The following is a 55,903-nucleotide window of genomic DNA, read 5'->3' on the forward strand; positions in this document are numbered from 1 at the left end:
AGAACGACATCCGCGCGCCGCTGCGCCAGATCTTCAACGGCGCGGCGTATAAACCGATCCTTGATGAGGCTACTGCGATCCATAAACGCGTGCTTCGTTCGCGGGTCTTCGTGGCACTGCACATGCACGCCGGCGACGGCAACGTCCACACCAACCTGCCGGTGAACTCGGACGACTACGCGATGCTGCAGGATGCGCACAAGGCCGTCGAGCGCATCATGAAGCTGGCGCGCTCCCTGGACGGCGTGATCTCGGGCGAGCACGGCATCGGCATCACCAAGCTCGAGTTCCTGACCGACGAAGAGATCCACGACTTCCGCGAGTATAAAAAGCGGGTCGATCCGGAAGGCCGCTTCAACAAGGGCAAGCTGCTGAATACCGACACCGCCTACGCCGACCTGCGCAATGCCTATACGCCGTCCTTCGGCCTGATGGGTCACGAGTCGCTGATCATGCAGCAGAGCGACATCGGCGAGATCGCCAACAGCATCAAGGACTGCCTGCGCTGCGGGAAGTGCAAGCCGGTCTGCACGACCCACGTGCCGCAATCGAACCTGCTGTACTCACCGCGCGACAAGATCCTCGCGACCTCGGCCCTGATCGAAGCCTTCCTGTACGAGGAGCAGACCCGCCGCGGCGTGTCGATCCGCCACTGGGAAGAGTTCGAGGACGTCTCCGACCACTGCACCGTGTGCCACAAGTGCGTGACGCCGTGCCCGGTCAACATCGACTTCGGCGACGTCTCGATGAACATGCGTAACCTGCTGCGCAAGATGGACAAGCGCAGCTTCAAGCCGGCCAACCGCGCCGCCATGTTCTTCCTGAACGCGACCGACCCGACCACCATCAACCTGACCCGCAAGGCCATGGTCGACCTGGGCTACAAGGCCCAGCGCCTCGGCGCCAGCGTGCTGAAGGCGGTGGCGAAGGAGCAGACCAAGGCGCCGCCGCCGACCACCGGCAAGGCGCCGGTGCGCGAGCAGGTGATCCACTTCGTGAACAAGAAGATGCCGGGCAACCTGCCGAAGAAGACGGCGCGGGCACTCCTGGACATCGAGGACGACAAGGTCATCCCCATCATCCGCAATCCGAAGGTGACCAACGCCGACACCGAGGCCGTGTTCTACTTCCCGGGCTGCGGCTCCGAGCGCCTGTTCTCGCAGGTGGGCCTGGCGACCCAGGCGATGCTGTGGGAAGTCGGCGTGCAGACCGTGCTGCCGCCGGGTTACCTGTGCTGCGGCTATCCGCAGCGCGGCGCCGGCCAGTACGACAAGGCCGACAAGATGATGACGGATAACCGCGTGCTGTTCCACCGCATGGCGAATACCCTGAACTACCTCGACATCAAGACCGTGCTGGTCTCCTGCGGCACCTGCTACGACCAGCTCGCGACCTACGAGTTCGAGAAGATCTTCCCGGGCTGCCGCATCATGGACATCCATGAGTACCTGCTGGAGAAGGGCGTCAGGCTGGAAGGCGTGACCGGTACCCGCTACATGTACCACGACCCCTGCCACACGCCGATGAAGCTGCAGGATTCGATGAAGACCGTGAATGCGCTGGTGCAGACCGCTGACAACGTGAAGATCGAGAAGAACGATCGCTGCTGCGGCGAGTCCGGTACTTTTGCCGTTTCTCGCCCGGACATCGCGACCCAGGTCCGCTTCAGGAAGGAAGAAGAGATGGAGAAGGGCGCCGACAAGCTGCGCGCCGACGGCTTCAGCGGCGACGTCAAGATCCTGACCAGCTGCCCGTCCTGCCTGCAGGGCCTGTCGCGCTACAACGACGACTCGGGCACGACCGCCGACTACATCGTGGTCGAGATGGCGCGGCATCTGCTGGGCGAGAACTGGATGCCGAACTACGTGGCGAATGCGAACAACGGCGGTATCGAAAGGGTGCTGGTATGACGAAGCAAGCCGGCTGCGAGCTGTGCGAACTGGCGGCTTCGTCCAAGGTGGTCGCCAACGACAAGTTCTCGGTGATCCTGGCGAACGAGCCCAACTACCCAGGCTTCGCCCGCGTGATCTGGAACGAGCATGTGCGCGAAGTGAGCGACCTGCCTGACGCGGACCGCCTGCTGCTGAACGAGGCGGTGTGGAAGCTGGAGCAGGCCGTGCGCGAGGTGATGCAGCCGCTGAAGGTCAACGTTGCCAGCCTGGGCAATGTGGTGCCGCATTTGCACTGGCATGTGATTCCGCGTTATGCGGACGATGCGCATTTTCCGGCGCCGGTTTGGGCCCAGGCGGTGCGCGAGACTCCTGCGGACGTGCTGGCGCAGAGGCGGGCCCTGGTTCCCCAGTTGGCGGAAGCGATCAAGCGAAAATTCGCAAACCGATAAAATAGCGCCAATCCTTACCCTACGCACCCTCGTTCCCGCCTTCGCCGGAATGACGGCTCATCGGCCAACATTCATCGCTAGCTTTCGATCATGCCCACCCCCACCAACCTGACCATCCGCCAGCAATCCAAAATCCTGGAAATCGCCTTCGACGACGGCGCCGCCTTCTCCATCCCCTTCGAGCTGATGCGCGTCTACTCGCCCTCGGCCGAAGTGAAGGGCCACGGGCCCGGCCAGGAAGTGCTGCAGGTCGGCAAGCGCGATGTCGGTATCGAAGGCGTCGAGCCGGTCGGTAACTATGCCATCAAGCCGCTGTTCACCGACGGCCACCAGTCCGGCATCTATACCTGGGACTACCTGTACAAGCTGGGCAAGGAAGAGGCGGCGCTGTGGCAGGACTACCTGCAGCGCCTGCACTCTGCCGGCTTCGAGGGCGACAGCGGCCGTGCGCCGGGCACCGTGCTGCCGGGCGCGCAATCCAAGCCGCATGCCTGCGGCCACCATCACTAAGCTAAGCGCTGACCAGCCGTTCGCCGAGGGCGCGCAGCAGCGTTGCGCCGTCGCCCCTCCAGGCACTGCCGTGCATGCACGCCAGGGTGCCGGGCGATTCGGATGCCAGGTGCTCGATCAATTCCCTGGTATGGGTCGAGTGCGAGAAATAATCCATCGGTTTCCGGAACGCTTCGCTGTTCTCCAGGATGTCGTCGCTGGTCAGGGCGGCCTCGCCAAGGCCGCCCTGGGTGAACAGGTCGCCGCAAAACAGCGTTTTGGTTCGGGTATCCATCAGGAAGCCTGTTTCCCAGCCGTGAGGCAGATGTGGCGCATCGAGCCATTTGACCGAGCGTTTTCCCAGGCTGAGCTCGGCGCCGTCGGCCATGGCCAGGGCTGGCCGGTCCGCAAAATCGTTCACCGACACCATTGCCGCAACCCGGCTGCACAAGGGGGCGGCCTCGGGCGCAACGCCCAGCCATTCATTCAGGGAACCGCACTCGTCCGCTTCGAAATGCGACAGGGCGATGAAGCGCAGATGGCTCACCGGCATGACGCTTTCCACGGCTTCCCAGACCAGCGGGAACATCTTTCTTGGCCCGGTGTGAAAAAGAAGCGGTTGATCGTCGACGACCAGGTATTGGTTGAAGGAGAAGCCGCCCGGTACGAGATTGACCGGGGTGTTGATGCGATAAACGCCGTCGGCGATTTCGTGGACATTGGTGCCGGCGGCTGCATTGGTGATGGCCATATCGAGCTCCAGAGAAGTCACTCCAGACAGTCAATGTAGGTGAGACCGGGCCCAAGGTAAACGAAAAAAGCGCCGGCGAAACCGCACGGCGCTTTTTATGGAGCCGGTCGGGCCGGCTGGTCGGCAATCATGCCTGGGGCTGGATGTTCGCAGCTTGCTTGCCCTTCGGGCCGGTGGTGATTTCGAAGCTGACGCGCTGGTTCTCCGCCAGCGATTTGAAGCCGGCCACATTGATCGCCGAAAAATGCGCGAACAGGTCGTCGCCGCCATCATCCGGTTTGATGAAGCCGAAGCCTTTGGAATCGTTGAACCATTTCACAGTGCCAGTCGCCATGTTATTTCTCTCTCAAAAGGATTTTGTCTAAAACTTTGCCCGTCTCCGCTGGTCTCCGCCATGTGGAGTTAACAAAGCTGAATCACTATAAGCAAAATTTTAAGAAAGTGCTGCACGATTGAAACGATGTCGTGAATTTTACGACAGTGATGTTCAAAATCATTCCAGACGGGAAAAATGCTTGTGCCGGGAGATGTTTTCGACGCCGAAGCGGACACTCGCACGCGCAGGAATGTGGCCTTCGCACATCCATAGGCGTCGGTCCGCATGCCGCTTGTATAATGCGACAAGATCAAAAGGCAAACGATATGACCAACACCACCCATTTCGGCTACAAGACCGTCTCCGAAGAAGAGAAGGTCCATGAAGTCGCCAAGGTATTCCACTCGGTCGCGTCCAAGTATGACGTGATGAACGACCTGATGTCCGGCGGCCTGCACCGCATCTGGAAGACCTTCACCATCGCCCAGGCGGGCATCCGTCCCGGCTTCAAGGTGCTCGACATCGCCGGCGGCACCGGCGACCTGTCCAAGGCCTTCGCCAAGCAGGCGGGCCCGAGCGGCGAGGTCTGGCTCACCGACATCAACGAGTCGATGCTGCGCGTCGGCCGCGATCGTCTATTGAATAAAGGTCTAGTCACCCCCACCTTGCTGTGTGACGCAGAGAAACTGCCGTTCCCGGACAACTACTTCGACCGGGTCAGCGTGGCCTTCGGCCTGCGCAACATGACGCACAAGGACCAGGCGCTGGCGGAAATGCGCCGCGTGCTGAAGCCCGGCGGCAAGCTGCTGGTGCTGGAGTTTTCGAAGGTGGCCGCGCCGCTGCAGAAGCCGTACGACGTCTATTCGTTCTCGGTGCTGCCGTGGCTGGGCCAGCGCATCGCCAACGATGCCGAGAGCTACCGCTACCTGGCCGAGTCGATCCGCATGCATCCGGACCAGGAAACGCTGAAGTCGATGATGGAAAGCGTGGGCCTGGAACGCGTGCAGTATTACAACCTGACGGCTGGTGTGGCCGCACTGCACACCGGCATCAAACTTTGAGGTGTCCACGATGAAGAAATTCTTGGCCAGCACGATGATCGCGGTGACCGCACTGTCCTTCGTCGCCGATGCGTTCGCACGTCCGGTGGGTGGCGGCCGTTCCTTCGGCCGGCAGTCGTCGTCGGTCAGCCGGATGCGTGCGCCCGCGCCCGCGCCGGCGCCGTCTCCCGCGCAGCAGCCGGGCTACCAGCGTCCGGCGCCGGCCCCGATGGCGCCGCAACCGATTCCGCAAAAGCGTCCGAGCATGTGGAAGGGCGTACTGGGCGGCGCCCTGCTGGGCCTGGGCCTGGGCGCGCTGTTCTCGCACTTCGGCATCGGCGGGGCCATGGCCAGCGCGCTGTCCTCGATCCTGATGATCCTGCTGCTGGTGTTCGCCGTGATGTTCATCGTGCGCATGTTCCGCCGCAAGGACACCCCGGCCAATCCGCCGTTCTCGGGCTTTAACCAGAACCCGGTGCCGGCTTCGGCCTCGGCCACCCCGGAAATCGGTTCCGGCCTGAACCAGGGCTGGCAGCCGAACGCGAACCAGGCTTATTCGGGCGGCTATAACCAGCCGACTTCGAACGTGTCGCTGAACAAGCAGGCCGCGCACGAGCAGTGGGGCGTGCCGGCCGGCTTCGACACCGAGGCCTTCCTGCGCCATGCGAAAGCGTCGTTCATCCGCATGCAGGCCGCCTGGGACCGTGGCGACGTCGCCGACCTGCGCGAATTCACCGCGCCCGAGGTGTTCGCCGAGCTGCAGCTGCAGATCCAGGAGCGCGGCGGCAAGCAGGACTATACCGAGGTCGTCTCGATCGACGCCCAGCTGCTGGGCATCGAGACCACGGAGCGCGATTACCTGGCCAGCGTGCAGTTCGACGGCATGATCCGCAACGCCCCGGGCGCCCAGGCCGAGCCTTACGTCGAGGTGTGGAACCTGGCCAAGCCGCTGAACGGCAATGGCGGTTGGGTCCTGGCGGGCATTCAACAGATCACGTAAGATCATTTTTGCAAGATTTTTGCCATAACGATCTGTGCTGCCGGGTTTGTGCCTCGGCGAACTGGTAAGATCGAAACCGCCCAACACAGGGCGGTTTTTTTTTAACGCAAGCTTCAATGTCATCGACTCCTACTTTCTTAAGCGTAGCGACCATCAACCACCTGCTGGCCCAGGAAGCCTGGGCGCGCGACACCCTGATGCGCCGTGCCGGCAAGGTTGCCTGCATCGACATGGGCCACCTGCGCCTGTGCATGCGCGTGGCCAGGGACGGCATGCTGGAGGTGGCCGGCGGCGACGATGTGCCCGACGTGACCATCCACGTCAAGCCGGGCGACCTGCCGCTGATCCTGCAGAACCGCGACCGCGCGTTTTCCTATGTGCGCATCGAGGGTGACGCGGAATTCGCCAACACCATCTCCCAGCTCTCGAAAGGGCTGCGCTGGGATGCCGAGCACGATCTCGACCGCCTGTTCGGGCCGATCGCGGCGAACCGGCTGGCGGGCGGCGCGCGCGCGGCCGTCTCGCATGCCACGGGCAGCGCACGCCGGCTGGCCGAGAACGTCGCCGAATTCCTGCTGGAAGAGCGCCGCGTCCTGATCCGCCCGAGCAGCGTCGACGCCTTCGCCGATGAGGTGAACCGCCTGCGCGACGACGTCGAGCGCTCGGCCAAGCGGATCGCCAGGCTGGAGCAGAAACTCGAACAGACACTGGAACAACAGCGGGCGCAGCGCCCGCCAACGGATAGCTGATGATTCTGAAATTCCTGCGCCTCCTCAAGATCCTGACGGTTTTCACAAGATACGGTCTCGACGAAATTGCGATGTCCGGCCTGGACGTGCCGCGTACCGCCCGCTTCATCAACTCGGTGTTCTTCTGGCGCCGCATCACCTCGCCCCGCGCGATCCGCCTGCGCCTGGCGCTGGAAGAGCTGGGCCCGATCTTCGTGAAGTTCGGCCAGGTGCTGTCGACCCGCCCCGACCTGATGCCGCCGGATATCGTGGCCGAGCTGTCGCTGCTGCAGGACCGCGTGCCGCCTTTCGATTCCGACCTCGCCATCGCCCAGATCACGCGCTCGCTCGGCGCGCCCCCGAGCGAGCTGTTCGCCACCTTCGAGCGCACCCCGGTGGCCTCGGCCTCGATCGCCCAGGTCCACTTCGCCACCCTCAAGGACGGCAAGGAAGTGGCGGTGAAGGTGCTGCGGCCCGGAATGAAGTCGACCATCGACGAAGACCTGGCCCTGATGCAGATGGCGGCCGGCCTGATCGAGAAGGTGTGGCCGGACAGCCGGCGCCTGAAGCCGCGCGAAGTGGTCGCCGAATTCGACAAGTACCTGCACGACGAGCTCGACCTGATGCGCGAAGCCGCCCAGGCCAGCCAGCTGCGCCGCAATTTCGCCAACTCGACCCTGCTGATGGTTCCGGAGATGTACTGGGATTACTGCTCCAGCAGCGTGATCGTGATGGAGCGCATGAACGGCATCCCGATCTCGCAGACCGACCGCCTGATCGCCGCCGGCGTCGACCTGAAAAAGCTGTCGCGCGACGGCGTCGAGATCTTCTTCACCCAGGTCTTCCGCGACGGTTTCTTCCACGCCGACATGCACCCCGGGAACATCCTGGTGTCGGTGGAAGAGGCGACCTTCGGACGCTACATCGCGCTCGACTTCGGCATCGTCGGCACCCTGAACGACTTCGACAAGGATTACCTGTCGCAGAACTTCCTGGCCTTCTTCCGCCGCGACTACAAGCGCGTGGCCGAGGCCCACATCGAATCCGGCTGGGCGCCGCGCGACACCCGCGTCGACGAACTGGAAGCCGCGGTGCGCGCCACTTGCGAGCCGATCTTCGACCGCCCGCTGAAGGACATCTCCTTCGGCCAGGTGCTGCTGCGCCTGTTCCAGACCTCGCGCCGCTTCAACGTCGAGGTGCAGCCGCAGCTGGTGCTGCTGCAGAAGACCATGCTGAACATCGAAGGCCTGGGGCGCCAGCTCGATCCGGAGCTCGACCTGTGGAAGACGGCGAAACCTTACCTGGAGCGCTGGATGGCCGAGCAGGTCGGCTGGCGCGGCATGCTCGAGCGCCTGCGCGTCGAGGCGCCGCAGTACGCCAAGCTGCTGCCGCAGTTCCCGCGCCTGATGCACCAGGTGCTGCACAAGCGCGCGCACAGCGACCTCGACATGGGCGACCTGATGTACAAGCTGGTGGAGAACCAGCGCCGCACCAACCGCCTGCTGGCCGCGCTGGCCTGCGTCACCAGCATCGCGGTGATCGGCCTGGCCGCCGTGCATTTCGTTCATCCCTGAGGCCATGCCCGACTTTTCCAGCCGCGACCCGCTCGCGCCCGCATTCTGGGACGAGCGCTTCGACAAGCAGTTCACGCCCTGGGACCGCGGCGGCGCGCCGGCCGAACTGCGCGCCTTCGTGGCGCAGGCGAACAAGCCCATGTCCGCGCTGGCGCCGGGCTGCGGTTCCGGCTACGAACTGGCGCTGATGCTGGAAGCGGGCTGGGACGCCACCGCGATCGACTTCTCGGCCGCCGCCGTCGCCCGCGCCAAAAGCCTGGCGGGGCAGTGGGCCGGCCACATCGTGCAGGCCGATTTCTTCGACTATGTTCCGCCGCGTCCGCTCGACCTGGTCTATGAACAGGCCTTCCTGTGCGCGCTGCCGCGGGCGCGCTGGCCGGACGTCGCCAGGCGCTGGGCGGCGCTGCTGCCGCCCGGCGGCCTGCTGGCCGGTTACTTCTTCTTCGGCGATGCGCCCAAGGGCCCGCCCTTCGGCATCGCCCGCGCGCAGCTGGACGCGCTGTTGACGCCGCATTTCGACTGCGTGGTGGACCAGGACGTGCTTGAATCGATTCCTGTCTTTGCCGGCAAGGAGCGCTGGCTGGTGTGGCGCAGGCGCTGAGCGTCTAGTGCTTGCACACGGCGCGGAAGCCGGCCGCGCAATACGCAATCATGCGCGGCGCGATCGCATCCATGTCGGACGAGGAGGCATGGCCTTCGGACAGCTGGTCCAGGCGGCCGGTGGCGCCCAGGGTCAGGGTCAGGGCGCCGGTGAGGAACTGGTAGCTGTAGAACAGGTCGTCGATGCCGGCCTGCGGCAGCACCCGCTGCAGCAGGCCGATGAAGCGCCGCACCACCGGGTCGAAGTGGCTGGTCATGGTGTCCGCGCCCCAGCCGCGCGAGCTGTTGACCAGGGCGAGCAGGGCGAAATAATTCTTCCAGCCCGGATCGGCGTGGCGCGCCCGGTCGAGCAGGGGCATCAGGAAGGCCGAAGCGACGCCTTCGACCGTCATGCGATCGCCGTGCGCTTCCTCGTAGCGGGCCATCGCCTCCATGCGGTCCTGGTTGATCGGGCCGGCGCGGCGCGCGAACACGGCATCGAACAATTCCTGCTTGGTGCCGAAGTAATAATGGACCAGGGCCGAGTCGACCCCGCATTCGACGGCGACGGCGCGCACCGTGACGCCATGGAAGCCATGTACCGAGAACAGTTTTTCGGCGGCGTCGAGGATCACGGGAGCGGTTTCCTTGCCGCCCTCGATCTTGGGACGGCGGCCGGGGCGGGGAGGTGAGGAACGCGTCATTAGCTCAGGAAAAGAAAAGGGCCCGCAGAGGGCCCCGATTTGAAGTCGTTCTTTTATGGCTTGGCGGCGACGGCAGAGCCAGTCGCGCAAACTTCTGTTTCTTAGCAACTAAGGAGTGCTATTTAAACAGGTAAGTTGATGTTCGGCAAACGCAACTCATCGATCGTGCGGAATAAAAACAACACTGTTGCCAGATAGCAGCAAGTTGCAAGCGTATTCATTCGCCCCGGCGGTGGCGCCAACGGGCAAAACCTTCCGCAAAAGCTTTATAATTCAGGGTTTTGATGATTTTTGCGGAGTATTCAGATGCCGATTTACGCCTACCGCTGCGATGAATGCGGTTTTGCCAAGGATGTACTGCAAAAGATTTCGGATCCGGTGCTGAGCGTCTGCCCGTCGTGTGGCAAGTCATCGTTCAAGAAGCAAGTCACCGCCGCCGGTTTCCAGCTTAAAGGAACCGGCTGGTATGTGACCGACTTCCGCGGTGGCAGCGCGCCGGCGACCGGCGCGGCACCCGCGACCGGCAGTGCCGACAGCGGCGCCAGCGCCAGCGCCGGTTCCGGTTCCACCACCAGCAGCGAGAGCGGCAGCACCGCCAGCGCCGCGCCCGCGTCGACGAGTTCCGATGCGTAAATATTTCATCACCGGCGCGCTGGTCCTGGTTCCCCTGGCGATTACAGCCTGGGTGCTCAATTTCGTGATCAGCACGCTCGACCAGTCGCTCGTGCTGGTGCCGAGCGAGTGGCAGCCGCGCACCTATATCCCGGGCCTGGGCGCGATCATCACGCTGGCGATCGTGTTCCTGACCGGCGTGCTGACCAATAACCTGGTCGGCAAATGGTTCGTGCGACTGTGGGAGCGCCTGCTGAACCGCATCCCGGTCGTCAACTCGATCTACGGCAGCGTCAAGCAGGTGTCCGACACCCTGTTCTCGTCCTCGGGCAACGCCTTCCGCAAGGCCGTGCTGATCCCGTACCCGCACGAGAACTCCTATACGATCGCCTTCCTGACCGGGGTGCCGGGCGGCGACGTGAAGAACCACCTGGTGGGCGACTACGTGAGCGTGTACGTGCCGACCACCCCGAACCCGACCTCGGGCTTCTTCCTGATGATGGAACGCAGCCGGGTGGTCGAACTGGACATGACGGTCGACGCGGCCCTGAAGTACATCGTGTCGATGGGCGTCGTGGCGCCGGCCACTGCCGGCGATGCCGACACCGCCGCCGCCGTCAAGGATTCTCAAGAAATCAAACGCCTGGCAGCAGGCACCGAATAACCAACCTGGATCGAAAAACTATGTCCTCCATGCGTACCAACTACTGCGGCCTCGTGACCGAAGAGCTGCTGGGCCAAACCGTCAGCCTGTGCGGCTGGGTGCACCGCCGCCGCGACCACGGCGGGGTCATCTTCATCGACCTGCGCGACCGTGAAGGCCTGGTGCAGGTTGTCTGCCACCCCGACAATGCCGACGTCTTCAAGGGCGCCGAGCACGTGCGCAACGAGTACTGCCTGCGCATCACCGGCACCGTCGTGAACCGCCTGGAGGGCACCGCCAACGCCAACCTGAAGTCGGGCAAGATCGAGATCAACACCACCCAACTGGAAGTGCTGAACGCCTCGGTGCCGGTGCCGTTCCAGCTGGACGACGACAACCTGTCGGAAACCACCCGCCTGACCCACCGCGTGCTCGACCTGCGCCGCGACCAGATGCAGCACAACCTGCGCCTGCGCTACAAGGTGTCGATGGAAGTCCGCAAGTACCTGGACAACCTGGGCTTCATCGACATCGAAACCCCGATGCTGGGCAAGTCGACCCCGGAAGGCGCCCGCGACTACCTGGTGCCGTCGCGCGTCAACCCGGGCACTTTCTTCGCGCTGCCGCAGTCGCCGCAGCTGTTCAAGCAGCTGCTGATGGTCGCCAACTTCGACCGCTACTACCAGATCACCAAGTGCTTCCGCGACGAAGACCTGCGCGCCGACCGCCAGCCGGAATTCACCCAGATCGACTGCGAGACCTCCTTCCTGACCGAGCAGGAAATCCGTGACCTGTTCGAAGACATGATGCGCGTGGTCTTCAAGAACGCCGCCGGCATCGACCTGCCGAACCCGTTCCCGGTGATGGACTTCGCTACCGCCATGGGCTCCTACGGTTCGGACAAGCCGGACATGCGCGTCAAGCTGCAGTTCACCGAACTGACCGAACTGATGAAGACCGTCGAGTTCAAGGTCTTCAACAGCGCCGCCAACATGACGGGCGGCCGCGTGGTCGGCCTGCGCGTGCCGCAGGGCGGTTCGATGCCGCGTTCGGAAATCGACGCCTACACCCAATTCGTCGCCATCTACGGCGCCAAGGGCCTGGCCTACATCAAGGTCAACGAGAAGGCCAAGGGCCGCGATGGCCTGCAGTCGCCGATCGTGAAAAACCTGTCGGACGAAGTGCTGGCGCAAGTGCTCGAACTGACCGGCGCCGAAGACGGCGACCTGATCTTCTTCGGCGCCGACAAGGCCAAGGTCGTCAACGACGCCATGGGCGCGCTGCGCGTGAAGATCGGCCACTCGGAATTCGGCAAGAAGGCTGGCCTGTTCGACGACGTCTGGTCGCCGCTGTGGGTGATCGACTTCCCGATGTTCGAGTACGACGACGAAGCGAACCGCTGGACCGCGACCCACCACCCGTTCACCGCGCCGAAGGACGGCCACGAGGACATGCTGGAATCGAACCCGGGCGCCTGCATCGCCAAGGCCTACGACATGGTCCTGAACGGCTGGGAACTGGGCGGCGGCTCGATCCGTATCCACCGCGAAGAAGTCCAGAGCAAAGTGTTCCGTGCCCTGAAGATCGACGCCGAAGAAGCCCAGCTGAAGTTCGGCTTCCTGCTGGACGCCCTGCAGTACGGCGCGCCGCCTCACGGTGGCCTGGCCTTCGGCCTGGACCGCCTGATCACCCTGATGACCGGCTCGACCTCGATCCGCGACGTGATCGCCTTCCCGAAGACCCAGCGCGCCCAGGACCTGCTGACCAACGCGCCGTCGGAAGTCGACGAGAAGCAGCTGAAAGAGCTGCATATCCGTCTGCGTAACGAGCAGCCGAAGGTCGCTTAAAGCATCGTAGGGTGGGCACGGCGAGCCCACCCTACAATAGCGTCATGCCCCACAAAATCCCCGAATCCGTCCTCGTCGTCATCCACACCGCCGACCTCGAGGTCCTGCTGATCGAACGCGCCGACCGGCCCGGCTTCTGGCAATCCGTCACCGGTTCCCTCGACCGCGTCGACGAACCCCTCCTGGAAACCGCCGCCCGCGAACTGTTCGAGGAAACCGGCATCGTCGCCGATGGCGAACGGATCAAGCTGCAGGACTGGCACCTCTCCAACGTCTACGAGATCTACCAGACCTGGCGCCACCGTTATGCACCCGGCATAACGCACAATACCGAGCACGTCTTCTCCGTCTGCGTGCCGCGCGACATCCCGATCGTCCTGGCGCCGCGCGAGCATCTGCACTACGCCTGGCTGCCGCTGCTGGAGGCCGCCGACCGCTGCTTCTCGAGTTCGAACGCGGAAGCGATCCTGCAGTTGCCGCGGCATTTTCCCTCCTGATCCTAGCGCTTGCTGAGTCCATCTTTATGCGTATTGCAGAAAGATGGCGACCGCAATCGTGCTGTTCAACGCTGGTGGCGGTGCTGCCGTACCGGCTGGACAGCTCGACCACGGCGCTGGTGCGCGGCTTCACGGCAGTGCTGGTGACCCACGACGTGCAGGAGGCCGTGGTGCTGGCCGACCGCATCCTTCTTGTGGAACAGGGACGGCTGGCGATGGACTTGGCGGTCGGGCTGGCGCGCCCTCGCGCACGCGGCAGCGCGGCTTTTGGTGTACTCGAGAAACAAGTGCTCGACAGGGTGTTGGATGTGCGTCACAGCGACGTGCATACATAAAAAAATTGATGAGTAAAACTCCTACGCGTCTGTCAGTTGTAACCTACAGTTTCATAGGGTTTTCAGAATTTAATTCGGAACAGATGAGATAACACAATAGATTAGTTCGTTTGACAGGGTGAAACGATTTGACTAAGGTCAATAAATCGCCATTGGCGAGTTTTTGTTTTTGCAAGTCCAACAAGGATACTGGGAGGAACTATGAGCGAACGCAAGCACGAGCAGAAAGTAAAAGATGTCAGCGTCGACGAAGATTATCTGTGCATCGAATTGCTGAACGGTCTGCTCTTGACAGGCCCGCTGCGCACCAACCCGATTCGCCGTGAAAGCAGCGAATCAAACAATAATGCACCGGCTGAGCACTTCCTGCCGGCAATGAGCATCTGATCCCTTGGCCATTCCCGGCGTGCCCCGGGAATGGCGTCCCGCCCAGGCATCCACTGCCGAATCTGATGCGCCGCACGATTGGCGCTCTGTCCAGAAGAACACGGAATGATGGGGTTAAAATGTTCCCATGAAAATTCGTGTTGCGACCTACAACATCCACAAAGGCGTTTCGTCCTTCCGCAGTACGCCGCGCGTACTGGCGCTGAAAAAAGCCATCGGTACCTTTGGTGCGGATGTCGTGTTCCTGCAGGAAGTGCAGGGCCGGCACGACCGCTACCAGGCGCGCTATGGCGAAAAGGTACGCAGCCCTCACCACCACTGGCCGGACACTGCCCAGCACGAGTTCTTCGCCGGCGAATCCCTGCATGCCGCCTATGGCATGAACGCGGTCTACGATCACGGCCACCACGGCAATGCGCTGCTGTCCTGCTTCCCGATCGCCAACCAGCATAACCACGACGTTTCCGATCACGCCTACGAGCAGCGCGGCATCCTGCATTGCGTGCTGGACACGCCGGACTGCAAGGTGCACTGCTATGTCGTCCACCTGGGCCTGTTCGAAGGCAGCCGCCGGCGCCAGACCGATGCCCTGATCAATGCCATCAACGAGTCGGCGCCGAACGGCGAACCGGTCATCATCGCCGGCGACTTCAACGACTGGCGCAATACCCTCAGCGATTGCCTGCGCATGAAGCTGGGCGTGGTCGAGGTGTTCGACGAACTGGAGCGGCGTTCCTCGCGGATCGGCGAGCTGGTGCGCAAGGTCCGCGACCGCGAGCGCAGCCTGGTGCCGGCGCGGACCTTTCCGGCGGCCTTGCCCTGGTTCCGTCTCGACCGCATCTATGTACGCGGCTTCAAGGTCGAGCAGGCGGAAGTCCTGCACGGGCCGCAATGGGCGCGCCTGTCGGACCACGCGCCCATCGTTGCCAACCTGAGCCTGGCCTAGTCCGCCCATGCGAACGGTTTCCTACGTCGGCAACAACGACGTCAGACTGTTGGAAAGCGGCGGCAACTATTTCAGGGAGTTGCTGGCCGCGATCGATTCCGCGAAGCACGAGGTCCTCTACGAGACCTATATCTACGCCGAGGACGACACCGCGCGCGCCGTCACCGACGCCCTGATCCGCGCCGCCAAGCGCGACGTCAAGGTGCGGGTGCTGGTCGACTGGTTCGGGACCGGGCGCCGGGTCGCCTGCCGCCTCGGCGAGGAATTCGCCAAACACTGCGTGCACTACCGCATGTTCAACCCCTGGTTCCGGCGCGGCGTGGCGCGCAGCCACCGCAAGATCGTCGTGATCGACGGCCAGACGGCTTTCGTGGGCGGCATCAATACCAACGACGATTCGCTGTGCGACTACGCACCCTACGAGCCGCTGCCGGCGCCGCGCTGGGATTTCGCGGTGCGCGTGCGCGGCCCGCTGGTGGAGCGCATCCACCGCGAATCCCAGGCCCAGTGGACCCGCGCCGGCCACCTGAACATCAAGCACCGCTACCACCTGTTCAAGGAAACCCGCAAGCAGGCGCCGGGGCTGGGCGAGCATCCGATGCGCGCCGGCTTCGTGGTGCGCGACAACCTGCGCAATCGCCGCACCATCCAGCGCGCCTACCTGCAGGCGATCGGCCGCGCCCGCAAGCGCGTGCTGATGGCCACGCCGTACTTCGCGCCGGGGCTCAAGTTCCGCCAGGCGCTGGCCCAGGCCGCGCGGCGCGGGGTCGACGTCTGCCTCCTGATCGGCGTCGGCGAATTCCGCATGCAGGACGCGGTGGCGGGGTCCTTCTATCCGCAGCTGCTGGCGGCCGGGGTGCGCATCGTCGAGTACCGCCGGACCCAGCTGCACGCCAAGGTGGCGGTGGTCGACCACGACTGGGCCACCGTGGGATCGAGCAATTGCGACGCCCTGTCGCTGTTCGTGAACCAGGAAGCCAATGTGGTGGTGCGCGACGCCGCCTTCGCCTCCAGCATGGCGAAGCAGATCGAGCGCGGCATCGCCGAAGGTGTGCCGGTCGGGCTCGATGATTTGAGGCAACTTGGTTGGGTGCGCCGCACCGGCCATGAAATGGCCTATCTTTTGTATAAACTGACGATGCGGATCTTTACGATCGGCTATGCCTGAACAGACACCCGGATTTATGAGCGAAAACGAGAACGTACGGATCGACAAATGGCTGTGGGCGGCGCGCTTCTTCAAGACGCGCTCGCTGGCGGCGGAAGCGGTCGACCGTGGACGGATCAAGATCAACGCCGAAAACGTCAAGCCGGCGCGCGCCGTGAAAGTGGGCGACAAGCTCCTCATCGACAACGGTTCGACCCGCTGGGAAGTCATCGTGCAGGGCCTGTCCGGCACCCGCGGCCCGGCCCCGGTTGCGCAGGCGCTCTACCGCGAAACGGAGGTCAGCATCCAGAAGCGCGCGAACGACCAGGAAGCGCGTCGCCTGTTCCCCGAGCCCAGCAGCACGATCAAGGGAAGGCCGACCAAGCGCGACCGCCGGGCGATCGAACGGGCCGGGGACTCGTAGGGTGCACACTTCGTGTCCACGCCGGCCGCGCCCACCCTACTAGAACCGCGCCTCTAAACTTCCCGTTTGACATTTCAAGGCTGGTAGATAATAGTACGAGCGTTCGGATTTTTTCTCGATCCACTGGGAGCATCGTATCAATACTTCAGCCAAATCCATGGTCATGCGCAAGGGCGAGATGACGCGTGCAGCGATTCTCGACGTTGCGCTCGAACTCGCCAGCCGCGACGGCCTCGAGGGCCTCACGATCGGCCTGCTGGCCGATCGCATGAACATGAGCAAATCGGGCGTGTTCGCCCACTTCGGTTCGCGGGAAGACCTGCAGATCGAAGTGCTGAAACTTTATCACCGCCGCTTCGAACAGGAAATCTTCTTCCCCAGCGTGAAGGAGCCGCGAGGCTTGCCGCGCCTTGAGGCGATGTTCAAGCACTGGCTCAAGCGCGTCTCGGTCGAGATCGCGTCGGGCTGCATCTATATCAGCGGCGCCGTCGAGTACGACGACCGTCCGGGACCGATCCGCGACGAGCTGGTCGGCATGGTGCAGATCTGGCAGAACGCCCTGGTACGCTGCGCCCGGCAGGCCGTCGACTGCGGCGACCTGAAGGCCGACACCGACCCCCAGCAGCTGGTGTACGAGATGTACGGCCTGGTGCTGGCGGTGCACCACGATGCCCGCTTCCTGCGCATTCCCGGCGCCCCCGACCGCGCTCATCGCGGCTTCGCGCGCCTGATCGAGAACTACCGCAATCCCGCAAAGTAATCACCACACACCAATCATTACCTTCGTCAGGAGAACAACATGGGTCAGTACGTCGCGCCAATCCGGGATATGCAGTTCGTTCTGCATGAATTCCTGAACGTCGCCGAAGAGTTCAAGAGCCTGCCGGCGTACCAGGAGATCGACGCCGACATCATCAACCAGGTGCTCGAAGAAGGCGCGAAGTTCACGCAGGAAGTGCTGTTCCCCCTGAATCACTCCGGCGACCGCGAAGGCTGCCACTACGACGCCGCGACCAGGACCGTCACCACGCCGAAGGGCTTCAAGGAAGCCTACAAGCAGTACGTGGAAGGCGGCTGGGCCGCGCTGGCCTGCGATCCGGAATACGGCGGCCAGGGCCTGCCGGTGGCGCTGAACAACTCCTTCTACGAGATGCTGAACTCGTCGAACCAGGCCTGGTCGATGTACCCGGGCCTGTCGCACGGCGCCTACGAGTGCCTGAAGGAGCACGGCACCGAAGACCAGAAGAAGTTCTACCTGCCGAAGCTGGCCTCGGGCGAGTGGACCGGCACCATGTGCCTGACCGAAGCCCACTGCGGCACCGACCTGGGCCTGCTGCGCTCGAAGGCCGAGCCGCAAGCCGACGGCACCTATAAAATCACCGGCTCGAAGATCTTCATCTCGGCCGGCGAGCACGACATGTCGGAAAACATCGTCCACCTGGTGCTGGCGCGCCTGCCGGACGCACCGGAAGGCAGCAAGGGCATCTCGCTGTTCCTGGTGCCGAAATTCCTGCCGAACGCCGACGGCCAGCCGGGCGAGCGCAACCCGATCTTCTGCGGCGCCATCGAAGAGAAGATGGGCATCCACGGCAACGCCACCTGCCAGATGAATCTGGACGGCGCGGTCGGCACCCTGATCGGCCAGCCGCACAAGGGCCTGAACGCGATGTTCGTGTTCATGAACGCCGCCCGCCTGGGCGTCGGCATGCAGTCGCTGGGCCTGACCGAAGTCGCCTACCAGAACGCGCTGGTGTATGCGAAAGACCGCATCCAGATGCGTTCGCTGTCGGGCCCGAAGGCACCGGACAAGCCGGCCGACCCGATCATCGTGCACCCGGACGTGCGCCGCATGCTGCTGACCGCGAAGGCCTATGCCGAAGGCGCGCGCGCGCTGACCTCCTACGTGGCGCTGCAGATCGACCGCGAACTGAACCATCCGGACGAAGAAGTGCGCAAGGAAGCCGCCGGCGAAGTCGCGCTGCTGACCCCGATCGTCAAGGCATTCATCACCGACAACGGCTGGATCGCCACCTCGGAAGCGATGCAGGTGTACGGCGGCCACGGCTACATCAGCGAGTGGGGCATGGAGCAGTACGTGCGCGACGCCCGCATCAACATGATCTACGAAGGCACCAACACCATCCAGTCGCTGGACCTGCTGGGCCGTAAGATCCTGATGGACAACGGCGCCAAGCTGCGCGCCTTCGGCGAGAAGATCAAGGCCTTCGTGGAAGACAACGGCCTGGACGAGTCGCTGAGCGAATTCGTCACCCCGCTGGGCGAACTGGGCGAGAAGGTCACCAAGCTGACCATGGAAATCGGCATGAAGGCCTTCCAGAACCAGGACGAAGTCGGCGCCGCCGCCGTGCCTTACCTGCGCGTGGTCGGCCACCTGGTGTTCAGCTACTTCTTCGCGCAGATGGCGAAGATCGCACTGGAGAAGAAGGATTCAAGCGACAAGTTCTACGAAGCCAAGCTGGCAACGGCGCGCTTCTACTTCGGCCGCCTGTACCCGGAAACCGCGATGCTGATCCGTCAGGCGCGTTCGGGTTCGGCGAACCTGCTGGCGCTGGATGCAGATCTGTTCTAAGTAACACCATCACGTACCAACGCGTACACCCGCTACATAGACCCGTCGTCCCCGCGCAGGTGGGGACCCAAGTTTGCCTGCAGATCGACGAACTTGGGTTCCCGCCTTCGCGGGAACGACGCTAACTAAGGATTACGAGAGATGACTAATTTCATCGTCAAGAAAGTCGCCGTGCTGGGCGCCGGCGTGATGGGCGCGCAGATTGCCGCGCACTGCGTCAACGCCAAGGTCCCGGTCGTGCTGTTCGACCTGCCGGCAAAAGAGGGAAATAAAAACGGCATCGTCCTGAAGGCCATCGAGAACCTGAAAAAACTGTCGCCGGCTCCGCTGGGCAACAAGGAAGACGCGGCCCTGATCGAAGTCGCCAACTATGAGGACAACCTCGACGTGCTGGCCGGCTGCGACCTGATCATCGAAGCCATCGCCGAGCGCATGGACTGGAAGCACGACCTGTATAAAAAAGTCGCGCCGCACATCGGCGCTAACGCCATCTTCGCCTCGAACACCTCGGGCCTGTCGATCGAGAAGCTGGCCGAAGGCTTCGACGACAACCTGAAGGCGCGCTTCTGCGGCGTCCACTTCTTCAACCCGCCGCGCTACATGCACCTGGTCGAGCTGATCCCGACCGCGGCCACCCGCTTGGCAATCCTCGACCAGCTCGAAACCTTCCTGACCTCGACCCTGGGCAAGGGCGTGGTGCGCGCCAAGGACACCCCGAACTTCATCGCCAACCGCGTCGGCATCTTCGGCATGCTGGCCACCATCCATGAAGCCGAGAAGTTCGGCCTGTCGGTGGACGTGGTCGACGACCTGACCGGCGCAAAATTGGGGCGCGCCAAGTCGGGCACCTTCCGCACCGCGGACGTGGTCGGCCTGGACACCATGGGCCACGTGATCAAGACCATGCAGGACAACCTGAAGGACGATCCTTTCTTCAGCGTCTACCAGACCCCGGCCGTGCTGTCCAAGCTGATCGAGAAGGGCGCGCTGGGCCAGAAGGCCGGCGCCGGCTTCTATAAAAAGGTCGGCAAGGACATCATGCGCCTGGACTTCGCCACCGGCGAATACGTGCCGAGCGGCGCCAAGGCGGCCGACATCGTCGCGCGCATCCTGAAAGAGAAGGACCCGGTCAAGAAATTCAAGGCGATGCGCGAATCGACTAACCCGCAGGCGCAGTTCCTGTGGGCGATCTTCCGCGACGCCTTCCACTACATCGCCTTCCACCTGGAGTCGATTGCCGACAACGCGCGCGACGTCGACTTCGCGATGCGCTGGGGCTTCGGCTGGAGTGTCGGCCCGTTCGAGACCTGGCAGGCCGCCGGCTGGAACACCATCGCCCAGTGGGTGAAGGAAGACATTGAGGCCGGCAAGGCCCTGTCGAACGCACCGCTCCCGGCCTGGGTGTTCAGCGCCCCGGTGTCGGAGAAAGGCGTGCACACCGCCGAGGGTTCCTACTCGGTCTCGAAGAACGCCTATGTGCCGGTATCGGACCTGCCGGTCTACCAGCGCCAGCAATTCCGCGCGCCGGTCGTCGGCAGCACCACGGTCGATCCGAAGACTGCCGGCACCACCGTGTTCGAGGACGACTCGGTACGCCTGTGGCACTCGGACGATGAAGTGCTGGTGATCTCGCTGAAGACCAAGATGCACGTGATCGGCGACGGCGTCATCAAGGGCATCAAGCGCGGCCTGGAAGAGGCCGAGAAGGGCTACAAGGGCCTGGTGATCTGGAATACCGACGCAGCCGAAGGCGGCGCCTTCTCGGCCGGCGCCGACCTGCAATCGGCCCTGCCGGCCTTCATGACCGGCGGCGCGAAGGCGATGGAGCCGATCGTGCGCGAGCTGCAGGACACCTTCATGGCCATAAAGTATTCGAACATCCCGGTGGTGGCGGCAGTAAGCGGCCTGGCCCTGGGCGGCGGCTGCGAGATGGCGCTGCACGCGTCGAAGCGCGTGGCCTCGATCGAGTCCTATATCGGCCTGGTCGAAGTCGGCGTCGGCCTGGTGCCGGCCGGCGGCGGCCTGAAGGAAGCGGCTGTACGCGCCGCCAACGAAGCCAAGGGCAACGACATCCTGCAATTCCTGAAGACCGGCTTCACCAACGCGGCCACCGCGCAGGTATCGAAATCCGCCCTCGAAGCGAAGGCCATGGGCTACCTGAAGGAAGACGACGTCATCGTCTTCAACCCCTACGAACTGCTGCACGTGGCGAAAGTCACCGCGCGCTCGATGTTCGACGCCGGCTACCGTGCACCGCTGCGTCGCCCGGTCCCGGTCACCGGCCGCTACGGCTGGGCGACCATCCGCGGCCAGCTGGTCAACATGCGCGACGGTGGCTTCATCTCGGCCTATGACTACCACCTGGGCGACACCATCGCCGAGATCGTCACCGGCGGCGACATCGACCAGGGCAGCTACGTCTCCGAGCAGTGGCTGCTGGACATGGAGCGCAAAGCCTTCATCTCGCTGCTGAACAATCCGAAGACCCAGGAACGCATCATGGGCATGATGCAGACCGGTAAACCAGTACGGAACTAAGCGGTGCGTAACCTAGTCAGCGGACATAAGGACTTAATGACATGAGCAAACAACTTCAAGACGCATACATCGTCGCAGCGACCCGCACCCCGATCGGCAAGGCGCCGCGCGGCTTCTTCAACAAGACCCGTCCGGACGACCTGCTGATCGCCGCGATCAAGGGCGCCATGGCCGCCGTGCCGAACCTGGACCCGGCCCTGATCGTCGACGCCATCGTCGGCTGCTCCTTCCCGGAAGCGGAACAGGGCTTCAACGTGGCGCGCCAGGCCGTCGTCATGGCCGGCCTGCCGAACACCGTCGGCGGCGTCACCGTCAACCGCTACTGCGCCTCGGGCATCACCGCCCTGGCGATGGCTGCGGACCGCATCCGCGTCGGTGAAGCCGACGTCATGATCGCCGGCGGCGTCGAATCGATGTCGATGGTGCCGATGATGGGCCACCACCCGTCGATCAATATGCGCGTGTTCGACGACGAGAACGTCGGCCTGGCCTACGGCATGGGCCTGACCGCCGAGAAGGTCGCCGCGCAGTGGAAGGTGAGCCGCGAAGACCAGGACGCCTTCGGCCTGGAATCGCACCGCAAGGCCATCGCCGCCCAGCAGGCAGGCTTCTTCAAGGACGAGATCACCCCGGTCGAGATCGTGACCCGCACGCCGAACCTGGCGACCGGCGAGATCACCGTCAAGCGCCGCACCGTCGACCTGGACGAAGGCCCGCGCGCCGACGCCAGCATGGAAGGCATGGCCAAGCTGAAGCCGGTGTTCGCCGCCAAGGGCTCGGTCACCGCTGCGACCTCGTCGCAGATGTCGGACGGCGCCGGTGCGCTGATCGTCGTCAGCGAGAAGATCCTGAAAGAGCACAACCTGACGCCGCTGGCCAAGTTCTCGTCCTTTGCCGTGCGCGGCGTGCCGCCGGAGATCATGGGCATCGGCCCGAAGGTCGCCATCCCGGCCGCCCTGGCGGCGGCAGGCATCACCCAGGACCAGCTGGACTGGATCGAGCTGAACGAAGCCTTCGCCGCCCAGGCGCTGGCCGTGATCCGCGACCTGAACCTGGACACCAGCAAGGTCAACCCGATGGGCGGCGCGATCGCCCTCGGCCACCCGCTGGGCGCGACCGGCGCCATCCGCGCCGCCACCGTGGTCCACGCCCTGCGCCGCAACAAGCTGAAGTACGGCATGGTCACCATGTGCGTCGGCGCCGGCATGGGCGCTGCGGGTATCATCGAGCGCGTGTAATCCACACGCAGCAAGTCGAGGAGGGTGGGCACGGAAAACCGTCCCCACCCTTTTTTCGTAGGGTGGGCACGCCGTGCCCGCGCAATACGCGAACAAACAATACCGGAGACCTCCTGAATGGACATCCAGACCACCACCGCCAACGGCATCCTGACCATCGAATTCAACCGCCCGGAGCGCAAGAACGCCATCACCGGCGCCATGTACACCGCCATGGCCGAAGCCCTGCGCGCCGCCGAGACCGACGCGCAGATCCGCGTCGTCCTCATCACCGGCAAGCCCGAGATCTTCACCGCCGGTAACGACCTCGACGACTTCCTCAACAACGTCGGCGAAGGCGCGATGACCGAAACCCGCCCGGTCTTCCAGTTCATGCAGGCGCTGGAAGGCTGCAGCAAGCCGGTAATCGCGGCAGTCAGCGGCGCCGCCGTCGGCATCGGCACCACCATGCTGATGCACTGCGACCTGGTCTATGCCGCCGACACCGCCAAGTTCTCGATGCCCTTCAGCCAGTTGGGCCTGTGCCCGGAATTCGCATCGTCGCTGCTGGTCCAGCAAGCGGCCGGCTACACCCGCGCCGCCGAGAAGCTGATGCTGGGCGAAGCCTTCCTGGCCCAGGAAGCCCTCGAAATGGGCATCGTCGCGAAAGTGCTGCCGTCTGGCGAGCTGCTGGCCTTCGCCCAGGGCCAGGCCGCCAAGCTGGTCAAGCTGCCGGCCGCCTCGATCCGCACCACCAAGGCGCTGATGAAGCGTTCGCGCGCGGCGCTGGTCAAGGACACCATCGCGGCCGAGAACGAGCGCTTCAGCGCGATGCTGGTGGGCGCCGAGGCGAAGGAGGCGTTCACGGCCTTCTTCGAGAAGCGCAAGCCGGATTTCAGCAAGTTCGACTGAGCGTATCCTCGCGGTGAACCGGATCCGGTTCACCCCAGGCGGCGCCCGCTTCGCCACAATTGCTTTGTCGCCGAGGACATCCCTTCGCTAAGCTTGCCGGCATTCGCCATCCGAATGCGAGGCACCCTTGAAACGAAGAGATTTCCTGTCGTCGCTGGCAGTGGCCGCCGCCGGGACGCTGCCGACCCTGAGCGCTGCATCGGCGGGCGGCGCGCCGGCCAAGGCCGTCTATCGGCGCGTACGGCCCCTGGACGCCGCATGGCCGAACGCCGCCAGCTGGGCCAGGCTCAACGAGGCCGTAGGCGGCAACCTGATCAAGGCTCACGCGCTGTTTCAAGGCTGCGTGGCCGATCCGGACGGCGCCGCCTGCCTCGATGCGCACAAGAACATCGGCAACCCCTACTGGATCGGCGACCAGCCCGGCGGCACCGAGAACTCGGGCTGGTTAGATGCCTGGACGCCGGCGCCGAGCGCGTATGCGATCGCAGCGCGCCATGCCGGGGACGTCGCCGCCGGCGTCGTCTTCGCGCGCAAGAACCGGCTGCGCCTGGCGGTCAAGGGCGGCGGCCACAGCTACCTGGGGACCTCGAACGCGCCCGATTCCCTACTGATCTGGACGCGTGCGATGAACCAGGTCACGCTGCACGATGCCTTCGTCGCCGAGGGCTGTGCGGGCCATACCGCCCCCGTCCCGGCGGTCAGCGCGGGCGCCGGCGCCATGTGGATGGATCTGTATCACGCCGTGACGACGGAAAGCGGCCGCTACGTCCAGGGCGGCAGCTGCACCACGGTGGGCGTGGCCGGGCTGGTGCAGAGCGGCGGCTTCAATGCGTTCTCGAAAGGCTTCGGCACGGCGGCCTCCAGCCTGCTCGAAGCCGAAATCGTCACCGCCGACGGCCGCGTGCGTGTCGTCAACGCGTGCAAGGATCCCGACCTGTTCTGGGCGCTCAAGGGCGGCGGTGGCGGGACCTTCGGCGTGGTCACCCGGGTCACCCTGCGCACCCACGAACTGCCGCGCTTCTTCGGCGGCGCCTGGGGCGAGGTGAGGGCGCGTTCGAACGACGCCTTCGCGCGCCTGATCGCCCGCTTCATCGACTTCTACCGCGAGACCCTGTTCAATCCGCACTGGGGCGAACACGTGCACTTCAGGCCGGACAACGTGCTGGAAATCGACATGGTCAGCCAGGGCCTGAGTCCCGAGCAGACGCGGGATGCATGGCAACCCTTCTTCGACTGGATCGGGGCGGCGCCGCGGGATTACGAGCTCGTCTCGCCCGGCGCCTGGGCCTGGGAGGCACGCAGCTGGTGGGACCCGGCCAAGCGCGCATCAACCTATTCGCGGGACATGCGCGATGGCGCGCCGCGGCATCATGTGTGGGGGAAGGGCGACCAGGGCGAGGTTGGCGTCTTCCTGCACGGTTACGATTCGCTGTGGCTGCCGGCGGCCCTGTTGCAGGCGGAACGACGGCAGGCGCTCGCGGACGCGCTGTTCGCGGCGAGCCGCCACCAGATGCTGCGGCTGCACATCGGCAAGGGCCTGGCGGGCGCGCCGGCCGAGGTCCGTACCGCGGCCCGGCAGACCGCGACCAATCCCGCGGTGGCCGATGCATTCACCCTGCTCATCATCGCCGAAGGAGAAAGGCCGCCCGCCTATCCGGGCTATGCGCGGCCCGCCATCGACCTGGCGGCGGCCCGCAGGAACGCCCGCGACATCGACCGGGCCGCCGCCGAACTGCGCAGGATCGCGCCGCATTCGGGTTCCTATGTTTCGGAAAGCAACTACTTCAACCTCGACTGGCAACGCGAGTATTGGGGCGAGAACTATCCGAGATTGCGGGCCATAAAATCGGCATACGATCCCGAAGGACTGTTTTGTGTGCACCACGGCGTCGGCAGCGAAGACTGGAGCGCCGACGGTTTTACGCGCCTGGGATCAACCTGAAGCCGAGGCCGGCCCGCTTCGCCGCAGCCCTGCCTATGGGCTTCAGCGGCGGGGCTTCAGCGGCTGCAGCTCAGGCGCAGTCTTTCGCCTTGGTTTGCGTAGGCGCGTGCCGGTGCGCTGTCGCCGCAACGGTAGATCACGCGCAGGCGCTTCCTCTGGTTCGGCGCCGGGTCGCCGCACAACTGGTCGTTGGCGATGACGAAGCCGCGATTGCGCTCGACCTGGTCGCGCACGCTGCGACGCGCGTTGCAGCTTGCGTCGCGCACGCCATACTCGGCCTCCTCGATGTGCAGGCGTCCCCAGGACATCGAACCGTCCGCGACGTCCGGACCGTTGCGGGCGTCGCGCTGGCCTGCTGCGTAACCGTCGTCGTAGCCGCGGCGGTATTCGGCGCTCTGGGCGAATGCGCCGGTGGACGCGGCGGTCAAGGCCAGCACGGCGGCAATGCGGACGATGTGTCGGTGTGCGATTTTCATATTTTCCTCCCGTTCTATCGATGACGAATGCTAGCGCGCTGAGCTGGACAGTTCTGTGCGCATCCGTACGTACAGTATGTCATCCGGCGCCCGCAGATCCTGCCGGCGAGTCTGTAAGAGGCGTATCAATCGGTAACCGGGAGAGTGGCCGTTTTCGGCGCCGCGACGGAACCCTCGGCCGTGTCGCGCACAACGAAACCCTGGTCCTCGATCGCGGTCCGCAAGGCGTCGGCATCGGCCCAGCGCTTATCGAGGCGTGCTTGCCGGCGCGCTTCGACCAGCGCCAGCACCGCGTCCGGCACGGCGTGCGTCTCGGGCCGCCAGGTATCCAATCCCAACCCGAGCACTTCGTCCAGCCAGCCCAGCGTCGCTTTCTGCACCGCACCCGGCAGCCCGGATTTCAATACCTCCCATGCCAGTGCCAGTGCCCTCGGCGTATTCAGGTCGTCGTTCAGCTCAGCCAGCATGCGCTCGCGATAAGCGGGATCGGCCACGCCACCGGAAGGCAGTTCGACATACGCCCGCCGCAGCCGCCCGAGCGCCGTCTGCGCCGCCTCCAGCGCCGTCCACGAAAACACCAGCTTCGAGCGGTAATGCGCGGTCAGGGCAAGATAGCGATAGGCCAAGGGATCGAAGCCGCGCTCGACCAGCGAATCGAGACGGATGAAGCTGCCGTCCGACTTCGACATCTTGTCGCTGTCTTGCAGCCGCAAAAACGCGCCGTGCAGCCAGTAGCGCGCCGGCGGGTGGCCGTGGCAGGCCTCGTGCTGGGCGATTTCGTTCGAATGGTGGACCGGCACGTGGTCTTCGCCGCCGATGTGGATGTCGAACAGGGCGCCAAGGTAGCGCGTCGACATCGCCGAGCACTCGATGTGCCAGCCGGGGAAGCCGCGGCCCCAGGGGCTGTCCCATTCCATCTGCCTTTGTTCGGCGCCGCTGAACTTCCACAGCGCGAAATCGGTGGGCGAGCGCTTGTCGCCCGGATCGACGCGGTGGCCTGCCTGCAGTCCGGCGATGTCGAGCCGGGCCAGGTGACCATAGCGTTCCAGGCGTGTCGTGTCGAAATAGATGCCATCGGCGGTACGGTAGGTAAAGCCGGCCCGCTCGATGTCCAGGATGAAGGCGATCTGCTCGGGGATGTGGTCGGTGGCGCGCGCCCAGACGGTCGGCGGCAGGATGCGCAGGCGCTCCAGGTCGCGCTGGAAGGCATCCGTGTAGAAGGCGGCGATGTCCCAGGCGCTGCGGCCGGTGCGCCGGCTGCCCTTTTCCATCTTGTCCTCGCCCAGGTCCGCGTCCGAGGTCAGGTGGCCGACGTCGGTGATGTTGACGACGTGCCTCACCTCGATGCCGTTCAGCTGCAGCACGCGGCGGAGCAGGTCGCCGAACAGGTAGGTGCGCAGGTTGCCGATGTGGGCATGGTCGTAGACCGTCGGGCCGCAGGCGTACAGGCCGGCGCGGCCGGGTTCGAGGGGGGCGAAAGGACGCAGGCGCCGCTCCCAGGTGTCGTACAGCTTGAGTGTCATCGGGTCTCCGGAAATGAAAAAGGCCACAGGAGACGGTTCTCGCTGTGGCCATGGAATCTGTGGATATGACAATGCAATCGGCAGGCTTCTATGGCCTGCGGTAACACACTCCGTGGTGGAAGGATCGATTGAACATGCGTTCAGTGTAGCATGTCGGCATGAACCTGCACCGCCTCGATCTCGTCTCGCTTTCCCTGTTCATGCACGTGGTGCGCTCCGGCAGCATCAGCAAGGGCGCGCAGTTGGCCAACCTGGCGGTCGGGGCGGCCAGCAAGCGCATTTCCGACCTCGAGGCGGCGGTCGGCGCGGGGCTGCTGGAGCGGCATTCGCGCGGTATCACCATGACCGCCGCCGGCGAGGCGCTGGCCCGCCATGCCCTGCGCATCCTCGGCGACGTCAACTTGCTGGCGGCCGAGCTGCGCGACCACGCGAACGGCATCGTCGGCGTGGCGCGCCTGTGGGCGAATACCTCGGCCATCACCCAGTTCCTGCCGGCCGACATCGCCGCCTTTGCGCGCGCCACGCCGGCGATCCGCATCGAACTGGCGGAACTCAACAGTGGCGAGATCGTGCTCGGCGTGCTCGAGGGCAGGGCCGATATCGGCATCTTTGCCGACCGCACCCCGGCCCTCGGCCTGCAGCTGATGCCCTACCGGGAGGACCGGCTGGTGCTGGTGGCACCAAGCGGGCATGCGCTGGCGCGGCGGCGCTCGCTGCGTTTCGAGGAAGCCGCCGAATTCGACTTCGTCAGCCTGTCGCAGGGCACCTCGCTGGCGCAGCGCCTGCAGGCCGAGACCGAGGCCATGGGCCAGCGCCTCAAGTTGCGGATCCAGGTGCGCAGCTTCGACGCCATGTGCCAGATGGTGGCCGCCGGGCTGGGCGTGGCGGTGCTGCCGGCGGACGCGGTGCGGGCGCTGGTGCGTTCGCTGAACCTGCGCCAGATCCCGCTCCAGGACGCATGGGCGCGGCGCCAGCTCTTGATTGGCGTGCGCGACCTGGAGACCCTGCCGCGCCATGCGCGGATGCTGGTCGAGCACCTCGCCGCTGCGCCCCAGCCCGGACGCTGAGTGCTCGAGCTTTCGCGAAACGCGAAAGCCGGGTTCCCGTCTTGGTCATTCCGCCATCCGGACCCGGAGTGCCAGAATCGACCCACAACACCAAAAGCGCGCCATCCCGCATGAGCGCGCCGGGTCATTCGACGACACCCTATCCGGAGACATCATGAGCAAAATCCTGTCCGCCCCCGCCGGTGCGGCCTCCGTGGCCGTTCCGGGCGAAGCGCAGATCGTGGCAAAAGTGGCATGGCGCATCATGCCGCTGATCATGGTCTGCTATCTCTTCGCCTTCTTCGACCGCATCAACATCAGTTTCGCCAAGTTCGCGCTGCAGAACAGCCTGTCGCTGTCCGACACCGCCTACGGCCTGGGCGCGGGCCTGTTCTCGGTCGGCTACGTCCTGTTCGAGGTGCCCAGCAACATGATGCTGTACAAGGTCGGGGCGCGCCGCTGGATCGCCCGCATCATGGTGTCCTGGGGCATCGCCACCGCCCTGATGGCGCTGGTACAGACCGAGTGGCAGTTCTATGTGCTGCGCTTCCTCATCGGCGCCATGGAGGCCGGCTTCGCGCCTGGCGTGCTGTATTTCCTGACGCTGTGGTTCCCGGCCGCCTACCGCGGCCGCATCACCTCGATGCTGTTCCTGGCCTCGGCCTTTTCCGGCCTGGTCGGCGCGCCTGCCGCCGGCCTGGTGCTGGGCCACATGGACGGCGCACTGGGCATGGCCGGCTGGCATTGGCTGTTTTTGGTGGGCGGCCTGCCGTGCGTGGCGCTGGGCGCCGTCGTGTTCCTGTCGCTGAAGGACAGGATCGAGGATGCGCAATGGCTCACTCCCCAGGAGCGCAGCCTGCTGGCCGCGCGCATCGCCGAGCAGAACCGCCAGATCGGCAGCCATTCGCTGCTGGGCGCGCTCAAGACGCCCGGTTTCCTGACCCTGGGCCTGGTCTACTTTCTGATCCAGGTGAGTTCCTACGGCCTGAATTTCTGGGCGCCGCACATGATCCGCAGCGCCGGCACCATCAACCCGACCATGATCGGCCTGCTCACCGCCGTGCCCTACCTGTGCGGCGCGATCGCGATGGTGCTGGTCGGCCGGATCTCGGACGCCAGCGGCGAGCGCCGAAAATTCGTGATCGGCCTGGTGCTGCTGGGCGCCGCCGGCTTCTGCTGCGCCGGCCTGTTCGACCACCAGCCGGCCCTGCTGCTGGCGGCGCTGGCCGTGATGGGCGCCGGCGTGGTAGCGTCGATCCCGGCGTTCTGGGCCTTGCCGCCCAAGCTGGTGAGCGGCGCCGGCGCCGCGGGCGGCATCGCACTGATCAACACGCTGGGCCAGCTGGGCGGCATCGTCAGCCCGGTGATGGTCGGGCGCATCAAGGACGTCACCGGCAGCACCACGCCGGCGCTGTATGCGATCGCCGGCCTGAGCCTGGTGTGCGCGGCCATCCTGGCCTTCGGCATGCCCGAGCGGCTGCGCCGGCGCGAACAATCCGAACATTGAAGGGGCAAGCACATGACGGCATCGAACATGATCCACGCGAATTTTTCCGACCAGGCGCTGAAGGGCGTGCGCGTGATCGAGATGGGACAACTGATCGCCGGGCCCTTCGCCGGCAAGACGCTGGGGGAATTCGGCGCCGACGTGATCAAGATCGAGGCGCCGGGCGCCGGCGACCCGCTGCGCAACTGGCGCATGATGAAGGACGGGACCTCGGTGTGGTGGCAGGTCCAGTCGCGCAACAAGCGCTCGCTCGCGCTCGACCTGCGCAGCGAAGAGGGGCAGGAGATCGCGCGCAAGCTGATCGCGGAGGCCGACGTGCTGGTCGAGAACTTCCGCCCCGGCACCCTGGAAAGCTGGGGCATGGGCTGGGATGTGCTGTCCGAACTGAATCCGGGCCTGGTCATGCTGCGCATTTCCGGCTATGGTCAGACCGGTCCCTACCGCGACTTGCCGGGCTTCGGCGCGATCGGCGAGGCGATGGGCGGCCTGCGCCACCTGACCGGCGAACCGGGCCGCGTGCCGGTGCGCTGCGGGATTTCGATCGGCGACACCCTGGCCGCCCTGCACGGCACCATCGGCGTGCTGACCGCGCTGTATCACCGCAAGGTCAACGGCGGACGCGGCCAGGTGATCGACGTCGCCCTGCACGAAGCCGTGTTCAACGTGATGGAAAGCCTGATCCCCGAATACAGCGCCTTCGGCGCGGTGCGCGAGGCGGCGGGCAGCGCCTTGCCGGGCATCGCCCCGTCCAACGCCTACCGCTGCAATGACGGCTACGTACTCGTGGCCGGCAACGGCGACAGCATCTTCAAGCGCCTGATGGCGGCGATCGGCCGCCCCGACCTGGCCGAAGCGCCGGACCTGGCGAACAATGCCGGCCGCGTCGCCAGGGTGGCCGAGATCGACGCCGCCATCGGTGTCTGGACCGCGACCCGCGGCGTGGCCGAAGTGCTCGAGGTCCTGAATGGGGCCCGGGTCCCGGCCGGCAAGGTCTATACCGCGCAGGACATCGCCGAAGACCCGCATTACCGTGCGCGCGACATGATCCTGACCCAGCAGACGCGCGAGGGCTACCAGGTCGAGGTGCCGGGCATCGTGCCCAAGCTGATGGGCACGCCGGGCGCGGTGCGTTCGGCCGCGCCGCGCCTGGGCGAGGACACCGACGCGGTATTGCGCGAGATCGGCCTCACCGAAGAGCAGATCGCGGCGCTGCGCGAGCGCAAGGTGGTGGCATGAATGCGAACATGAATGCGTGGAGCGGCAAGGGACGCCGCATCCACATCCAGGAAGTCGGCCTGCGCGACGGCCTGCAGGCCGAAACACGCTTCGTGCCGACGCTAGAGAAGATCGCACTGGCCGATGCGCTCTCGAAGACCGGTCTGGCCAAACTGGAAGCCAGTTCCTTCGTGTCGCCGAAAGCGGTGCCGGTGCTGGCCGATGCGGTCGAGGTGTTCGAGGGGATCGCCCGTCGGCCTGGCGTCGTCTACAGCGCCCTGGTGCCCAACCTGCGCGGCGCCGAACGCGCCATCGCCGCCGGCGTCGACGAGATGAACCTGGTGATGTCGGCCAGCGAAAGCCACAACCTGAGCAACCTGCGCATGACACGCGCGCAGTCCTTCGCCGGCTTGCGGGACGTGGCGGCGCTGGCGCAAGCGCATGGCGTACGCGTCAACATCTCGCTGTCCTGCAGCTTCGGCTGCCCGATGGAAGGGGAAGTGGCGCAGGAGGCGGTACTGGACTGGTGCGCGCGCTTCGTCGACGAGCTGCAGGTGCAGGGCATCACCCTGTGCGATACCACCGGCATGGCCTATCCGACCCAGGTGCGTGAACTGACCGGAAAAGTGCGGGAACGCTGGCCCGGTCTCGAGCTGACCCTGCACTTCCATAACACGCGCGGGATGGGCCTGGCGAATGTGCTGGCCGGGATCGATGCCGGCGCCGAGCGCTTCGACGCGTCGCTGGGCGGCATCGGCGGCTGCCCCTACGCACCGGGCGCCACCGGCAACGTCTGCACCGAGGAAATCGTGCACGCGCTTGAACTGATGGGCTACGATACCGGCGTCGACCTGGCCCTGCTGCTGCAGGCTGCGCGGCGCCTGCAGGAACTGCTGGGCCACGAGCTGCCCAGCCAGATCGTCAAGGCCGGCCGGCGCCTGGACCTTCATTCCTTGCCTGCCGGAATCTCCGTCTGACCTCCTCCTGACATGCGAGCCCGTTGCCATGGCGGGGCGACCGGTGTGCCCGTCTCGCACCGAAAGCGCTACAGTAACGCTGTCAGGAGGACAAACGATGGAATGCGAAATCAAGCTGGCCCTCGATAACGCCAGCGTCAGCCAGGTCAGGAAGATCCCGCTGCTGCGCCCCCGGGGCGGCAACAAGCCGGAAGAGCGCGAACACGTCGACCGCTATTTCGACACCGCCGACTTCACCCTGTGGCAGCACGGTTTCGCACTGCGGGTGCGCAGCGAGGGTACGCGCCACGTGCAGACGCTGAAGGGCGGCGGCACGGTGGTCGCCGGCCTGCACCGGCGCGTCGAGCTGGAAGCCGAGGTGCCGTCGGCCGAGCCGGACCGCGAGCTGTTCGCGCGCCAGCTGCGCGACGCCGTGCCGGCCCTGGCCAAACAGCTCGGCCGGCATGAGCTGGCGCTCGAACCGGTGTTCGTCAACAAGGTCAAGCGCGCCGCCTGGTTGCTGGAACTGGACGATGGCGTGCAGGTCGAATGCGCCCTCGATACCGGCGAGCTGCAGCGCGGCGACCGTACGGTGCCGGTGCGCGAACTGGAACTCGAAATGAAGGAGGGCGACCCCGCGCGCCTGTACGACCTGGCGCGCCAGGTGCACGAGGCGGTGCCGGTGCGGATCGAGAACGTCAGCAAGGCCGAGCGCGGCTATGCGCTGGCTGGCGGCGTGACGCCGCACGCCGTGAAGGCGAGCGCGGTGGCGCTCAGGCGCAAGGCCAGCCTGGGCGAGGCCTTGGGCGGCATCCTGCAGAACTGCCTGGCGCAGATGCAGGCCAACGAGCAAGGCCTGCTGGCGGGCGAGGTCGAGAGCCTGCACCAGATGCGCGTCGGCCTGCGCCGCCTGCGCGCGGCGATGGCGATGGTGAAGGACATGGTGCAGCTGCCGGCGCCGCTGGCGGCCGACGTCGAATGGCTGGCGGGCGAACTGGGCGACGCCCGCAACTGGGACGTCTTCATCGAATCGCTGCTGCCCGGCCTGCCGCTGCCGGAAGAACACAAGCCGGCGCTGGCGCGGGTCGCGGTGGCGGCGCGCGAAGAGGCGGAGCGGCATCGCGCCCGCGTGCGCGCGGCGGTCGGCAGCCCGCGCTATACGGGCCTGATGCTGGGGCTGGGCGCGTGGATTGCCGGTCAGGGATGGAAGCAAAGCGGGCGCCAGGCCGATCCGCGCCCCGGGGATGCGCCGGCCGATGCGCTGGAACAGAAGGTGAGCAAGGCCGCGCCGCGCCTGGTGCAGCATGCCGCCGCGCGCGTGCGCAAGCGTGCCCGCGTGATCGACCTGAAGCACCCGGAAACCCTGCACAAGGTGCGCATCGCCGCCAAGAAGGAGCGCTATGCGCGCGAGTTCTTCGAAGCGCTCAGCCACGGCAGGAAGGAAGTGCGCCGCCACGATCTGCTGTCCGACATGCAGGATGAGCTGGGGCTGCTGAACGATGGCGTGGTCGCGCGCGAACTGGTCGCCCAGTTGCGCGAACGGGTGCCGCAGGAGATTGCGCTGCTCGGCTTCATCGAAGGCGTGCTGGCCGAGCGCGCCGTGGAAAACCTGCCGCGCGCCGGCAAGCACGTGCGCCGCAAGCTGCGCGCGCGGGCGGGCTTCTGAGACGATACGTTGAATTGGTGCCGGTATATTTCCCGACCGCCGGCGCCGGTAGGGCGGCAGGGCCGCCGTGCTCTTTTCCCAGGAGCGATGCGTATTCTGGCCCTGGAATGTGACAGGCGTTTGACGCAATCGACCTCCCGGTCTTCATGCGTGATGAATTGACGTCTTGCAACCCGCGTCTTACATTCGACAGAATTCTTGCGCGAAAGGATCGTCGATGAAGACACTGCTGGCCGGCTTGCTTTTCACCCTGTCGCTGCATGCCGTGGCCGCCGAAGCGCCGGGCGAACAGTTCGCCCAGGTCGGCCCCAACCGCCTGGCCTGGGAATGCCGCGGCGAAGGCGGCAAGACGGTGGTGCTGATCGCCGGCATGGGACTCGATGCCCACGCGACTTACAAGAATACCTTCCGCAATTTCTCGGTGCCGGGTTACCGGGTCTGCCTGTACGACCGCGCCGGCGTCGGCAAGAGCACGCCGCAGAACGCGCCCCGGCCCATGCGCGCGCTCACGGACGAGCTCGACGGCCTGATCCGCGAGCGCGGCTGGCGCGACGTGGTGCTGGTCGCCCACTCCTTCGGCGGCATGATCGCCCGCGCTTATGTGCAGGCGCATCCGGATACCGTCAAGGGCATCGTCTTCGTCGACAGCGTGCACGAATCCTGGTACCCGGCCATGAAGCGGACGATGTCGCCGGACGGCTGGCGCATCATGGACATGGTCATCAGCTGGGAACGGGACAAGAATTCCCACGAAGATTACGTCGAGGCGATACAGGCCCTGGCCGGCGCCCGCACGCTGGACCTGCCGGTGACGGTGCTCAGCCGCGGCCTGCCGTACACGAATATCCGGCAGGCGAAGATGAGCTACGACGACGTCGACGCCTTCAACACGACCTGGGACGCCGCCCAGTTCGAGCTGGCGAAAGTGTCTACCGACACCCGCCACATGCGCATGCGCTACACGGCCCATCTGTTCGACGAACAGGACCCCTGGCTGGTGCTCGACGAGATCGGCCTGCTGCTGAAACGTGTCGAGGCACGCGCGCGTCAATAGTCGGTATTGCCGCTGAGATCTTTTCCACCTGGCAAAAAACGCCCATAATCGGTGTTTTTGCGGGCCGACCCGATGCCCGTCCAGGAGAGAACCGTGCAAGAAAAGCATCACGACCACGAGCAGCCGGAAGCCGGCCAGCCCGCCAATCCTTCGCGCCGCAAGATCTTCCAGGCGGCGGCTGCGGTCGGCCTGTCGACCACCCTGCCGGCCGCCAGCGAAGCGGCCACGAAAACGGCGAAGGCCCACAAGCCCGTCAAGGGCTCGCTCGACGCCAAGCTGAAGGAACACGTCAAGAACGTGGTGGTGATCTATCTCGAGAACCGCAGCTTCAACAACCTGTTCGCCGATTTCCCCGGCCTGGCCCAGCCCCTCGCCAGCCTGCCCGCGTCCGCCACCGCGCAGAAGGACCGCGACGGCTCGGTGCTGCCGGAACTGCCGAAGATCTGGGGCGGCATGGTGCCGGCGCGCCAGAACCTGGGCGGCAAGGATTACATCATCAAGGAAGACGATATCCAGCACCTGCCCAACGCGCCGTTCGCACTCGCCGACGCGCAAGGCAAGCCGCTGCCGGAAGGGCTGGTCACGCGCGATCTGACCCACCAGTTCTATCACAACCAGATGCAGATCAACGGCGGCAAGAACGACGGTTTCGTCGCCTGGGGCGACAGCGGCGCGATGGTGATGGGCCATTACGGCGAGACCTCGAAGAACCTGGGCCTGGTTCAGATTGCGCGCGAGTTCACGCTGTGCGACAACTTCTTCATGGCGGCCTTCGGCGGTTCCTACCTGAACCACCAGTTCCTGATCAGCGGCCGCACGCCGGAATTCTTCAACGCCGCCGAGACCCCGGCGAAGAAGAAGATCGCGGTGCTCGAAGACGGTCCGCAGGGCATGCGCCTGGCGGTGGCGCCGGACTCGCCGAAGTCGGCTTTGGACGGCAAGCCGAAATTCGTCAACCATGGCGCCATCACGCCGGACGGCTATGCGGTCAACACCATGGCCCCGCCTTACCAGCCGAGCTGGGTGCGTCCGGCGCCGGGCGGCGATGCGAACGCGGCCGACCCGATGGATGCTTCGGTGCTGCCGCCGCAAAGCTACGACACGATCGGCGACCTGCTGTCCCGGCGTTCCATCAGCTGGGCCTGGTACGGCGGCGCCTGGCAGGCGGCGCTGGACGGCCGCGGCGAAGGTTCGCGCCCGAACTTCCAGCACCATCATCAGCCCTTCAATTACTTCAAGCAATTTGCGCCAGGTACGGCCGCGCGCGAACAACACCTGCGCGACGGCGGCCTGGGCGACAGCCCGATATCGAACAAGTTCATCGCCGACGCGGTGGCCGGCCGCCTGCCTGCCGTGGCCTTCTACAAGCCGCAGGGCAACCTGAACCTGCATGCCGGCTACTCGGACATCGAATCGGGCGACGCCCACGTCGCCAACGTGATCGAGCACCTCAAGAAATCGCCGCAGTGGAACAATATGGTGGTGGTCATCACCTTCGACGAGAACGGCGGCTGGTGGGACCACGTGGCGCCGCCCAAGGGCGACCGCTGGGGCCCGGGTTCGCGCATTCCGGCCATCGTCGTCTCGCCGTTCGCGAAGAAGGGCGCCGTCGATCACAACTTCTACGACACGACCTCGGTCCTGCGCTTCATCTCCCGCCTGCACGGCCTGCCACTGCTGGAAGGCCTGGCCGCACGCAACGCCGCCTTCGAGTCGCGCGGGGCGCGTCCGCCGGGCGACCTGACGGCGGCGCTCAGCTTCCGCTGATCGCAAATTTCCTATGGGCTAACGCGCGCTGTGCGGTAAAGCACGGCGATACACTTTGTGCCACCGTTGTCATTTGAACACGGGTCAAACTTCACCATAAGAGATCAGGAGAACGACATGCACAAGAATAAAACCTTGAAGGGACTGCTGGCCGTGTCGGCAGTGGCAGCCATGTTCGGCGCAGTTGGCGTCCACGCCCAGACCTCGGTCGGCTCCAGCCCGTCCCAGACCGGCACCAGCTCCACCAATCCCAACCAGGCCGGCAAGACGACCAAGGAAGGGACGATGGACAACAGCAACAGCACCGGCATGGAAAACCGCGCCAAGCAGTCGACCAAGAGCATGGGCAGCTCGAGCAGCTCGACCTCGAAGTCGTCCGGCATGCATTCCTCGGGTTCCAGCAGCAGCGGCATGAGCGCGTCGGGCGCCAGCGGCGCCGCAGGTGCGACGGCTTCGGGCGCCAAACTGAGCGCAGGCGACACGAAGATCCTCAAGGACATCGCGATGGCCGACATGGCCGAAGTCGCGGGCGGCAAGCTGGCCCAGAGCAAGGGCCAGAGCAGCGAAGTGAAAGCCTTCGGCCAGCAGATGATCGACGATCACACCGCCAACCTGAACGAAGTGAAAACCCTGGCCGACGCCCGCGGCGTGACCCTGCCGAGCGAACCGGACGCCAAGCACAAGGCCATGGCCGCCAAGCTGGAAAAGATGAGCGGCGCCGACTTCGACAAGGCCTACATGAAGCAGGCCGGGGTGCAGGACCACAAGACCGTCCACGCCAAGCTGATGGCCGACGCCAAGAAGGCCAAGGATGCGGAAGTGAAGGCCCTGGTCGAGAAGACCGAACCGGTGGTGGCGCAGCATTTGAAGTCGGCTGAGCAGATGAATACGGCTAAGACGGGTACGACTGCTGGGAAGTAATCTTCACAAACGTCGCCCCATAGCTTGTGAACATCGTCCCCGCCTTCGCGGGGACGATGTTTTTAGGCGCCGGGCAGGCTCGCATTCACATCGTCAGCGCAGGGTCTGCGCGAGGAAGGCGTCGATCGCGCGCGAACTCTCGGTGGGCGCGCTCATGTGCGGGCAATGGCCGACGTTGCGGATCACGCGCAGGGTGCTGGCCGGCAGGTGGCGATGCAGCCAGTCGCCGACCACGCTCGGTGCGATCAGGTCGTCGCTGCATTGCAGGATCAGGGCCGGCACCGTCGAGCGCGGGACGTCGGCGCGGTGGTCCGAGAGGAAGGTGACGCGGCCGAAGTGGCGGGCGATCGCGGGATCGTTGCGGCAGAAGCGCTCGGTGAGTTCGTCGCGCAGCTGCGGCTGGTTGGGCGCGCCCATGATCATCGGCGCCACGCTGCGCGACCAGCCGAGGTAGTTGGCGTCCATGGTTTCGAGCAGCTCGTCGATGTCGGAGCGGCTGAAGCCGCCCACGTAGTCGCCGTCGTTGATGAAGCAGGGCGAGGGCCCGACCATGACCTGGGCGGCAAAGCGCTGCGGCGCGGCGATCGCGGCCAGCATGCCGATGGTGGCGCCGACCGAATGCCCGACGATCACCACCGGTCCGCCGGCGACGCTGTCGACAATCTCCAGCAGGTCGGCGGCGTGGCCGTGCAGGCTGCCGTACTTGCTGCGGTCGTAGGCGGAAAGCTCGGACTGGCCGCAGCCGGTCAGATCGTAGGTGACCACGCGGAAGCGGTCCTCGTAGGCCGGCGCCAGGAAGCGCCACATGGTCTGGTCGCAGCCGTAGCCGTGGATGAACACCATGGTGGAGGCGCCTTTGCCGGAGACATGGACATGATTGCGGCTTTGTATGGACATGGACTCTTCGCTCCCAGGTGCATCCCATTGTGCGCTGCAATCCGCCGCAATGTCCAGTGAAGATTGGGATGTTCAGGGCGCCATGCCGGTCGCATGGGCGATGCGCATGCGCTCCTCTTCGCCGCGGTTCTGGCTGGCTTTCCACTTGCCCTGCAGGCCGTCGATGACGATCTCGATGCCGACCGTCGCCCGCACCAGCTTGTCGATATAGTCGCGCGGCGCATCGTCGACGGCCCAGCCGCGGCCTTGCCGGTGCTCCTGGCGCTGCGTCATGCGGCGCATGTGGGCCAGCAGCCATTCGGTGTCGTCGATGGTGCGCAGCCGCCCGTGCGCATGCACGACCGCGTAGTTCCAGGTCGGGACCACGCGTCCGTCGATGGCCTTCGCATCGTAGAGTTCGGGCGAGACGTAGCCGGATGCTCCCTGGAAGATCGCCAGCACCGGCGCGCCGTCCTGGCGCCACAGCGGGTTCGCGCGCGCCACGTGGGCGCGCAGGATGCCGCGGGGCGCTTCGCCGGATGCCGGCACCAGCTCGAAGGGGATGTGGTCGGCGGCCAGGCCATCCTCGCCGAGGCGCACCAGGGCGCCCAGCGGATGGGCGTCGATCAGGCCGTGCAGGACCTCGATGCGCTCTTCGCGGAAGTGGGAAGGCAGGTACATCAGCCTTCTCCCTCGACCACGACCTCGCCGCGCAGCGAGCTGGCGATGTAGCAGCGGGCGTGCGCCTCGTGGTGCAGGGCGGCCAGCACGGCGGCATCCGGCGGCCCGCCGGCGAAGGCGATGCGCGGGCGCAGCACGATGCGGGTCATTGCCAGCCGGCCCAGCTCGTCGCTGCCGAGGAAGCCGGTGGCATCGTCGCGGTAGCTGTCGACCACCAGGCTGCGCGCTGCCGCCAGCGACAGGAAGAACAGCATGTGGCAGCTGCTGGCGGCGGCCACCAGCGCCTCTTCCGGATCGACCGCGGCCGCATCGGACATCGGCAGCGGCACAGACAAAGGCGAGGACGAGGCAGGCACCGACAGGCCGCCGTCGAAGGTCCAGGTATGCGCGCGGCTGTAGCGCTGGTCGGTGAAGGCCTGGGCGCCGCGTTCCCAGGACAGGCTGGCGTCGAATGTTTTCATGCCTCCATCTTAGGATGGCAAGTGGCTTGCCGAAATAACCAATAAGGACGAAGATGGGCGTACCAATTTTGTGAGATGCCCATGCACGTCCACGCCATCCTCGCCGCCATTCCGCTCGAGCGCGATGCGGCCACGCCGCTGTTCCGCCAGCTGTATCTGCGGATGAAGGAAGCGATCCTGTCCGGCGCGGTACAGCCCACGGTGCGGCTGCCCGCCACCCGCGAACTGGGCCGGCTATTGAAGGTCTCGCGCCAGACCGTGCTGGCCGCCTACGAGCAGCTGATGGCCGAGGGCTACCTGGAAGGGGCGGTGGGGAAGGGAACGTTCGTGAGCGCCTCGCTGCCGGCGGCGGCACGCCGGAGCGCGCCGCCGGACGCCGCGCCGCCGCTGGTGCGGCCGCTGTCCGCGCGCGGCGAAGCGATGGCCTCGGCGATGGCGCGCGTACGCCACCACGACGGGCCCTTGCGCACCTTCCGCATGAGCATGCCGGGCCTGGACCTGTTCCCCTTCGAGGTCTGGCGCAAGCTCGAGGCGCGCCACTGGCGCCGCCGCGAAGTCCCGCTGGGCTATGGCGGCGCGGCCGGCCATCCGCCGCTGCGCGAACTGCTGTGCGCCTACCTGAAAGCCTCGCGCGGGGTGCGCTGCATGCCGGAGCAGATCGTCATCACCAACGGTTCGCAGCAGGCCCTGTATCTGCTGGCCCAGCTGCTGCTGGCGCCGGGCGAGGGCGTCTGGCTGGAGTCGCCCGGCTACCAGGGCGCGCTGGCGCCGTTCGCGGTGGCCGGCGCGAAGATCTGCCCGGTGCCGGTCGATGCCGAAGGCATGGACGTCGCCTACGCCGCGGCCCGCTATCCGGATGCGCGCATGGCCTTCGCCACTCCCTCGCACCAGCTGCCGCTGGGCGCCACCATGAGCCTGGCGCGGCGCCTGGAGCTGCTGCGCTGGGCCGAGGCCAAGCGCGCCTGGATCGTCGAGGACGACTACGACAGCGAGTACCGCTATACCGGCCCGCCGCTGGCCTCGCTGCAGGGCCTCGACCGCGCGAACTGCGTGATCTACGTCGGCACCCTGTCGAAAGTGCTGTTTCCGGGACTGCGCCTGGGCTACGTGGTGGCGCCGCCGGCGCTGGCGGCGCCGCTGGCGCGCGCCAAGGCGGTGGTCGACCGCCACAGCCCCATCGTGCCGCAGGCGGTGCTGGCCGACTTCATCCAGGAAGGACACTTCGCGCGCCATATCCGGCGCACCCGCGATGCCTACGGCGAGCGGCGCATCGCCATGCTGGAGGCGCTGGACAGCCGCATGCGGGGGCTACTGGCCTGCGGTCCGTCGGATGCCGGCCTGGATTTGTGCGTGGGACTCATGAATGGTCTCGGCGAGGAGGAAGCCGTCGCCCGCGCATCCGCCGCCGGGGTCGATGTGCGGTCCCTGTCCTACTACGTGAACCCGGCCGCCGGCCCGGACTGCGCGGTGCCGCCGGGGATGCTGCTGGGCTTTTCGGCCTTCACGCCGGCCCAGATCCGCGCCGGGGTGAGGCGGCTGGAGCAGGCACTGTCCGCCTGATCATTGGTGGGGTGACGATGGCGGCACTGGCGCTGTGTGCGCTGCTGGCCATACTGGCGCTGGTGGCGATTGCGTGGGCGGGCTTGCCTTTGTTACTGGTAAGCGGCTGCGCCTAGCGTGAACGGCGGTGCAGGCGGCGCTGCAGGAAAAGGGCAGCGCCGGCCATGCCGCTCAGCCACAGGCTGCCCGGCTCGGGCAAGGGATGGTCCTTGGGCGGATTGTCGCGGCCCGGCAGTGGATTGGAACCCGGATCGGGACGTGGATCGGTAACCGGATCGGGACCCGGGGGCGGCGCGGCCGGCTTGCCGCCGGAGCCGCCCGTGCCGCCTCCGCCGCCGCCGCTGCCCGCGCTTTCGCCATCGGAACCGGCCGGCGCCGTATCGCCGGTGTTGTGACTGCCGAGACCCCCGGTCGCGATGCCGCCGCCGCTGGTCGATCCGCCGGACGTGTTCCCCGCGCCGCCGTTCGCCGCGCCGCCGTTGCCGCCGTTCGGTGTCCTGCCGCCGAGGCCGGAAGCCGAATTCGCCAGCATGGCGAGCATGGTATTCCTGCGCCCGGTATCGGCCAGGGAATCGAGATAGCCCGCGCCGCCGCCGGCGACGCCGGCCTGGTCGAAGCGGGCCTGCGCCTGGGCGGCTGTCAGCAGGCCGGCCCCGTTCGCGAAGGATTGCGCCACGAAGGACTGGCCTTCACCCCCGTCCTCGTCCGGATCGAAGGCGATCTCGCGCAGCGCGCCGTCCCCGGCCGCCTGGGCTTGCTCGACCGGGGTGTCGAGTTCCTGCTCGGACGGGCCCTTGACCTCGACCGGCAGCTGGGGCGTGTCCGAAATGCGGTTGCCGCAGCGCGCGCGGATATCGCTCCGGCCGTCGGACAGCACGGCCTCGCCCTCGGCCAGCATCACCTTCTTCGCGGTCCAGTACACCTGGTCGCCCTTGCGGTAGGACACGTACACGGCGCGCGCCTTCGGCACCGTGCGCAGCTCCGCCTTGTCGGTGTCGAATCCCGCGTAATGCGCGGCCACGGTCTTGTCGGCGAGGACGGCGCGAGCCAGCTCGGTGCGGCTGGTCACGCCGCCGGGGACGATCGAATACGGATACACATGCCGCGCCGGTGCCGGCGCGGCCTGGGCGGCAACGCGCAACGGCGCCGGCGCCGCCTGCACGGCCGGCGTGAGCGCTGCCGCGCGGCGCTGCTCCGGATGCGCGTCCTGTTGCAACAGGACGAGCGCGCAGCCGGCGGCAGCCAGCGTGGCCGCCACGGCCAGCCGCTTCTGCAGGCGCGCCTGCTTCATGGTTTGCCGCAGGTAGGCTCGACGGCTGTGCATGTCCGGACGTTAAAGTAGGAGAGATCCTACAGGGTAACTGTTTGCAATTAACAATTCCATATTCTTTAAGAAATTCCTGTTTCAATGTAGACATTTTGATACAAGCAGGCGCCGGCAGCTTCCCATTCATCGAGCGTCCGCCGGGTTTATACTTCCGATATGGATACCACCCGCTGCACCTGGGCCAATATGGCCAATCCGCGCTACATCGCCTATCACGATCACGAGTGGGGCGTGCCCTGCCATGACGAGACCACGCTGTTCGAGATGCTGAATCTCGAAGGGGCGCAGGCCGGCCTGTCCTGGGAGACGATCCTGAACAAGCGCGACAGCTACCGCAGCGCCTTCGACGGCTGGGACGCCGCCAAGATCGCCCGCTACGACGACGCCAAGGTGGCCGAGCTGCTGGCCAATCCCGGCATCGTGCGCAACCGCCTGAAGGTCGCGGCCGCCATCAACAATGCGAAGGCCTACCTGGCCATGCGCGAGCAGGGGCTGACGCTCGACCGCTACCTGTGGACCTTCGTCGACCATCAAGCGATCGTCAACGACTGGCCGGACGGCGCACGGCCGGCGCGCACCGAACTGTCCGACCGCATTTCGAAGGACCTCGGCAAGCGCGGCTTCAAGTTCGTCGGCTCGACCATCGTCTACGCCTACATGCAGGGAATCGGCATGGTGGACGACCACGACCGCGGCTGCATGTGCCGCCAACGCAGCGGGGCCCACGGCAGGAGCTGAACATGGACTACCGGGATGCATGGTGCACCCAGGCGCACTATACGGTCTTCGACAGCGACTATGGCGACGGCGCCTCGTTCCGGGTGCTCGCCGACGTCTGGCGCACCGATCCGCACCGCTCGCCGCACCTGCACGTGATCGCCCTGTGCACGCAATCCGAGCCCGACTGCCTGCTGCCGGGCTTCCACCGCATTCCCCAGCCCGAGCCCGGCCTGACGCTGGACCTGCTGAATGCCCCCATCGATACGGCCCTCGGCCAGCTGGCGGCGCGGGTCGACCTGTTCCGCCTGCACGGCATCGAGAACGCCGGCGCGGAGTTTGCGCGCGCGCTGGCGCGGGTGGCCGCGCCCCAGGCCCGCCTGCTGGGCCAGGGTCTGACGGCTGAGCAGGTGGCCGCGCTGGAAGTCCAGGGCTTCGTGTTCGAGCCCTGCAGCGAAGCGGACCGGCTGGCCGGCAAGCAGAAGGCGCGCTTCGCCAGCCGCAAGCCGCGGCCGCCGCAGCCGCCGGCGCCGGAGCGGCGCGCCATCGTGCTCGGCGCCGGCATCGCCGGCTCCGCCGCCTGCGAGCGCCTGTGCGCGCGCGGCTGGGAAGTGACCCTGGTCGAGCGCCACGAGAAGCCCGCCATGGAAGCCTCCGGCAACCGCGCCGGCATCTTCATGCCGCTGGTCTCGCGCGACGACAACATCCCGACCCGCCTGACCCGCGCCGCCTACCTGTACGCGCTGCGCCACTGGGAGCGCCTGGGCGGCATCGGTCCCGGCCGCAGCATCGAAGGCGATGCCTGCGGCGTGCTGCAGCTGGCGCGCGATCCCGGCCACGCCGAGGTGCAGCGCGCCATCGCCGCCAGCGGCGCGTTGCCGGCCGGCTTTGCCGAATGGCTCGAGCAGCCGCAGGCCGAGGCCCTGCTGGGCTTGCCCGCACCGGATGGCGGCTGGCTGTTCCGCCAGGGCGGCTGGGCCCGGCCCGGCAGCGTCTGCGAAGCCATGCTGGCGGCCTGCGGCGGACGGCTGCAGCAGCGCTTTGGCGTCGGCAGCGTGCGCATTGCCCGCGAGGACGGGCACTGGCTGGTGCATGACGAGCAGGGCGCATTGGTGGCGCGCGCGCCCAACCTGATCCTGGCCAACGGCGCCGGCGCGATCCAGCTTCCGCATGCGGCGCCGCTGCCGCTGACGACCATGCGCGGCCAGGTCAGCCACCTGCCGGCGGACATGCTGCCGGCCCTGCCGGTGGTGCTGTGCCGCGAAGCCTACCTGACCCCGCCGTCGAACGGCGTCGTCAGCGCCGGCGCCACCTACGACCTCGACGACAATCCCGAACTCTCGCCCGCCAGCCACGAGGAAAACCTGGAACGCCTGCGCGGCCTGCTGTCCGATCCGCAGGCGGCGCAGGGCGCGCCGCTGCAGGGCCGGGTCGGCTTCCGCTGCATCGCCCCGGACCGCCTGCCGCTGGTCGGCCGCGTGCCGGACTTCGACGCGGCCGGCAGTACCGAACGCCTGCGCGACGTGCCGCGCCACCCCGGCCTGTACGCGCTGCTGGGCTATGCCTCGCGCGGCCTGATCTGGGCCGGCTGGGCCGCCGAGCTGCTCGCCGCCCAGCTCGAAGGCGAGCCCCTGCCGCTGGAATCGGCGCTGGTCGACGCCCTCGATCCGGCCCGTTTCGTGTTGCGCGCGCGCCGCACCAGCCGGGGGCCACAGGCCGAGGAGAGTTGATTTCCTGTAAGTAATTACACCGACTAAAGGTATAATTAACGTCCAGCAACATTTCACATCTGAAAGGTTGAGATGGACGACCTGACGGCAGACCACCCGACCCCCGCGCCCGACTCGCACGACCTGTTCCTGTTCCTTGCATCGACCGCGCACGACATGAAGAACTCGATCAGCGTCCTGTCCGGCACGCTGGAGCGCCTGCTCGTCGACGCGTCCCCCAAGACGGAATCGGCCTATCCGCAGATGGCGCACATGCTGTACCAGACCAAGCGCCTGAACGACAACCTGATGCAGTTGCTGGCGCTGTACAAGCAGGTCGGCAAGCCGGAATACCCCTTCGACGTGCAGCCGCTCGCGCTCGGCCAGCTGGTCGAGCAGGTGGTGGCGATCGAGCGCGTGCTGCTGAAGTCGCGCGGCATCCGGCTGGAACTCGACTATGACCCGGCCCTGATCTGGCACTTCGACGAAGACCTGGTGGTCGGCGTGCTCTCGCATGCGATCAACAACGCCATCCACTACACCTGCGACACCGTGCGCCTGGCGATCCGCGAGCTGGACGGCTGGCTCGAACTGCGCGTCGAGGACAATGGCCCCGGCTACCCGCCGGCCCTGCTGAAAGCCGGCGCGATCGCGACCCGCGAGCAGGGCAGCGGGGTCAACTTCCTGACCAACAGCGCCGGCCTGGGCCTGTATTTTTCCAGCGAAGTCGCGAAGATGCATCGCCACCGCGGCCGCAGCGGCAGCCTGCGCCTGGAGAACGGCGGGGCCTATGGCGGCGGCTGCTTCATCCTGAGACTGCCATGAACCTCGCGAATCCGGGCGTTGCCGCCGCCGCGGCCGACCAGATCGACTGGGCCGACAAGAACTACCTGGTGGTCGACGACTTCGTCGGCGTGCGCCAGCTGCTGCGCGAGAGCCTGCGCAGCCTGGGCGCGAAGAACATCGACCAGGCCTCGAGCGGCGGCGAGGCGATGGGCCTGCTGTCGCGCATCCGCTACGACGTGGTGCTGTGCGATTACAACCTCGGCGAAGGCAAGAACGGCCAGCAGGTATTGGAAGAAGCTCGGGTGCGCAACCTGATCAACCCGAGCACTGTGTGGCTGATGGTGTCGGCCGAGAAGAGCGTGGAATCGGTGATGGGCGCGGCCGAGCACCAGCCGGACGCCTACCTGATCAAGCCGATCACCGAGGGTGTGCTGCTGACCCGCCTGAACCGCGTGTGGCACAAGAAGCAGGTGTTCCGCATGATCGACCAGGCGTATGCGGAAAAGGATTATTTGCGCGCGGCCAGGCTGTGCGACGCCCAGATCGGGAACGACAAGATCCACGCCCTCGACCTGCTGCGCATGAAGGCCAGGCTGATGGAAAAGAGCGGCCAGCCGGCCAAGGCGCGCGAAGTCTACGAACAGGTGCTGGAACAGCGCGAATACCAGTGGGCGCGCGCCGGCCTAGCCAAGATCCGCATGGCGAACGGCGAGTTCGAGCAGGCGCGCCAGATGTTCCAGAGCGTGATCGCGGAAAACCGCTACTACATCGACGCCTACGACCAGCTGGCCGCGTCCTACCAGAACATGGGCAAGGCGGAGGAAGCCTGCGCGATCCTGGAGCGCGCCGCCAGGCTGTCGCCGAACTCGGTGCCGCGCCAGCGCAACCTGGGGAATATCGCGCTCAAGCTGGGCAATGTGCAGATGGCCGAGAAGGCCTTCCGCAAGTGCATCGCGATCGGCGAGTACTCGATCATGAAGACGCCGGACGCCTACCTTGGCCTGGCGCGCGTGTGCGGCCAGAAGAACGATCCGAAGGAAGCCCTGCAGCTACTGCAGGCGGCCCAGCGCGAATTCGGCCACGAGCATCCGGACATGCTGCTGCGCACGAAGATCACCGAAGGCCTGGTCTATCACGAGAGCGGCGACTACCGGCGCGCGCGCAAGGCCGGCGACGAGCTCGAAGAGATGCTGAAGCAGAGCGCCGAACGCCCCGACACCGCCACCTGCCTGGAACTGGCGACCCTGCTGTTCGCGGTGGGCGTGAAGGATGCGCCGGCCGAGCTGCTGTGCTACGTGATCCGCAATAACCACGACAACCCGTTGCTGCTGGACGAAGTGCAGGCGATCTTCGAGAAGGCGCGCATGGGCGAAGAGGGCCTGGACCTGATCCGCAGCTCGAAGAAGGAAGCGGCGGACCTGATGAACCAGGGCGTGCTGCTATGGAAGACCGGCAAGCTGGCCGAAGCGGTGGAATGGATGCGCAACGCGCGCAAGGCGGTGCCGAACAACCAGCGGATCCTGTTCAACGCGGCCCAGATCATGCTGTCGCACATGCAGCAGCACGGCTACGACGACAAGCTGTCCGCCGAAGCCTACGAGGTGCTGCACCACGTCGACCACCTGCTGCCGGGGCAGCAGCGCTTCGCGCAGCTGATGGAGCAGCTGGCGCAGTTGCAGCCGCAGCCGGCGGAGGAAGCTGCGTGAAACCAGCGTTACGTTAGCGCTCGCGTGGGCACGGCGTGCCTGCGCCGGCCGCGCCCACCCTAGGGTTTATCGGCCTTCGGCTTGCCGCCGCGTGCACGGCCACTGCCGTTCGGCGCTGCGTCGGGTGCGGGTTCCGTCTGCGATGACGGCGCAGCCGGCGCCTCGCCCTGCGGCTCGGCCTTGGCGGCGCCATCGCCAGGCGCCATCGCCGTCGCTACTGCCTGAGTGAACTGTTCCTGAAGCATATTCCACCACGCCAACGCAGCCGGCATGCCCATGGCCGCGGCCGGGTCCTGCGCCGGCGCAGCCGCACCGGGCTGGGCCGAGCCGCCGCCGCCGGCATCCCCGGCCGCGGATGCCCCCGGCTGGCCGAAGAAAGAAGAGAAGGGCATGCCCGCCATCTTCTCGGCGCTCACGCCCGACTGGCGCATCGCCTCGGCCATCGAGGCGCCCATGGTCTTGAGGGTCGACAGGGTGGCGCGCTGCACTTCCATGGTCTGGATGGTCCCGCGCAGCATGGTGAGGTTCATGTTGAGCCAGGATTCGACGGCCTTCAGGTCGGCGATCCGCTTGTCGAGGTCTTCGGTCGAGAGCGGCGGCGCGCTCATGCCCGACATGTTCGTGCCCGGAAGGTTCATCGAACCCCAGAGGTTCTTGACGAAGTCCAGCGTATCCGTCATCCCGGGCATATTGGCGGCAGGTGGTTTCAGCATGGTGGTCTTCTCCTGTTAGAGGTCGGGACGTGGAGCGCTCCTAGCGTATCAGAATACTTATGGCGCTCATAGACGTTACACTAGCCGGATGAGCCTCGCTTTCGCCCCGAACCGCCGCCGGAAAATCGTGCTGGGTGCGGTCACGGTCCTGCTGCACCTGGCCGTGCTGGACTGGTTCAGCGCCCAGGTCGGACGGCCGCGCGGGGAAAGCGTGCGGCGCGAGGCGCCGCTGGTGGTGGCGGAACTGGTGGAGACGCCGGCCACGCCGCCGCCCCAGCCGCTGCCGCTGCCTCTCCGGCCCGCGCTCGAACCGCCGCCGCTGCCGCGCTTGCCGCCCGAGCCGGTGGAGGTGGACGAGGCCGGCCAGGGCGCCGCGGCCGGTCCCGGATCCGGCGATGGCGCGCAGGCAGCGGCGCCCGATGCCGCCGCCGGAGTACTTGCAGCCGGGCAGGGGAGCGCCCCGACCGCCGCGGCCGACGTACAATCCTCCCAGGCCGCCGCGCAGGCGCAGCCGGCAGCGGAACCGGCGCCGCCCAAGCCCGCCCCTGAAGCGCGTCACTACAAGGTCGACCTGCCGCCCGCCGCCGAGATCCAACTGGACGTCGCGCGCACCGACGCCAACGGCACGCAATGGAGCGGTGATTCCCAGCTGTCGTGGACGATCACGCCGACCTCGTACAAGATCCGTGTCGAAGCCGGCATCACGGTGGTGTTCGCCCACGTGAACCTGCTGACCGTGACCAGCGAAGGTACGGTTGGCGAGGAAGGCTTCATGCCGACCCTGATGACGGAAAAGCGGCGCGGGCGGTCGATGACGGCCACCCATTTCAACCGCAAGGTCGGCAGGCTCAGTTTTTCGGCGTCGGAAGCAACATATCCGCTGGTCTGGGGCGCCCAGGACAAGGCCAGCGTGCCGCTGCAGTTGGCCGCGATCGCGCGCGGCGATCCGCAGCAATTGTCGGGAAATATCGACATCCTTGTCGGCGAAGACCGCGATGCGAGCGTTTTCAGCTTTGTGGTGCTCGGCCAGGAACAGATCGACACGGGCATGGGCAGGATCGCCACCTGGCACCTGACGCGTCCGCCCAAGCCCGGCTCGTACAACTCGCGCCTGGACCTGTGGCTGGCGCCCGACTACGGCTGGGTTCCGGTGCAGATCCGTAACCTCGAAGCGAGCGGGGCGGTGACGACCCAGACCGCGAACAAAATCGTGATGAAGAATTCAGGAAGCTGATATGAACAAGATGTGGAAACTGGCCGCTGCGGGTGGACTGCTGGCGGCGGCGATGACGGCCCGGGGCGCGCCCGCGGCGGACGAGCATCCGGCGCAGATGCGTCCCTTTAACCTGCCGCCCTCGGCCGACCTGTCGTACTCGATCAGCGCCCGCCAGCGCGGCTTCACGCTGAACGGCGAAGCCACGCTGAGCTGGCGCCAGGGCGACGGCAAGTATACGATCAACACCGATTCGCGCGTGGCCCTGCTGGGCAAGCTGACCGAGAACCGCAGCACCGGCACGATCGACAGCTACGGCCTGGCGCCGAACGAGTACTACGACAAGCGCTTCCGCAAGGACCCGGTCACGGCGAATTTCGACCGCGAGGCCAGGACCATCGGCTTCAGCGACGGCAAGAAGAGCTACCCGATCAAGGGCGGCGAGCAGGACCGGGTGTCGATCTCGTGGCAGCTGATCGGGGTGGCGCGTGCGGCCAAGGACAAGTTCAAGCCGGGCTCGGACTGGGACTTCTTCGTGGTCGGCCCCCACGATGCCGATCCCTGGACCTTCCGCGTGATCGGCCGCGAAAAAGTGCAGGCCGGCGCCGCCATCGGCACGGTCGACACCATCCACGTGCTGCGCGAACCGCCGCCGGGCTCGAAGGACCAGACCCTCGACATCTGGCTGGCGCCGTCGCTGGAGTGGTATCCGGTCAAGTTGAAGTTCATCGACAACGACCGCGATTATGTGGAGCAGACGCTGGAGAAGATCACTCGCAAGTAAACCAATTCATTTGACGGCGCAGGGCGACGACAACTAGTCCTGCACCCCCGGATCTTCCAGCGAATCATTCTCCCAGTGCAACACGATCTCCTTCGGCGCATTCCCCATCCGCACGCTGCGCTTGAAGGTCTTGCCTTCGGCCGAGGCGCTGATGTGATACACGCCGGGCGGCAGTTTGGCAAAGAACATCGGCCCGGTATTCACCACGCTCAGCACATTGCCTCCCCTGGCGTCCGTGATGTCGAGCTGGACGTCGGAGCGGTAGGCGCCGGTCTGCCGGGTGGCGAAAGTCAGTTGCAGGTTGTAGTCGGCGCGCAGGGCGCGCATCGCGTTCTGCTCGTCCTGGCCGACGCCGCCGTTGATGTAGCTGACGCCGTTCTGCTCCTTCGGCTGGGCGGCCAGCAAGGCGGGCTGCATTAGGCAGACGGCCAGGGTGAAGGCTGCGGTGGCAAGTGTTCGTTGCATGGCATTTCTCCTTCAATCGTTGTCATGATAGCCATTATCTGGCGGCTGAGAGATGAAGAGCGCGCGGCTCGGTTCTCCATAGTGCGAAAGCAAAATATTGCATTCAGTGCAAGGTATTTTTGCCTTCATTCCGTTGCGTATTAGCCAGTTCTTAAAAGTTGCTTGGTCTTAACTGCTCGTTTGAACTGTTATACTGACGCCCCCGCGCACGCCGCCTTGGCCGCCGCACGCGTTACGAAACCGGCAACTGGTAAGCCTTACGATGATCGACAACCTGGCAGGCGCCGCCGCCGCCGACCTCCATTCCATAGCGCAAGACGAACTGGATCCCTTGCAGGCCCACTTCCACGAGGGAGTGGCGCCGGACGAGATCGAGCAGGTCTATCACCTCAAGCGCGCCCAGCCCATGCTGCAGGCGTTCACGGCCCTGTTCCACGGCGGCCAGGACGGCGTGATCGTGCGCCTGCTGGTGCTGCGCGAGCTGGCCGCCGAAACGGGCGAGTCCGCCTTTTCGCGCGCCGACATCAACCAGAAGTTCGCCTACCTGATCCCGGAAAGCCTGGAGACGGTGCTGGGCCGCCTGCGTTCGCACGGCCTGCTGGCCTGGGACAATCCGGCCGCGGTCTACCGCATCACGCCGCTGGCGCGCAATGTCCTGGCCGCCCTCGACACCCTGCTGGCGCTCGGCCGCCCGGAAGAGGACGAGGCCGAGATGGGCTTCCTGCTGTCGCAGGTGGCCGGCGCCCAGGCCGTCGGCGGCGTCACGGTCGAGCAATTGAAGCATTTGCTGGGCCGCCTGGTCGAGCTGCACGAGGAGTTCCGCGACGCGATCGCCTCCGGTTCCGAATTCCGCCTGCGCGCCTCGCAGGCGAAGTGGCACATGGCCTGCGACTGGGTCGAGAAGGGCTCGGCGATCCTGCGCGCGATCACCTCGAGCGAGCAGGCGGATGCGGCCACGCACAAGGCGGCGCAGGCGATCGGCCGCGCCCAGTCCTCGCTGCTGAACATGCAGGGCATGTTCTCGCGCGCCCTGAACCAGATCGAGCGCCAGCGCGTGCACCTGGGCCAGTCCGGCCTGTCGACCACCGACATCAAGCGCTGGCTGCTGGCCCACGACGACCTGGCCAGCCTGGCCGAGGGCGCGATCGAGCGTCCGGTCCTGCCGCTGTTCGTCACGCCGGCCGAGATGATCGACGTCGCCGAGACCGAGCTGATGATGGAGCGCGCGGTCAACGTGGCGCCGGGCGGCCTGCCGAGCGGCGAGGACGCGCCGCTGACCATCAACGACAACCCGGCCATGCAGGGCGAGCTCGACGACTGGATCAAGCGCCTGGCCGACTTCGCCAACCTCGACAACTTCCCCGTCATGGCCGAAGGCGCGCCGAAGAGCGTACCGATCCAGGATTCGCTGCTGCCGGCCAGCTTCGCGGTGGCGTCCTACCGCGCCTCGCTGCTGCCGCTGCTGGGCGACCCCGCCGAGGCCAGCCTGCAGGGCCCGACCGCCGAACTGGCGCGCCTGCCGGTACGCTTCAATTCCGAGGATGAAATGGTCCAGCTGGACGACCCCCACGTGGCGGCGATGTCGCTCGCGACCCTCTCCTTGATTATGGAAACTGAGCTAGATTTGGACAGAAAAGACGATGAATGACGATGCACAGATCCTGATTGCGCGGCTGCTCACGCACCAGACCCTGCGCCGCGACGACAAGATGGTCAAGCGCGCGCTGTCCGACGATACCTTCCGCGCCGAGATCGACAAGCGCCTGCTGGAATCCGGCCTGAAGCTGATCGACAACGTGTATGCCGACCACGTCACCCTGGCCCTGCACCGCAACGTCGAGCCGAAGATCTTCGGCGCCAAGGACATCTGGCAGAACAATAACTTCGGCCTGACCCGCGACGGCGTGGCCCTGCTGGTGGTGCTGTGGGCGCAGATCATCCTGCCCAAGCGCCAGCGCCAGGAAACCCACCAGGCCATCGACGTCGACCAGTCGGACATGTTCGACAAGGACAATCCGATCCCGCGCGCCGAGGACACCTCGATCGGCATCTCCTACACCGCGCTGCTGGCCGACTTCGGCGACAAGCTGGGCAAGAAGACCCGCATGGACATGAACCTGGGCCTGCTGTCGAAGCTCGGCTTCATCGAGCGCCGCGGCGACGTGATCCTCGAAGGCCCGCTGCTCGACCTGCTGATGGACACCGACCTGCTGAAGGAGCGCATCATCAACGGCGCCCTGGCCGAGGTGTTCAAGCGCGCGCCGCTGAGGGCAGTACGCCGCCCGGTCAGCGAAGCGGCCAACGATGCGGGTGCCACGGAAGCCGCATCGGCGGAGCCTGTCGCCGCCGAGGTTCCCGCTGAAGCCGCCCCCGAATCCCAGGAGTAAAGCGCATGTTCCACATTAAATCTCTCGAGCTGGTCCACTGGGACTACTGGCAGCGGATCAAGAACATCCCGCTGGACGCCAAGATCATCACCATCGCCGGCCAGAACGGCTCCGGCAAGACCACGCTGCTCGACGCGCTGCGCACCCTGTTCGGCCTCGACTGCTCGATGGGCCGCACCTATAAACACTATGCGCGCCACTCGGGCCAGCAGAGCGCCTGGATCCGCGCCGTGGTCGACAATAAGCCGTCCGGCCGCCAGCTGTCGAACCGTCCGTTCCGCCACAGCGGTTTCTTCAGCGACGACGAAGTCACGCTGTTCTGCCAGGTGCAGAAGAACGGCGGCGACTGGAAGCGCCAGTACCTGATGCGGCCGGGGAATATCGACATCGAGGAAGTGACCGAGGCCAGCGACTGGCTGGGCGTCGAGAACTACCGGAAACGCCTGGCCTCGGCCGGCCTGTCGCCGGCGATGTCGAAGGTGCTGGCGCTGGAGCAGGGCGAGACCGACAAGCTGTGCGAATACTCGCCGCGCCAGCTGCTGGACCTGGTGTTCCAGGTCTTCGGCGACAAGGAAGTGCTGGACGCCTACGACGAAGCCAAGCGCCACCAGCGCGATACCGAAACGGAGCTGAAGCGTTTCGAGGCCGAGCTGGAAACCTCGCGCATCAACCTCGAAGGCCTGCGCCTGCGCGTCGCGAATTATCACCAGTGGGAAGACCTGAACAAGGAACGCCGCGCCCTGGTCGAGGAAGCGCTGCCCAGCCTGGAATACCACGAGGCGCGCGAAAAGGCGGCCCAGACCAGCCGCGCCCTGCGCGAAGCGAAGAAGCCGCTGATGCAGGCCGACAGCCAGCTGGCCGAGAAGCGCCACGCGCTGGCGGCCCAGCAGCGCGCGCTGACCGAAGCCCAGCAGCAGGAAGTGCAGCTGGAGCAGGAAGCGAACACCCTGGCCGGCCGCCTCACGGAAGTCAACCGCAAGCTGAAACCCCTGGAAAGCCTGCTGGAACAGAAGGAGCGCCTGCAGAAGCTGGCTGCGGATTCCGGCGCCGACATCGCCGAGGTGACCACCCAGCTGGAAGCCAAAGAAGCGCAGCTGGCGAAGAAGAAGACTGAGCGCGACAACCTGGCGGCACGCATCGCCGGCGAGCTGTCGACCATCTCGGCCCTGCAGGGCAAGAGCTCGATGCCGGAACCGGAAGCCCAGCGCCTGATGCGCCGCGCGCTGAACGACGCGAACATCCGGCATGCGATGCTGTCCGATATCGTCGAAGTGACGGACCCGAAATGGCAGGGCGCCGTCGAGGGCGTGCTGGGCGGTTACGCCTCGGTGGTGCTGCTGGAGAATGCCAAGGATGCGCCGGCGGCGTACAAGCTGGCCGAAAAGGAGCGCTACCGCCACTTCATCGTGCCGGATTGCGTCAGCGCGCCGGTGGTCAAGGACGACACCCTGCTGTCGGTGGTGCGTTTCAGCTCGAAGGCGCCGTCCTGGCTGATCGACCAGCTCGAGCGCATCGAGCGCGTCGAATCCGTCGACGCCGGCTTCAAGAGCGATGCCGACGAGTGGATCACGCCGGACGCGTATCACCGCGAACGCCGCGGCGGGCGCTCGTTATTTGTTGAGCCCTCGCGCTACCGCTTCGGCGCGGCCGGCAAGACCCAGCGCCTGGAAGCGATCCAGAAAGCGCTGCCGGCCCTGGAGGCCCAGGAAGACAAGCTGACGCTGGAGATCAGCAAGCTGGCGACCGAGGTGTCGGCGCTGCGCGTGCGCATCGCCGGCGTCGACGCCGTCAAGGAACTGAGCGCGCGCCAGGCCGAGTTCGAGGAAGCCACGCGCGCCATCGAGCCGCTCAAGACCGAGCGCCTGGAAGTCGGCGCGCGCCTGGGCGAGCTGCAGGTGCTGACCAAGAACGCGACCGTCACCCGCACCCGCGCCGACACCGTGTGGCAGAACGCCCGCATGGCGCTGTCGGAAGCGGAAGCCGGCATGCGCCTGAACCACCGCCGCCAGATCGAGCAGCGCAGCGATCATGCGCGCGCCCTGCTGGAGCTGCGCCGCAACTGGCGCCACGTGCCGAAGGCCTGGCGTCAGCCGGAACGCCGCGCCGCCCTGGTGGCCGCGCACCAGAACACCCACCAGGTGAAGCTGCGCGTGGGTTCGCTCGACACCTCGCTGGCGCGCAGCGACTGGGAACACGATCCGACCGTGATCGACCAGTACGAGCGCCTGAACGACCAGCTGTCGAACCGCCAGAACGAGACCGAGGAGCGGCGCTACCAGAACAACCGCGCGATCGAAGCCACCGACAATGCGCGCGGCGCCTACATCGAGCGCCTGCGCTACACGATCAAGACCTACTCGAAGAACATCAGGGAGCTGGGCGAGCTGGCGAATATCGAGGTCACGGTCGATCCGGTGCGCCTGGAGAACGACGACCTGCAGCTGGCCCAGGCCGGCCTGCACGTGCGCTTCAAGTTCGACGGCAAGGGCCAGATCGGCATGAACGACGGCGAAGCGTCCGGCGGCCAGCAGGTCATGAAGTCGCTGGTGCTGCTGATCGGTTTGCTCAAGTCGGAAGAGGGCTCGGGCGGCTTCGTGTTCATCGACGAACCCTTCGCCCACCTGGACATCCGCAACATCCAGCTGGTCGGCGAGTTCCTGAAGAACACCGACGCCCAGTACCTGATGACGACCCCGCTGACCCACAACACGGACGTCTACGATCCTTCGGACCTGACCCTCATCACCAGCAAGAAGAAGAAGGACGTGCAGTGGGCGCAGCCGATCTTCGTGCTGCAGCGGCGCGCAGCCGGCGAGGCGGCTGCAAAG

General features: G+C 66.0%; 51 protein-coding genes and 1 pseudogene (2 of these 52 running past the window's edge). 41 read left to right on the plus strand and 11 right to left on the minus strand.

The window, feature by feature from the left end; all coding sequences use genetic code 11:
• The 3 genes from AB4Z32_RS05680 to AB4Z32_RS05690 all read left to right on the plus strand — a co-directional run.
• Positions 1-1,910 carry the 3' end of a DUF3683 domain-containing protein gene (locus tag AB4Z32_RS05680; RefSeq protein WP_441934947.1) on the plus strand. The gene continues 2,101 nt to the left of window position 1, outside the view, so the window shows 1,910 of its 4,011 coding nt (coding positions 2,102-4,011); its start codon lies beyond the left edge, outside the window; it ends in the stop codon at positions 1,908-1,910.
• Entirely contained in the window at positions 1,907-2,341 is a 435-nt protein-coding gene (locus AB4Z32_RS05685) for an HIT family protein (protein WP_441934948.1), read from the plus strand. Before AB4Z32_RS05680 ends, AB4Z32_RS05685 begins: the two co-directional genes overlap by 4 nt.
• 90 nt (positions 2,342-2,431) lie before the next feature.
• On the plus strand, positions 2,432-2,851 hold the full coding sequence (locus AB4Z32_RS05690) for a gamma-butyrobetaine hydroxylase-like domain-containing protein (RefSeq protein ID WP_441934949.1): 420 nt from the start codon (positions 2,432-2,434) through the stop codon (positions 2,849-2,851).
• Between the two features lies 1 nt (position 2,852).
• Here AB4Z32_RS05690 and AB4Z32_RS05695 read toward each other — a convergent pair whose 3' ends face one another.
• Both AB4Z32_RS05695 and AB4Z32_RS05700 read right to left on the minus strand, forming a co-directional pair.
• A complete protein-coding gene (locus tag AB4Z32_RS05695; protein WP_441934950.1) occupies positions 2,853-3,581 on the minus strand; it encodes an MBL fold metallo-hydrolase in 729 nt (242 codons plus the stop codon).
• A 127-nt stretch (positions 3,582-3,708) separates the two neighbouring features.
• The gene (locus AB4Z32_RS05700) at positions 3,709-3,915 is read right to left on the minus strand and encodes a cold-shock protein (protein ID WP_441934951.1); all 207 of its coding nucleotides are present in this window, start codon (positions 3,913-3,915) and stop codon (positions 3,709-3,711) included.
• A 308-nt stretch (positions 3,916-4,223) separates the two neighbouring features.
• Between AB4Z32_RS05700 and ubiE the strand changes: the two genes are divergently transcribed.
• From ubiE to AB4Z32_RS05725, 5 genes are all read left to right on the plus strand, one after another.
• Positions 4,224-4,958 carry a bifunctional demethylmenaquinone methyltransferase/2-methoxy-6-polyprenyl-1,4-benzoquinol methylase UbiE gene (gene ubiE / locus AB4Z32_RS05705; protein ID WP_441934952.1) on the plus strand — a complete coding sequence of 245 codons (735 nt, stop codon included), beginning with the start codon at positions 4,224-4,226 and terminating at the stop codon, positions 4,956-4,958.
• Between the two features lie 10 nt (positions 4,959-4,968).
• Positions 4,969-5,937 (plus strand): Tim44 domain-containing protein, encoded by a 969-nt coding sequence (locus tag AB4Z32_RS05710; RefSeq protein WP_441934953.1) that lies wholly within the window; start codon positions 4,969-4,971, stop codon positions 5,935-5,937.
• Between the two features lie 116 nt (positions 5,938-6,053).
• Entirely contained in the window at positions 6,054-6,686 is a 633-nt protein-coding gene (locus AB4Z32_RS05715) for a ubiquinone biosynthesis accessory factor UbiJ (RefSeq protein ID WP_441934954.1), read from the plus strand.
• A complete protein-coding gene (gene ubiB, locus AB4Z32_RS05720) occupies positions 6,686-8,239 on the plus strand; it encodes a ubiquinone biosynthesis regulatory protein kinase UbiB (protein WP_441934955.1) in 1,554 nt (517 codons plus the stop codon). Before AB4Z32_RS05715 ends, ubiB begins: the two co-directional genes overlap by 1 nt.
• Before the next feature lie 4 nt (positions 8,240-8,243).
• Entirely contained in the window at positions 8,244-8,840 is a 597-nt protein-coding gene (locus AB4Z32_RS05725; RefSeq protein WP_441934956.1) for a methyltransferase, read from the plus strand.
• 4 nt (positions 8,841-8,844) lie between these two features.
• On the opposite strand, the gene AB4Z32_RS05730 is transcribed toward AB4Z32_RS05725, so the two are convergent.
• Positions 8,845-9,522 (minus strand): TetR/AcrR family transcriptional regulator, encoded by a 678-nt coding sequence (locus AB4Z32_RS05730; protein ID WP_441934957.1) that lies wholly within the window; start codon positions 9,520-9,522, stop codon positions 8,845-8,847.
• A 306-nt stretch (positions 9,523-9,828) separates the two neighbouring features.
• Here AB4Z32_RS05730 and AB4Z32_RS05735 point away from each other — a divergent pair, with 306 nt between their 5' ends.
• The 15 genes and pseudogenes from AB4Z32_RS05735 to AB4Z32_RS05805 all read left to right on the plus strand — a co-directional run bounded on the left by AB4Z32_RS05735 (position 9,829) and on the right by AB4Z32_RS05805 (position 25,559).
• On the plus strand, positions 9,829-10,155 hold the full coding sequence (locus AB4Z32_RS05735; protein WP_441934958.1) for an FmdB family zinc ribbon protein: 327 nt from the start codon (positions 9,829-9,831) through the stop codon (positions 10,153-10,155).
• Positions 10,148-10,798, plus strand: coding sequence for a DUF502 domain-containing protein (locus AB4Z32_RS05740; RefSeq protein ID WP_441934959.1), 651 nt, complete (start codon positions 10,148-10,150; stop codon positions 10,796-10,798). The genes AB4Z32_RS05735 and AB4Z32_RS05740 overlap by 8 nt, the downstream gene beginning before the upstream one ends.
• A 20-nt stretch (positions 10,799-10,818) precedes the next feature.
• Positions 10,819-12,624 carry an aspartate--tRNA ligase gene (aspS, locus tag AB4Z32_RS05745; RefSeq protein ID WP_441934960.1) on the plus strand — a complete coding sequence of 602 codons (1,806 nt, stop codon included), beginning with the start codon at positions 10,819-10,821 and terminating at the stop codon, positions 12,622-12,624.
• A gap of 44 nt (positions 12,625-12,668) precedes the next feature.
• On the plus strand, positions 12,669-13,121 hold the full coding sequence (gene nudB / locus AB4Z32_RS05750) for a dihydroneopterin triphosphate diphosphatase (protein WP_441934961.1): 453 nt from the start codon (positions 12,669-12,671) through the stop codon (positions 13,119-13,121).
• A 125-nt stretch (positions 13,122-13,246) separates the two neighbouring features.
• A pseudogene (locus AB4Z32_RS05755) lies at positions 13,247-13,456 on the plus strand (ATP-binding cassette domain-containing protein); the annotation flags it as partial.
• A 201-nt stretch (positions 13,457-13,657) separates the two neighbouring features.
• The gene (locus AB4Z32_RS05760) at positions 13,658-13,843 is read left to right on the plus strand and encodes a hypothetical protein (protein WP_441934962.1); all 186 of its coding nucleotides are present in this window, start codon (positions 13,658-13,660) and stop codon (positions 13,841-13,843) included.
• 127 nt (positions 13,844-13,970) lie between these two features.
• Positions 13,971-14,789 carry an endonuclease/exonuclease/phosphatase family protein gene (locus AB4Z32_RS05765; RefSeq protein ID WP_441934963.1) on the plus strand — a complete coding sequence of 273 codons (819 nt, stop codon included), beginning with the start codon at positions 13,971-13,973 and terminating at the stop codon, positions 14,787-14,789.
• A 7-nt stretch (positions 14,790-14,796) separates the two neighbouring features.
• Positions 14,797-15,957, plus strand: coding sequence for a cardiolipin synthase ClsB (clsB, locus tag AB4Z32_RS05770; protein WP_441934964.1), 1,161 nt, complete (start codon positions 14,797-14,799; stop codon positions 15,955-15,957).
• A gap of 16 nt (positions 15,958-15,973) precedes the next feature.
• Complete coding sequence (locus tag AB4Z32_RS05775) at positions 15,974-16,360, plus strand: RNA-binding S4 domain-containing protein (RefSeq protein ID WP_441934965.1); 387 nt, start codon at positions 15,974-15,976, stop codon at positions 16,358-16,360.
• Positions 16,361-16,523: 163 nt separating this feature from the next.
• Entirely contained in the window at positions 16,524-17,120 is a 597-nt protein-coding gene (locus AB4Z32_RS05780; RefSeq protein WP_441935120.1) for a TetR/AcrR family transcriptional regulator, read from the plus strand.
• A gap of 39 nt (positions 17,121-17,159) precedes the next feature.
• Complete coding sequence (locus AB4Z32_RS05785) at positions 17,160-18,950, plus strand: acyl-CoA dehydrogenase C-terminal domain-containing protein (RefSeq protein WP_441934966.1); 1,791 nt, start codon at positions 17,160-17,162, stop codon at positions 18,948-18,950.
• Between the two features lie 141 nt (positions 18,951-19,091).
• The gene (locus tag AB4Z32_RS05790; RefSeq protein ID WP_441934967.1) at positions 19,092-21,488 is read left to right on the plus strand and encodes a 3-hydroxyacyl-CoA dehydrogenase/enoyl-CoA hydratase family protein; all 2,397 of its coding nucleotides are present in this window, start codon (positions 19,092-19,094) and stop codon (positions 21,486-21,488) included.
• A gap of 41 nt (positions 21,489-21,529) precedes the next feature.
• A complete protein-coding gene (locus tag AB4Z32_RS05795; protein ID WP_441934968.1) occupies positions 21,530-22,726 on the plus strand; it encodes an acetyl-CoA C-acyltransferase in 1,197 nt (398 codons plus the stop codon).
• A 117-nt stretch (positions 22,727-22,843) separates the two neighbouring features.
• Complete coding sequence (locus AB4Z32_RS05800; RefSeq protein WP_441934969.1) at positions 22,844-23,617, plus strand: enoyl-CoA hydratase; 774 nt, start codon at positions 22,844-22,846, stop codon at positions 23,615-23,617.
• Positions 23,618-23,744: 127 nt separating this feature from the next.
• Positions 23,745-25,559, plus strand: a complete 1,815-nt coding sequence (locus AB4Z32_RS05805) for an FAD-dependent oxidoreductase (protein WP_441934970.1) — start codon at positions 23,745-23,747, stop codon at positions 25,557-25,559.
• Positions 25,560-25,615: 56 nt separating this feature from the next.
• Here AB4Z32_RS05805 and AB4Z32_RS05810 read toward each other — a convergent pair whose 3' ends face one another.
• Entirely contained in the window at positions 25,616-26,035 is a 420-nt protein-coding gene (locus AB4Z32_RS05810) for a hypothetical protein (protein ID WP_441934971.1), read from the minus strand.
• A 125-nt stretch (positions 26,036-26,160) separates the two neighbouring features.
• Positions 26,161-27,558, minus strand: coding sequence for a cysteine--tRNA ligase (cysS, locus tag AB4Z32_RS05815; protein ID WP_441934972.1), 1,398 nt, complete (start codon positions 27,556-27,558; stop codon positions 26,161-26,163).
• 158 nt (positions 27,559-27,716) lie between these two features.
• Between cysS and AB4Z32_RS05820 the strand changes: the two genes are divergently transcribed.
• The 8 genes from AB4Z32_RS05820 to AB4Z32_RS05855 all read left to right on the plus strand — a co-directional run bounded on the left by AB4Z32_RS05820 (position 27,717) and on the right by AB4Z32_RS05855 (position 37,690).
• Complete coding sequence (locus AB4Z32_RS05820; protein ID WP_441934973.1) at positions 27,717-28,625, plus strand: LysR family transcriptional regulator; 909 nt, start codon at positions 27,717-27,719, stop codon at positions 28,623-28,625.
• A gap of 154 nt (positions 28,626-28,779) precedes the next feature.
• Complete coding sequence (locus AB4Z32_RS05825; protein ID WP_441934974.1) at positions 28,780-30,111, plus strand: MFS transporter; 1,332 nt, start codon at positions 28,780-28,782, stop codon at positions 30,109-30,111.
• Between the two features lie 12 nt (positions 30,112-30,123).
• Positions 30,124-31,347 carry a CaiB/BaiF CoA transferase family protein gene (locus tag AB4Z32_RS05830; protein ID WP_441934975.1) on the plus strand — a complete coding sequence of 408 codons (1,224 nt, stop codon included), beginning with the start codon at positions 30,124-30,126 and terminating at the stop codon, positions 31,345-31,347.
• Entirely contained in the window at positions 31,344-32,303 is a 960-nt protein-coding gene (locus AB4Z32_RS05835) for a hydroxymethylglutaryl-CoA lyase (RefSeq protein WP_441934976.1), read from the plus strand. The genes AB4Z32_RS05830 and AB4Z32_RS05835 overlap by 4 nt, the downstream gene beginning before the upstream one ends.
• A gap of 97 nt (positions 32,304-32,400) precedes the next feature.
• The gene (locus tag AB4Z32_RS05840) at positions 32,401-33,948 is read left to right on the plus strand and encodes a CYTH and CHAD domain-containing protein (RefSeq protein WP_441934977.1); all 1,548 of its coding nucleotides are present in this window, start codon (positions 32,401-32,403) and stop codon (positions 33,946-33,948) included.
• A 217-nt stretch (positions 33,949-34,165) separates the two neighbouring features.
• Positions 34,166-35,002, plus strand: a complete 837-nt coding sequence (locus AB4Z32_RS05845; protein WP_441934978.1) for an alpha/beta fold hydrolase — start codon at positions 34,166-34,168, stop codon at positions 35,000-35,002.
• Between the two features lie 72 nt (positions 35,003-35,074).
• Positions 35,075-36,769 (plus strand): acid phosphatase, encoded by a 1,695-nt coding sequence (locus AB4Z32_RS05850; RefSeq protein WP_441934979.1) that lies wholly within the window; start codon positions 35,075-35,077, stop codon positions 36,767-36,769.
• Between the two features lie 117 nt (positions 36,770-36,886).
• On the plus strand, positions 36,887-37,690 hold the full coding sequence (locus AB4Z32_RS05855; protein ID WP_441934980.1) for a DUF4142 domain-containing protein: 804 nt from the start codon (positions 36,887-36,889) through the stop codon (positions 37,688-37,690).
• Between the two features lie 93 nt (positions 37,691-37,783).
• On the opposite strand, the gene AB4Z32_RS05860 is transcribed toward AB4Z32_RS05855, so the two are convergent.
• The 3 genes from AB4Z32_RS05860 to AB4Z32_RS05870 all read right to left on the minus strand — a co-directional run bounded on the left by AB4Z32_RS05860 (position 37,784) and on the right by AB4Z32_RS05870 (position 39,708).
• Entirely contained in the window at positions 37,784-38,587 is an 804-nt protein-coding gene (locus tag AB4Z32_RS05860; protein ID WP_441934981.1) for an alpha/beta fold hydrolase, read from the minus strand.
• 72 nt (positions 38,588-38,659) lie between these two features.
• Complete coding sequence (locus AB4Z32_RS05865; RefSeq protein ID WP_441934982.1) at positions 38,660-39,247, minus strand: FMN-binding negative transcriptional regulator; 588 nt, start codon at positions 39,245-39,247, stop codon at positions 38,660-38,662.
• Complete coding sequence (locus tag AB4Z32_RS05870; RefSeq protein WP_441934983.1) at positions 39,247-39,708, minus strand: OsmC family protein; 462 nt, start codon at positions 39,706-39,708, stop codon at positions 39,247-39,249. Before AB4Z32_RS05870 ends, AB4Z32_RS05865 begins: the two co-directional genes overlap by 1 nt.
• Positions 39,709-39,789: 81 nt before the next feature.
• Here AB4Z32_RS05870 and pdxR point away from each other — a divergent pair, with 81 nt between their 5' ends.
• On the plus strand, positions 39,790-41,268 hold the full coding sequence (gene pdxR / locus AB4Z32_RS05875) for a MocR-like pyridoxine biosynthesis transcription factor PdxR (protein WP_441934984.1): 1,479 nt from the start codon (positions 39,790-39,792) through the stop codon (positions 41,266-41,268).
• Positions 41,269-41,380: 112 nt separating this feature from the next.
• Here pdxR and AB4Z32_RS05880 read toward each other — a convergent pair whose 3' ends face one another.
• Complete coding sequence (locus tag AB4Z32_RS05880; RefSeq protein ID WP_441934985.1) at positions 41,381-42,592, minus strand: hypothetical protein; 1,212 nt, start codon at positions 42,590-42,592, stop codon at positions 41,381-41,383.
• Between the two features lie 159 nt (positions 42,593-42,751).
• Here AB4Z32_RS05880 and AB4Z32_RS05885 point away from each other — a divergent pair, with 159 nt between their 5' ends.
• The 4 genes from AB4Z32_RS05885 to AB4Z32_RS05900 all read left to right on the plus strand — a co-directional run bounded on the left by AB4Z32_RS05885 (position 42,752) and on the right by AB4Z32_RS05900 (position 47,513).
• Complete coding sequence (locus tag AB4Z32_RS05885) at positions 42,752-43,333, plus strand: DNA-3-methyladenine glycosylase I (protein ID WP_441934986.1); 582 nt, start codon at positions 42,752-42,754, stop codon at positions 43,331-43,333.
• Between the two features lie 2 nt (positions 43,334-43,335).
• Positions 43,336-45,042, plus strand: coding sequence for an FAD-dependent 5-carboxymethylaminomethyl-2-thiouridine(34) oxidoreductase MnmC (gene mnmC, locus AB4Z32_RS05890; protein ID WP_441934987.1), 1,707 nt, complete (start codon positions 43,336-43,338; stop codon positions 45,040-45,042).
• Between the two features lie 72 nt (positions 45,043-45,114).
• A complete protein-coding gene (locus AB4Z32_RS05895) occupies positions 45,115-45,846 on the plus strand; it encodes a sensor histidine kinase (RefSeq protein WP_441934988.1) in 732 nt (243 codons plus the stop codon).
• Positions 45,843-47,513, plus strand: a complete 1,671-nt coding sequence (locus AB4Z32_RS05900; protein WP_441934989.1) for a tetratricopeptide repeat protein — start codon at positions 45,843-45,845, stop codon at positions 47,511-47,513. The genes AB4Z32_RS05895 and AB4Z32_RS05900 overlap by 4 nt, the downstream gene beginning before the upstream one ends.
• A 59-nt stretch (positions 47,514-47,572) precedes the next feature.
• Here the strand turns inward: AB4Z32_RS05900 and AB4Z32_RS05905 are convergent, their stop codons facing one another.
• Positions 47,573-48,226 (minus strand): PhaM family polyhydroxyalkanoate granule multifunctional regulatory protein, encoded by a 654-nt coding sequence (locus AB4Z32_RS05905; RefSeq protein ID WP_441934990.1) that lies wholly within the window; start codon positions 48,224-48,226, stop codon positions 47,573-47,575.
• Positions 48,227-48,314: 88 nt separating this feature from the next.
• On the opposite strand from AB4Z32_RS05905, the gene AB4Z32_RS05910 reads away from it, so the two are divergent.
• A complete protein-coding gene (locus AB4Z32_RS05910; protein WP_441934991.1) occupies positions 48,315-49,460 on the plus strand; it encodes a DUF3108 domain-containing protein in 1,146 nt (381 codons plus the stop codon).
• A 1-nt stretch (position 49,461) separates the two neighbouring features.
• Positions 49,462-50,223 (plus strand): DUF3108 domain-containing protein, encoded by a 762-nt coding sequence (locus AB4Z32_RS05915; protein ID WP_441934992.1) that lies wholly within the window; start codon positions 49,462-49,464, stop codon positions 50,221-50,223.
• Between the two features lie 33 nt (positions 50,224-50,256).
• Here the strand turns inward: AB4Z32_RS05915 and AB4Z32_RS05920 are convergent, their stop codons facing one another.
• Positions 50,257-50,688, minus strand: a complete 432-nt coding sequence (locus tag AB4Z32_RS05920) for a hypothetical protein (RefSeq protein WP_441934993.1) — start codon at positions 50,686-50,688, stop codon at positions 50,257-50,259.
• A gap of 262 nt (positions 50,689-50,950) precedes the next feature.
• Here AB4Z32_RS05920 and AB4Z32_RS05925 point away from each other — a divergent pair, with 262 nt between their 5' ends.
• The 3 genes in view from AB4Z32_RS05925 to AB4Z32_RS05935 are tightly spaced (at most 5 nt apart) and all read left to right on the plus strand, a layout consistent with a single transcriptional unit that may run on beyond the window.
• Positions 50,951-52,336: a hypothetical protein gene (locus AB4Z32_RS05925; protein ID WP_441934994.1), complete on the plus strand. Its 1,386-nt coding sequence runs from the start codon at positions 50,951-50,953 to the stop codon at positions 52,334-52,336.
• On the plus strand, positions 52,329-53,075 hold the full coding sequence (locus tag AB4Z32_RS05930) for a hypothetical protein (protein WP_441934995.1): 747 nt from the start codon (positions 52,329-52,331) through the stop codon (positions 53,073-53,075). Before AB4Z32_RS05925 ends, AB4Z32_RS05930 begins: the two co-directional genes overlap by 8 nt.
• 5 nt (positions 53,076-53,080) lie before the next feature.
• Positions 53,081-55,903, plus strand: partial view of an ATP-binding protein gene (locus AB4Z32_RS05935; RefSeq protein ID WP_441934996.1) — the 5' portion only. Its footprint extends 9 nt past the window's final position; the window shows 2,823 of its 2,832 coding nt (coding positions 1-2,823); it begins with the start codon at positions 53,081-53,083; its stop codon lies off the right edge, out of view.

The sequence above is a fragment of the Massilia sp. 2TAF26 genome (assembly GCF_052115005.1).
Taxonomy (GTDB): domain Bacteria; phylum Pseudomonadota; class Gammaproteobacteria; order Burkholderiales; family Burkholderiaceae_D; genus Telluria.

What these genes read in the sequence shown, in the direction of transcription:
- AB4Z32_RS05740 (WP_441934959.1), top strand. Translation starts at nt 10,148, where the DNA reads ATGCGTAAATATTTCATCACCGGCGCGCTGGTCCTGGTTCCCCTGGCG.
- AB4Z32_RS05915 (WP_441934992.1), top strand. Translation starts at nt 49,462, where the DNA reads ATGAACAAGATGTGGAAACTGGCCGCTGCGGGTGGACTGCTGGCGGCG.
- AB4Z32_RS05850 (WP_441934979.1), top strand. Translation starts at nt 35,075, where the DNA reads ATGCCCGTCCAGGAGAGAACCGTGCAAGAAAAGCATCACGACCACGAG.
- AB4Z32_RS05760 (WP_441934962.1), top strand. Translation starts at nt 13,658, where the DNA reads ATGAGCGAACGCAAGCACGAGCAGAAAGTAAAAGATGTCAGCGTCGAC.
- AB4Z32_RS05920 (WP_441934993.1), bottom strand. Translation starts at nt 50,688, where the DNA reads ATGCAACGAACACTTGCCACCGCAGCCTTCACCCTGGCCGTCTGCCTA.
- AB4Z32_RS05880 (WP_441934985.1), bottom strand. Translation starts at nt 42,592, where the DNA reads ATGCACAGCCGTCGAGCCTACCTGCGGCAAACCATGAAGCAGGCGCGC.
- ubiE (WP_441934952.1), top strand. Translation starts at nt 4,224, where the DNA reads ATGACCAACACCACCCATTTCGGCTACAAGACCGTCTCCGAAGAAGAG.
- AB4Z32_RS05820 (WP_441934973.1), top strand. Translation starts at nt 27,717, where the DNA reads ATGAACCTGCACCGCCTCGATCTCGTCTCGCTTTCCCTGTTCATGCAC.
- AB4Z32_RS05765 (WP_441934963.1), top strand. Translation starts at nt 13,971, where the DNA reads ATGAAAATTCGTGTTGCGACCTACAACATCCACAAAGGCGTTTCGTCC.
- ubiB (WP_441934955.1), top strand. Translation starts at nt 6,686, where the DNA reads ATGATTCTGAAATTCCTGCGCCTCCTCAAGATCCTGACGGTTTTCACA.
- AB4Z32_RS05925 (WP_441934994.1), top strand. Translation starts at nt 50,951, where the DNA reads ATGATCGACAACCTGGCAGGCGCCGCCGCCGCCGACCTCCATTCCATA.
- AB4Z32_RS05835 (WP_441934976.1), top strand. Translation starts at nt 31,344, where the DNA reads ATGAATGCGAACATGAATGCGTGGAGCGGCAAGGGACGCCGCATCCAC.
- AB4Z32_RS05810 (WP_441934971.1), bottom strand. Translation starts at nt 26,035, where the DNA reads ATGAAAATCGCACACCGACACATCGTCCGCATTGCCGCCGTGCTGGCC.
- AB4Z32_RS05840 (WP_441934977.1), top strand. Translation starts at nt 32,401, where the DNA reads ATGGAATGCGAAATCAAGCTGGCCCTCGATAACGCCAGCGTCAGCCAG.
- AB4Z32_RS05780 (WP_441935120.1), top strand. Translation starts at nt 16,524, where the DNA reads ATGCGCAAGGGCGAGATGACGCGTGCAGCGATTCTCGACGTTGCGCTC.
- AB4Z32_RS05860 (WP_441934981.1), bottom strand. Translation starts at nt 38,587, where the DNA reads ATGTCCATACAAAGCCGCAATCATGTCCATGTCTCCGGCAAAGGCGCC.
- AB4Z32_RS05730 (WP_441934957.1), bottom strand. Translation starts at nt 9,522, where the DNA reads ATGACGCGTTCCTCACCTCCCCGCCCCGGCCGCCGTCCCAAGATCGAG.
- aspS (WP_441934960.1), top strand. Translation starts at nt 10,819, where the DNA reads ATGTCCTCCATGCGTACCAACTACTGCGGCCTCGTGACCGAAGAGCTG.
- AB4Z32_RS05895 (WP_441934988.1), top strand. Translation starts at nt 45,115, where the DNA reads ATGGACGACCTGACGGCAGACCACCCGACCCCCGCGCCCGACTCGCAC.
- AB4Z32_RS05685 (WP_441934948.1), top strand. Translation starts at nt 1,907, where the DNA reads ATGACGAAGCAAGCCGGCTGCGAGCTGTGCGAACTGGCGGCTTCGTCC.
- AB4Z32_RS05700 (WP_441934951.1), bottom strand. Translation starts at nt 3,915, where the DNA reads ATGGCGACTGGCACTGTGAAATGGTTCAACGATTCCAAAGGCTTCGGC.
- AB4Z32_RS05865 (WP_441934982.1), bottom strand. Translation starts at nt 39,247, where the DNA reads ATGTACCTGCCTTCCCACTTCCGCGAAGAGCGCATCGAGGTCCTGCAC.
- AB4Z32_RS05715 (WP_441934954.1), top strand. Translation starts at nt 6,054, where the DNA reads ATGTCATCGACTCCTACTTTCTTAAGCGTAGCGACCATCAACCACCTG.
- AB4Z32_RS05800 (WP_441934969.1), top strand. Translation starts at nt 22,844, where the DNA reads ATGGACATCCAGACCACCACCGCCAACGGCATCCTGACCATCGAATTC.
- AB4Z32_RS05790 (WP_441934967.1), top strand. Translation starts at nt 19,092, where the DNA reads ATGACTAATTTCATCGTCAAGAAAGTCGCCGTGCTGGGCGCCGGCGTG.
- mnmC (WP_441934987.1), top strand. Translation starts at nt 43,336, where the DNA reads ATGGACTACCGGGATGCATGGTGCACCCAGGCGCACTATACGGTCTTC.
- AB4Z32_RS05845 (WP_441934978.1), top strand. Translation starts at nt 34,166, where the DNA reads ATGAAGACACTGCTGGCCGGCTTGCTTTTCACCCTGTCGCTGCATGCC.
- AB4Z32_RS05870 (WP_441934983.1), bottom strand. Translation starts at nt 39,708, where the DNA reads ATGAAAACATTCGACGCCAGCCTGTCCTGGGAACGCGGCGCCCAGGCC.
- AB4Z32_RS05690 (WP_441934949.1), top strand. Translation starts at nt 2,432, where the DNA reads ATGCCCACCCCCACCAACCTGACCATCCGCCAGCAATCCAAAATCCTG.
- AB4Z32_RS05910 (WP_441934991.1), top strand. Translation starts at nt 48,315, where the DNA reads ATGAGCCTCGCTTTCGCCCCGAACCGCCGCCGGAAAATCGTGCTGGGT.
- AB4Z32_RS05905 (WP_441934990.1), bottom strand. Translation starts at nt 48,226, where the DNA reads ATGCTGAAACCACCTGCCGCCAATATGCCCGGGATGACGGATACGCTG.
- AB4Z32_RS05830 (WP_441934975.1), top strand. Translation starts at nt 30,124, where the DNA reads ATGACGGCATCGAACATGATCCACGCGAATTTTTCCGACCAGGCGCTG.
- AB4Z32_RS05710 (WP_441934953.1), top strand. Translation starts at nt 4,969, where the DNA reads ATGAAGAAATTCTTGGCCAGCACGATGATCGCGGTGACCGCACTGTCC.
- AB4Z32_RS05725 (WP_441934956.1), top strand. Translation starts at nt 8,244, where the DNA reads ATGCCCGACTTTTCCAGCCGCGACCCGCTCGCGCCCGCATTCTGGGAC.
- AB4Z32_RS05930 (WP_441934995.1), top strand. Translation starts at nt 52,329, where the DNA reads ATGAATGACGATGCACAGATCCTGATTGCGCGGCTGCTCACGCACCAG.
- AB4Z32_RS05795 (WP_441934968.1), top strand. Translation starts at nt 21,530, where the DNA reads ATGAGCAAACAACTTCAAGACGCATACATCGTCGCAGCGACCCGCACC.
- AB4Z32_RS05900 (WP_441934989.1), top strand. Translation starts at nt 45,843, where the DNA reads ATGAACCTCGCGAATCCGGGCGTTGCCGCCGCCGCGGCCGACCAGATC.
- clsB (WP_441934964.1), top strand. Translation starts at nt 14,797, where the DNA reads ATGCGAACGGTTTCCTACGTCGGCAACAACGACGTCAGACTGTTGGAA.
- AB4Z32_RS05785 (WP_441934966.1), top strand. Translation starts at nt 17,160, where the DNA reads ATGGGTCAGTACGTCGCGCCAATCCGGGATATGCAGTTCGTTCTGCAT.
- nudB (WP_441934961.1), top strand. Translation starts at nt 12,669, where the DNA reads ATGCCCCACAAAATCCCCGAATCCGTCCTCGTCGTCATCCACACCGCC.
- AB4Z32_RS05885 (WP_441934986.1), top strand. Translation starts at nt 42,752, where the DNA reads ATGGATACCACCCGCTGCACCTGGGCCAATATGGCCAATCCGCGCTAC.
- AB4Z32_RS05775 (WP_441934965.1), top strand. Translation starts at nt 15,974, where the DNA reads ATGAGCGAAAACGAGAACGTACGGATCGACAAATGGCTGTGGGCGGCG.
- pdxR (WP_441934984.1), top strand. Translation starts at nt 39,790, where the DNA reads ATGCACGTCCACGCCATCCTCGCCGCCATTCCGCTCGAGCGCGATGCG.
- AB4Z32_RS05825 (WP_441934974.1), top strand. Translation starts at nt 28,780, where the DNA reads ATGAGCAAAATCCTGTCCGCCCCCGCCGGTGCGGCCTCCGTGGCCGTT.
- AB4Z32_RS05855 (WP_441934980.1), top strand. Translation starts at nt 36,887, where the DNA reads ATGCACAAGAATAAAACCTTGAAGGGACTGCTGGCCGTGTCGGCAGTG.
- cysS (WP_441934972.1), bottom strand. Translation starts at nt 27,558, where the DNA reads ATGACACTCAAGCTGTACGACACCTGGGAGCGGCGCCTGCGTCCTTTC.
- AB4Z32_RS05695 (WP_441934950.1), bottom strand. Translation starts at nt 3,581, where the DNA reads ATGGCCATCACCAATGCAGCCGCCGGCACCAATGTCCACGAAATCGCC.
- AB4Z32_RS05735 (WP_441934958.1), top strand. Translation starts at nt 9,829, where the DNA reads ATGCCGATTTACGCCTACCGCTGCGATGAATGCGGTTTTGCCAAGGAT.